Consider the following 57,535-nt stretch of genomic DNA (forward strand, 5'->3'; position numbering starts at 1 on the left):
GAGTGTAAAGCAACCGTGAAAATAAAGCAAATTCCCGGTAAACAACCCGCTGCACTCGCACACACACGAACTGTTTTTACAGCTTTAAAATGATTGGCCAGACGCTTATGACTTCCAGCGTTCCGAGGGTCTGTAACTCGCGGTGCTGTGTCGCGCTGACTTGGATTAATGTACACACACCCCACAACAAACACAAACCCGCAGGCCACAGGCAGTTTCACACGGTGTTCTAGGCATCAGAGCTTAGACCCAGATTTTCCTGAATTGATTCATGGGCCGTATCGAAGCGCCCGATGCCCCATCGCAGCGCTGCGAATACGAGCACTGTCACCACACCCACGGCTCCAAAGATTGCGCCAACAGGCCCCAATAGGTCGATCCCAACCTCATCAATCTCTTGAACCGAGACGATGATTACCGCCATCGCAGCAGACATCAGCATGATGGCCAGCAGGCTCGCCACCCACCTCATCCATCCGCTGAAGCGGTTGCTCACCCAAAAGCTGACGATTACAACCGAGCCAAAGGCCATTGCCACTGTCGCCGCAACGAGCAGGGTCATCAGTAGACCCTTTCCGCTTACGTGCAGTTCTAGATCGCCGACTCCTGGGAACAGAACGCTAAACAGCGCGAACTCCGCTGTCCCGATCAACACCAACAGCCCCACTCCCGGCATCCATAGAGCCAGTCGCCCCATCGCTTTCGCGTACCAGTGGCGGCGATCGCCGGAGAGCACCAGCCAATTGCGCAAGCTCGAGTTCAACGTTTCACCACAGTAGTAGGCTGCTACCAGCAGGATCATCGCTGCTGGGTACAGCCACATCGCGCCACTAGCCGTTAGCCCGGAGGCGAACCAACCGATCACACCAATGACTATCGCGATGAGTCCAGTCAGGTGCATCCAAGCCATGAACCCATCGATCCGCCAGGTGGCAAGGTAGTTGAGCGCCGTGGGGTTATTGCCCTTCTTTTCTTGTTGACGCCACCTCGTCTCCGCGTTAAACAACCCAGTCAACGTGGCCTTATCCGCTTGGGCGGTCTCGTCTTCCTCGGCGTCACTCTTGGTGGTCTTGATGACCTCACTATTATCCTCGACACGTGCCAGATCCCTGATGATGCTGGCCACATGCACGAGGAAGACGAATCCTAGGACAACCCAGAATGCCGGGATGTGCCAACTGAAAATTAGCGCAAGGACGTAGCCCAAAAGCATCGCCCCGCAGACAACTGCCGATGTAACTGGCATGACTATCAGGAGGTTTCGACGGATATCCGCCACGCTCATTCCCAGAGCGCGAAGCTGAGCCTTGTCCCACACTGCGGTGATCGGCTGCAGCCCCAGCGAGAGCCCAAATAGTAGGTATATCCCCAGCTTAAACCCGTTGATTTCCTCTCCGCCCATTGCGAAGAAGAGGATCAGCAGGATGAACACGGTGCTAAGACCAAGGTTCCCAGCTTTAGGCAGCAGCTGGCGCATGGCCAGTTTCCAGTGCGTTCCCCAGGGCAGGGGTCGGTAGGTGGTCTCCAAGGCTAGAACTCCCTTCCGGTCAGCGCTAGCACCGCCTGCTCCAGGTCCGCGCTGGTTACGCGAACCCCGCTGCCCTCAATGCGGGCGGCGAGATCCTGCACGCTGTCGGTGCCCAGACCGTGAGTGTCAAGGACTACTCGGCGTAGCCCGGAAGACGTGGCGTCATTAAGAACAGAACCAGCAGCCCCAACCTCTCCGAGTGTGGCTTCGACGGCCGCGGCGGAACCAGAGAGGATCGCGATGCGTTCGGTGATGGCGTCGAGGGTGCCGACTCCCGTAATACGGCCCTTGTCGAGGAGGACGACGGAATCGAGGATGCGAGCAGCGTCGTCGACGTGGTGGGTCGAAAGGATAAAGGTGCGCGGATTACGCTCCACGTCCTGCAAGAGATGCTTGTAGAACAGCTCGCGATTCTGCACGTCAAGGCCCAGATAGGGCTCATCGAGGAGGGTGACGGGACACTGCGCAGCCAGACCAATGACGATCGAGACCAGGGACTTTTGTCCGCGCGAGAGTTTAGACAGGGGTTTGCGCGTATCGACCTCGAAGTCTTCGCAGAGCTGGTCCGCATAGCGCTGATCCCAGGTCTCCCAGCGGGCGGCGACCACACTGAGTAACTGCTTGACCTTAATATCTGCGGGCCACGGCACATCGGGACCAGACAGGATCAAGCTGTTCAGTACTTCCGTGTTGTCGTACACCGGCTGACCGCCAATAAGGACCTCGCCCTTGGCGCGCAGTTGTCCGGCAATTGTGCGCAGCAGAGTGGTCTTACCAGCGCCGTTGCGGCCAATAAGGCCATAGACGCGGCCACCTGGCAGGTGCGCCGTCACGCCATCGAGGGCGTGAGTGGAGCCGAGCTTGCGCCTAACGTCGCGCAGCTCGATGTCGGGAGCGACGCCAGAGGCTGCGTCGGGATACGTAGTGGCAATCATTCGTAGAGTCCTCGACTTTCTGCGACTTTGTCCATGAGGGTTTTCAGCTGTGTGCGATTCATGCCCAACTTGGCGGCCTCGTCGACGAGGGGAACCAAATAGCTGGCGGCGAAAGCCTCCTTACGCAGGGCCAGGATTCGCTCGCGGGCGCCGTGTTCAACGAACATTCCCACGCCGCGCCTCTTGGCCAACACGTCCTGATCGACAAGCAGCGCCAACCCTTTTCTGGCGGTTGCGGGGTTGATGCTGTGAAATTCTGCGAGTTCATTTGTCGATGGCGCGCGTTCGCCCTCAGGAAGCGACCCATCCACGATCGCGTCCGCGATGAGGTCTGCGACCTGCTGAAAAAGCGGAGTCGACGATTCATTCATGGGACACCTCCTTCCGCGGGCTGCTTAACAAGTTCCCAGTACGCTCTGTACCTCAGTGCATTCTCAACACACCTAGTTAGTTGGTTGGTTACTTATGTAACTAACCATACAACAAAGTTTTCAGGCATGCTAGAGGGAAAGAACATAAAAGAACTAGTTACAAACGAAACGAAAAGAGCAATGAACAATGTTGGAACGCACACAGGTCTATGTCGACACGTCTTACCTGCTAGCGAGCTTTTATAACTCCTGGGACACCGGGGCCCGCGCCCAGTTAGAGATCGACCTCCCGGAGGTCGTGGCGGTTCTCGGACAGATGATCCAAGACCAACTGAAACAGCCCGTTCACCGGCAGTTTTGGTACGACGGCATCCCCGATTCCGGCCCCCACCGCTACCAACGCTCCCTGCGCAGCGAGCCAGGGGTACAGCTACGCGCCGGTCAGCTAATCGAATGGGGCGACCGCCGCACCCAAAAGGCAGTGGATACGCGCTTGGTCGCCGACATCGTTATCGCCGCGATGAAGCGCCAGGTATCCGACATCGTGCTCGTTTCTGGTGACGCCGACATGCTGCCCGGTGTTGAAGAGGCCGTCGCCGCAGGCATCCGTGTGCACCTATATGGCTTCGGCTGGGATTCCATGTCCTCCGCCCTGCGCTTCGCCTGCGATACGACCACGATCTTGGACCCGCGCGAAGACTTCCGCGACACCATGCGCTTGCAGGTGCTGGAAGGCCCCCTGCCGGCGGGAGAGCAGCCCGAACAGCCCGAGGACAAGCCGCTGGGCGATGCGGAAGAGCCTGCGGACTCGAGCCCGTGCGTGCTCACCGCCGCCGACGCTCCCGGGGACGGGCCCGCCGCTCCCCAGATTCCGGAACCAGTGCGCAGTGGCCCTGCCGCCACCTCCCGGGGCGCCACCCATCCGAGCGTGAACCAGGAGGCCACCCCAGCTCCGGCAACCCAACCCGCCACCGAAACTGCAGCTGAGGCGGTTGAGGCGGCCGAAACTGCACAGAATGAAGACAGCGCACAACCCACACCGGCAGAGACCCGCACGTCGGCTGAGGCGGAGACCGGGCCGGACACGGTGGCGTCACCAAATAAGACAGCAGAAACACAAGAAACAGAAGCACCCAAGCCGAAACCGCGCCCGAACCCCGGCATGATGGCGCGCCACCGCAAGCTGCGCAGCCGCTACGTTCCGCTGCCGAACGAGGTATGGGCGACCGCGGGCGAGCAGAGCCCCTCCGATATTGGCCAGCAATACGCGGTGTGGTGGTACGACAACGTGGCAAACGAGGAACAGCGCGACAACGCCCACCTGCTGTCGGGCGGCGGACTGCCTCCGGAGATCGACCGACCGCTACTGCAATTCGCCTGCGAGACGCTGCACGAATACACGCTCTCCGAAACGCAGCGCGTAGGCCTACGCGACGGATTCCACTCAGGAATTAGGGCGATTATGCTGCGCTAACGGGGGCGGGGCGTGACGAACACGACCCGCGCACACGGCTTCGGACCGCAGGGATTGTCCGGGGCGTGTGCAAGAATGAAGCAATGAGCTCAAGTTCCGCCACGCAGGCCGATCGGACGGTTCCCTTTACCAAGGACGCGCTGTCCATCCGCCAGACCCTCGTGCGCCTCGTTGTGACTGGTGCGCTTGCATTCGTCGGAACCACCCTGGGGTGGTACCTCATGGCGCACACGAACTTCCCTGCTTTTAACAATAGCTTCGTGCTGCGCGGACTGACCACCGCGGCCATTACCATCCTCGTCGTACTCACCGGACTGGCCTGCTACTGGTGGGTCTACCCGGCAAAGTGGATGCTCAGCGGGCAGGCCACCGGTGCGCAGAGCAAGGGCTTCGGAGCGCGGGGATCACAACGACCAGCGCTGTCCGGGTGGGTCTCCGTCCTGCTGCAGTTGATCATGCACCTTGCGCCGGCCGTGCTGGTGCTGGCAGCGCTGGGCATTCCGCTGGCGGCAACCCAGCTTTACCTCGGCGGAATCAGCGTAGACCAGGCGTTTCGCACGCAATTCCTCACCCGCATGACCGACCAGCTGGGCTGGGAGGACATGGCTTACATCGATCAGCCGTCCTTCTACCCCGGCCTGTGGTTCTTCAGCGGTGGATTGTTTGCCCGTATCTTCGGCCTGTCCGGCTGGGTCGCGATGCAACCCTGGGCACTCATCACGATGGCCATGGCCGCCAGCATGCTGGTGCCGGTGTGGCAGCGTATCTGCGGATCCCTGCCAATCGCCAGCGCACTGGCACTAGTGACCGTGACGGTTACCCTGACGGTCGGTGGTGACGAGCCCTACGCGGCGATCGTGGCCATGGGCATGGCCCCGGCGTTTGTCCTCGCCCGGCGCGCACTACACGGAGGGCGCGCCGCGCTCGTCGGATCCATCATCTACCTGGGGCTTTCGGCCAACCTTTATACGCTGTACACCGCCGTATCCGCCCTAACGGTAGTGGTACTAGCGGTGGCTGGCGCAATTACAGAACGCGGCATCAAGCCTCTGATCCGGCTCGTGGCAATCGGCGCAAGCTCCATCGCCATCGCCCTGCTGGGCTGGGCGCCGTACCTATGGAGCCTAGTCACCCAGACCCATGGCTCCACCAGCACCGCGCAGCACTACCTGCCGGAAGTTGCAACACAGGTGCCCACCCCGTTCTTCGAGTCTGCGGCCATCGGCATCCTCTCTATCGTTGCGCTGATCTGGATGGTGTTCCGCCGCAAAGACGGCGACGTGCGCGCCCTCACGCTCGGCCTACTTGTCTGCTACGCATGGGTGATCCTGTCGCTTCTGATGACGGTCTTCGGCACCACGCTGCTGGGCTTCCGCATGGCAGTACCAATCAGCATTATCCTCGCAGTTTCAGGCGTGCTGGCCATTGCTGATTGGCGGCTGGTGTATGTCCCGCAGCTCACGGCTGCGGCGGGGCGCATGCCTGGGAACGGCGTACTGATCAGCCGCGTGATGGCTATCGTGATGGCCGTATGCGGCATTCACTATGCGACGCAGATCCCCTTCGAACACGAAAGTCACATCGACACGGCCTACACCGATACCGACGGCGAAGGAAAGCGCGCGGACAAACTTCCGGGCGATTCCGCTGTGTATTACTCACAGGTAGACGAGGTTCTCTCCGGGGAGCTCGGTGGCCGGTCCGGCAAGGTGCTGCTCACGGACGAGAAGAGCTTCTTGGCCTACTACCCGTACCACGCCTACCAGGCTTTTACCTCGCACTATGCCAACCCGTTGGGCGACTTCGCTCGCCGCAACGAGGAGATCGAGGGCTGGAGCAAGATCACGGATCCCAAGGATCTGCTGGCTGCGATGGACAACGCAGAGAAGGAAAATGGGTGGAAGGCACCCGACGCGCTACTCATGCGCGGGCAGTTGGATTCCGCCGATAACAGCAGTAACGGCGCCGACGACACCGACGGCACCACCGACCATGGCACATTTACCTACCTGGTGGCAGATGACATCTACCCCAGCCAGCCGAATGTACGGTTCCGTGCGATCCACTTCGATGCCTCTGCGTTCTCCGAGGGCTGGGATCTGCACCAGGTCGGGCCGTTTGTTGTCGCGGTGCGGCAGCGATAAGTGAACACTGTAGGCAGCGTCACAAAAACCTCTCTGGGCAACAGGAATTAACAGGAATCCCGGAAAATAGGCTAATTGAGTTCTGTGTTAGCCCGACCGTGGCCTACAATTACCTGTTGTGTCTAAAGTTCAGCAGCCAACAGGGAAACTAAAGTTAGCGTCCATCATCTCCGGCCTCATCGGCATGGTGATGTTCCTTTCTTTGCCTTTCCTGCCTGTAAACCAGGTACAGTCCTCTTTCAACTGGCCTCAGGACGATGACCTCACATCCGTCCAGGCACCCCTGATCTCCTACGTCCCCCAAGACGTAGACATCACGGTGCCCATCCAGGAAGTGCGCAACCTGGAAAGCGGTGCGACAAACATTCTGTCGACCCTCCCGCCAGAATCCACAGAGGCCACCCTGCGTGGCATGTTCGTCCGCTCCACCGACGACAGCCTCGACGTGGTCGTGCGCAACATCGTTCCACTTTCCATTAATAAGGACGCTCTGCGGAAGCTGCCGGACGACGCGCAGCTGCGCATCACCTCCGACTACGAATCCACCCGCGCCTGGGTACCGGACGCAGACAAGCACCTGGACTATGCACTGGATTCCACCATCGATGCCGACGTTCGCCCCGCCCTCACCGGGATCTATACGGATATCAAGAACACGGAGAAGAACTCCAACAGCACGATCGACGCGGGCTTCCAGGCACACGTCACCGTCGATTCGCGCTTCACCTCCTCCCCCTCGGTCATCAAGTACCTGGCCATCTTCGTAGGCATCATCGCCACCGCGATCGCCCTGTACTGCCTGTACCGCATCGATATCCTCGACAAGCGAACCACGTCCCGCCGCCTGTTCCACCGCAACTGGTGGAAGCCCCGACCTCTCGACGGCGTAGTCGGCTTCATCCTGCTGGCCTGGTACTTCGTCGGCGCCAACACCTCGGATGACGGCTACCTGCTGACCATGGCCAAGGTCTCCCAAGAGTCCGGCTACATGGCCAACTACTACCGCTGGTTCGGCGTACCGGAATCCCCCTTCGGATCGCCGTTCTACGACCTGCTGGCACTGATGACGCAGGTCTCCTCCGCATCCATCTGGATGCGCCTGCCCTCCCTGATCGCGGGCATCGTCACGTGGCTGGTCCTTTCCCGTGAGGTCATGCCACGCCTCGGCGCCAAGATCAACCAGCGCCAAGTCGCCCACTGGACCATGGCGGCAACGTTCCTGCTGTTCTGGATGACCTTCAACAACGGCACGCGCCCGGAGCCGATCATCGCCGTGCTCTCCCTGCTGGCTTGGGTCTCCTTCGAACGCGCTATCGCCACCCACCGCCTGCTACCCGCCGCGGTCGGCACGATCATCGCCACCCTGGCGCTGGGAGCGGGACCGACCGGCTTGATGGCCGTCGCCGCCCTGCTGGCCTCCCTAGGCGCGCTGATCCGTATTCTCACCCGCCGCCTGCCTCTGCTGGGCGCGCCGAAGGGTGCCCCTAAGAAGACGGTCATCGCCGCCATTCTGGCGCAGATCGCACCGTTCCTGGCTGCTGGCACTGCGATCCTCACGGCCGTGTTCGCAGACCAAACGCTGCGTACCGTCACCGAAGCCATCAAGCTGCGTGGCGACATCGGCCCGTCGATGCAGTGGTTCGAGGAGTTCCGTCGCTACGAAGCCCTCATGGAGCAGACCGTCGACGGCAGCTTCCCGCGCCGCTTCACCATGGTCATGCTGTTCTTCTGCATTGGCATCGTCGTGGCCGCCATGCTGCGCAACGGGCGCATCACCGGTGCCGCTAAGGCTCCGTCCACCCGCCTGTTGCTGATCGTTCTGGGCACGCTGTTCTTCATGACGTTCACGCCCACCAAGTGGACCCACCACTTCGGCGTGTTCGCGGGTATCGGTGCTGCGTTGACGGCTCTAGCAGCCGTTGCCGCCTCGCGTTTCGCGCTGCAGACCAGGCGCAACCAGCTGCTGTTCCTGGGCTCTACCCTGATGCTGTTCGCCTTCACCCTCGCCGGCCCGAACGGTTGGTGGTACCTGTCCTCCTACGGCGTGCCGTGGTGGGATAAGCCGGTGCAGCTCTCTGGTATCACCGCTAGCACCGTGATGCTTGCTGTATCTGTTGTGGTTCTTTTCTGGGGTGTGATCGTTGGCTTTCTTGCGGACGCCAAACGCGCCCGTGCCACCACCAAATCGGAAGTGGCCGATATCGAGCTGGCTGAGACTAAGAAGCTTCACAAGTTCCGCGGTCTGACGGCCGCGCCGATCGCCGTGCTGACGGCTTTCACGGTCGTGTTCACCCTGGCCTCCCTAACGAAGGGCATGGTCAGCCAGTGGCCCGCCTACTCCGTGGGCAAGGGCAACATGATGGCTCTCACGGGTCAAAGCTGTAACCAGGCTGCGGATGTTCTGGTGGAGACCAACACCAACGACTCCTTCCTCCAGCCTGCCGACGGCAGCTCCCTGAAGGAATCCCTGACCAGCGGCGGGGGCCGCGGCTTCGAGCCGAACAACATCCCCGCCAAGATCGACTCCAAGTCCACCAGCGACTCCCAGGCCACTGTGGGATCGTCCGACCAGTTCCGTAGCGAGGATTCCGGCTCCGCCGACACGAACGCTTCCTCTGACCAGGGCGACACGCAGAATGCGGCGTCACAAGATAAGTCAACGAACGAGTCTGAGGAAAAGACGAGCGGCAATGACGGCAACGACGGCGGCGACGCATCCGGCACCACCGGCGGCCTGAAGGCCACCAAGGGCGTGAACGGATCCTATGCCGTGCTGCCGTTCGGAATCGACGCGAACAAGGTGCCGGTGGTCGGCTCGTACACCGAGGGGCTGCAGACACCCGCGAACACCACGACCAGCTGGTACAGCCTGCCGGAGGACCGCGAAGGCCTGCCGCTACTGGTGTTCAGCGTGGCTGGGCAGGTCGGCCACTTCGACATGGACGGCATCTTCAAGTACGGCCAGGAGATCAAGGTCCAGTTCGGCAAGTCCGGTGGTTCCAAGAAGGCTGAGGACTTTGAGGTGCTCGGCGAGCAGATTCCACTGGATCCGGGCTACGCGCCCGAGTGGCGTAACCTGCGCATCCCGATGGACGAGGTTCCGGAGGACGCGGACTCGGTACGCATTGTGGCGAACGATCCGAACCTGACGCCCACACAGTGGATTGCCATTACACCGCCGCGCGTGCCGGAGATGGAGTCGCTGAACGACTACGTGGGCTCCGAAGCGCCGACGTTGCTGGACTGGACCATCGCATTCCAATTCCCGTGCCAGAAGCCATACGACCACTGGGCGGGCGTGGCAGAAGCCGCTGAATACCGCATCTCGCCTGACCACGACGTCCGCGGCAACCACACGCCGGTGATGGACTACTCCGGTGGTGGCTCCTACGGGCTGGTGCAGATGACCTCGCAGGCCGAGGAGATACCGACCTACCTGCAGGACGACTGGCAGCGGGATTGGGGTGTGCTGGATAAGCTGACCCCGTTCCCGAATGCGAACGGCGATAAGCCGAAGCCGGTGAAGCTGGATACGGAGACGGATAAGCGTTCTGGGCTCTGGTACAACGGGCCGATGAAGTTCTCGGACTAGGTTCCGGGGGCCGGCCACTGGGCAGGGCTGGGCGGGGTGGTGATTTACCATCCCGCCCTTTTTCATGCTCTGGTCCCTCTTCATGCTCTGGTCCCTCTTCATGCCCTGGCACTTATGCATGCTCCTAGGAGCCCTGTGCTAGAGGGACGATGTCCCAAATCTTCCACTTTCGACGAGTAGCTCCTTTGCAGCAAAAAACTGCGAAGCTCTGACCTGCGGAAATAGATAGCTATAAAAACAGAGTGGAAGATTTGGGACATTCCCCAGCTCTAGCTCGCCAAGACAGGGATGGATGACCGTGGAGCATGCACGACCGAGACAGGGATGCAAAAGCAGGGTAGGAACGCAAGTGCGGGATAGGGATGCAAAAAAGCGCCGCCCGGTTAGGGCGACGCTTCATTGCTTGTAGCTGCTTGCTCGCTAGCTCGCTAACGCGCAGATTGAATGCGCTCAGTTAGCTGCAAGGCTGCGGTGCCAGCAGCGGCACCGTGTGCTTAGTTAGCAGCGGGAGCCGGGGCTGCCGGCGGAACCGGAGCGGCCGGAGCCTGGTCAGCGGCCGGCGCGGGGGCAGCGTCCGCCGGAGCGGAGCCATCTGGGTTCGCGGACTTGGCGGCGTCAGCCAGCTCAGCAAAGGCATTCGCGTCAGGCTGAACCTCGCCGTTCTCCAGCTTGGCGCTCCAGTTGGAGATGCCGCCGAACTGCTGCAGCAGGTTCAGGATCTGGCCGATGTTCACCGTGCCGCCCTGGTCACCAGCGCCCGGCGCGTAGCCCTGGACCAGCTTCAGGATTGCCTCGACCGGCAGCTTGTTGCCACCAGCGTTGAACTCCTTCAGCGCACCGGATAGTGCGGTGTAGGCGGTCAGCACCTCCTGGGCAGTCTTCACGGAACCGCTTGCCTGAGCGCCCTGATCCGGGCCCCCAGCGGATCCTGCGACCTGTGCCGGATCCATGCCCTGCAGCTGCTGCTTACCCTGAGTCAGCAGAACGTCCGGGGACACGCGGCCGCCGATAACGCCCAGCAGCTGCATCATGAAGTCGGAGGCCAGAGGGACGTTTACGCCGGTGGCGTGCTCAATCTTGTTGGCGATCTCGGCCTCGCCTTCAACGGCAGGACGCATCGGATCCATCGCCTCGGAAGCCTGGCCTGCAGCGCTATCCGCAGGCATGCCGGCTGCCAGGGCGTTCAGGGCAGCATCGTCACCGTAGTACGTGTTCAGGTCCACCTGGGTCTGTACACCGTTGACGCGGCCGGAGCCGGAGTACTGCCAGAAGGTGACGTGATCCCAACCGCCCGGGATCTTATCCGGCAGGGTGTCGCGGTAGTAGGCCAGCCACAACGGGTACTCGGAGAACTCGGTGGTGTTGGCCATCCGCTGGATCCAGAAGCTGTAGTAGGTGTAGATGATCGGATCGCGACCGGTCTGGACCTTAATCTCATCGATCCACTCGCGGACCCAGTTCTGCAGCTGGGTCGGGTTCAGGCCCTCGTGCTCCTCCAGGTCCAGAACCGGGGGCAGTGAGGGCTGCACGCCAGTGGCCAGAACGCTGGCGTAATGGCGAGCCTCGGCGCGCGGGTTGCCGCTGCCCGGGCGGGCGTAGTGGTAGCTACCCGGAACCAGGCCGGCCTGCTGAGCCTTTGCGGAGTCCGTGGTGAACGCCGGGTTGGTGTAGGACGTGCCCTCGGTCGCCTTGACGAAGACGAAGGACTGGCCGGACTGCTTCACGGCAGTCCAGTCGATTGCTGCACCACCGGGGTGCTGGTGGGAGGCAACGTCGATGCCATTCAGCGCCCACGAGGGGACGGGAACAACATCGGTGGCGACGAGCGCTGCAACCGTCAAAGCGGAGCCAGCGAGTGCCGTTGCGGTGAGGCGTTTCGGTACGGACGTGCGCGTGGAGCGGCGCCATGGCAGTGAAATCATGAATCACACCATACCCAAAAACCACATGTTTCACATTATTCACTTCTACCCCACGGGGGACATCTTTCACCCCATGAAACCATCGGCCAGAAAATCCCTGCTCAAGCCCTCATGTGATTTTCATCACACTCGCTGATATATCGCCACAGCTGGGCAAATACCGCGCTTTTTCCATCGCAGGAACTCGATACTCGTCCACACAATCATCCATACCGCGAGCGCCGCCAGCGCCACCCAGACAAAGCCCATCCACAGCAGCTGAAACACTGGCGACACATCTAGCCAGCGAATATTCCACGCAAAGTGCGTCAAGAAGCCCAGGCCACCCCACAACACGACGGCCCCCAGGCGCCAGGCAACACCGCGTGGCTTCCCCGCCTTCGCCCCCACGAACATCGCCAGGCCGATCCCGTAGCCAACCAGCGCGCTGAACATCATGTGCTTGGCAGGCCCGGCGATCACGCGCACGAGGTACGTCGACAAGGCTCCTTGCATGTCAGACACCGGATCCATCACCGCCAGCATCATCGCGTACATCATGTTTTCGAAGACCTCGAAGCCCAGCCCCACCAGCAATCCGGCGATAATGCCATGCCACGGGCGGTTCCACCATGCGCGCCCCATCCACAGCAGGAGCCATATGCCCAGCCCCTTAGCGATCTCCTCCGGGTAGGCGCCTCCAAAGCTGGCCGTCAGCCCGTGCCAGCCCAGCTTGTCTACGGTGTTCATCACCGGAGGCTGAATCACTACCGCCGCCAGCACCACGGATGCCGCCCCGCCCCACAGCACCGCCAGCACAACCAGCCGCTTGGGCGTGCCCCTATATATCGGCAGCGCCCATACGCACAGCAGCGCCCCCGCCAGGTGCAGCGCGCCGATCAGTAGCACCAGCCCCAGGGTTGGGCTCACCAGCGAAGGATTGTTGCCGACTAGCAGGAATACGGACATCACGAGGCTCGGAACAACCAGCAGCCAGTACGCCGCCAGCCAGCCGTCGCGGAACAGTCGCAGTTTCGGGCGCTGCTGGGGCGGGTGCTTCAGGTGAAACTCGAGTGGCACCTCAAACACGCGGTAGTTACGCGTCTTAAACATCGGATTCACCTGCGCTTTCTGCATTGTCGTCCAAGCTGACGCCGCGCACTAGCTCATCGACTTCCTCTAGCTGTTTTTCTAATGACGCTGACTTCACCGGCATCTGCACCACCACCATTGGGGCCGTGCCATCGGGTTCGAGGCTGTGCTCCAGTTTGCTATTAGGCTCCCCACCGGCGCCATTGTCCGCGCCGGCATCAGCTTCCGTACCGCCGTCCGATCCCGCATCCGGGTCCCGCACAAACGCGACCGCCATGAATCGCTTCTCCCCTAACTTGTAGGTGTCCGTCACACGCAGTTGCGTGACCTGCATTTTCTTCAACAGTTCCCGGTTCTCTCCCGCGACTCTGTTCAGTACGTCGACCGACTGCAGCTCCACACCGTCCTGGAAGATCAGCGCGCGCACGGCGCGGTTCACGGCTTGCGAGACGGGTTCCTCGCCGCCCTTCACATCCACACCCGACAGGCCGGTCATGCCGTAGCTTTCCCCATCGCAATCCAGTTGCATTACCCCGGGGCGCCCCAGGCCAGGTGAATCGTGGCAGTCCTCCAGGTTCGCAAACCGCAGCGGCCACTCGGAATAGGTGAGGATCGAGTCCTCCATCCCTTCTGCGACGGTCAGGGACTGGGGTTCGTCTTCCAGGGTGGCGTCCACAATAAAAACACCCCCAACCAGCAACAACAGCGTGCCTAGAAGATAGGCCGAGTACGCACCGCGGCGCTTCGGGCTGGTCGGTGCGGGGCGATATGTGGTCGATGGGGCGGGCTTGGCAGGCTTTGCGGGCGGTGCAGGACGAGCGGGCACTGGAGGAACCGGAGCCATCGGTCGCTGTGGTGGCCGGACGGCCGGCCCCTGTGGCGAGCCCTGTGACGAGCCCTGTGGCGCGGGATGATGGAACATACGCCATAGCCTAACCACTGTGCGGGACACCCTGTCTGCGACGGTGTCTAAGGTGGTGGGCATGGTAGAAAACAACGCTAATAACTCTGCAAAAACTAACGCTGTAGAAATCCCGGACGACATCTCCGAGGCCGCGCCGCAGAACCAGGCCGGCGAGGCCACCCGCCCTTCGCCGGCGCAGGACCTGTACCGGCACGTCAACGGCGCCTGGCTGGCGACACACAAGATTCCCAGCGACCGACCCGTCGACGGCACCTTTCACCAGCTGCGTGACCTCGCCGAGCAGGAGGTTCGCGAGATCGTAGAGGCCGCCGCCACCGACGAGCCGAGCGGCCGAGTGGGCGCCCTGTACTCCTCTTTTATGGACGTGCAGGGCATCGCCGCTGCGGGTCTGGCCGGCCTGCGGGAGCCTTTGGGGCTTATTGATGACGCCACCTCGGTCGGCGACCTGGCCAAGGTACTCGGCAGGCTCGATGTGGAGGGCACCGGTGGTGTTGCGGGGTATTGGATCGAGAAGGATTCCAGCCAGGACATCGAGCGTGCCTACCTAGTGCAGACCGGGCTGGGTCTGCCGGATGAGGCGTACTACCGGGAGGAGCAGCACGCGCCGACCCGCGAGGCCTACCGCGAGTTCGTAGAGGACATGTTGGAGCTGGTCAGCGAGCTGGAGCTCCCCGGGAAGTATGCGGATGCGGGCGCGGCTGCGGCGGCGGATGCGATCTGCGCGTTCGAGACCGAGCTGGCACGCGGGCACTGGGACAACGTGGCTAGCCGCGATGCGGAGAAGACTTATAACCCGACGAAGGTCGAGGATCTGCCGACGGGCTTCCCCTTCCGCGAGTGGCTGGCGGCCACGGGCGTGGATACGCAGAGCGCGGGCGGGGGCACGATCGTGGTGTGCCAGCCCAGCTACCTGGAACACGTCGCGGCCATGGCCACCGGAGAGGGCGATAACCCGCAGGTCAGCGGCCTGGACGAGTGGAAGCTGTGGGCCTACTGGCGGGTGATCTTGAGCTGCGCGGCATACCTGCCGACGGAGGTGAACCTGCGGAACTGGGAGTTCTACGGGCGCACCCTGTCCGGCGCTACGGAGCAGCGGGCGCGGTGGAAGCGCGGCGTCGCCCTGGTCGAGGGCGCCGTGGGCGAGGAAGTCGGCAAGAAGTTCGTCGCCCAGCACTTCCCGCCGGAGCACAAGCAGAAGATGCTGGAGCTGGTGGATTACCTGATCGCCGCCTACCGCGAGCGCATTAGCGACCTGGCCTGGATGACTCCCGCTACACGCGAGAAGGCGCTGGCGAAGCTGGAGAAGTTCGAGGCGAAGATCGGCTATCCGGATAAGTGGCGTGACTTCGACGGCCTGGAGTTTGGCTCCACCGGCGCGGATCTGCTGGCGAACGTGCGGGCGGCCAGCCGCTTCAACCACAACTACGAGGTTTCCAAGTTGGGCAAGCCCAGCGACAACGAGACCTGGTTCACCACCCCGCAGACGGTGAATGCGTTCTACAACCCGGTGAAGAACGACATCACCTTCCCGGCGGCGATCCTACGCCCGCCGTTCTTCGATCCGGCAGCGGACATGGCCGGCAACTTCGGCGCCATCGGCGCTGTGATTGGCCACGAGATCGGCCATGGCTTCGACGACCAGGGGTCGAAGTACGACGGCGACGGAAATCTGAACTCCTGGTGGACCGAGGAGGACCGCGAGGCGTTCACCGCCCTGACCGACAAGCTGGTGGCCCAGTACGACGGCCTGGTGCCGACGGGCCTGCGCCAGCGCGGCATCACCGAGCACACCGTCAACGGCAGCTTTACCCTGGGTGAGAACATCGGTGACCTCGGCGGATTGGGCATCGCCATCGTGGCTCTGCGCCGCTACCTGGCGGACCAGGGGAAGACCTTCGAGACGGCGGAGAAGCTACCGGTCGAGGGACTGGTGGATGCCGACGGCAACCCGGATACAACCGAGTACACCGCCCTGCAGCGCGTTTTCCTGCGCTGGGCACGGATCTGGCAGACCGCGATCCGCCCGCAGATGGCGGCGCAATACGCTTCCATCGACCCGCACTCGCCGGCGGAGTTCCGCTGCAACGTGGTCTCCAGCAACATCGCGGAGTTCTACGAGGCCTTCGACGTCTCCGAGGGCGACGGAATGTGGCTCGCCGAGGACGAGCGCGTCTGCATCTGGTAGCGATGTTCGCCGGGCTCGCCGAGCCTAACCGGGCGCCCGCTGGGTTTGCCCGACTAGCGAAGGCCAGCCCGGCGCGCTAGAACGCCTGGAAGTTCTCCGGGGCCAGCAGGTCCGGCTCGTGCGCGTCCTCGTCGGGGACGAACTCCTCAATCTCGCAGAGGTTCACCAGAGCGCCCGTCGGGTCCTCGATGGTGGCCATGCGACCGAACTCGGATTCCCAGGCCGGACGAATCACCTTTCCGCCCAGCTCCGGCGTGCTGGCGATGGCGGCATCCACATCCGCCACACCCAGGTACACGGTCCACATGCCGGGCACCTCCAGCTTGGAGGTATCCCACAGCCCCACCACGGCCGCGCCGTCGAACTCGCCGGTGGCATAGCGGAACTCCTCAGCCCCCGCGCCATCCCCGGCGCTCTCCCCCGTGGCCTTAATGTCCCAGCCCGCCAGCTCGTGGTAGAACTCCAGCGTCATATCCCAGTTCTGGGCCACCATCAGCTCGAACCACACCGGGGTTCCGGGCTCGCCCGCGGCGATCAACGCATGCTCATCCGCGGGATTGCGCAGGCCGACCGTGGCCCCCGACGGGTCAACGATGATGGCCATACCGCCACGGTCGCCCAGCTCCTGCGGCTCCAGTACGGACTTCGCCCCCGCCTGCACGGCCTTGTCGTGCGCCTGCTGCACGTCCGGGGTGTACAGCAGCACTCCCCACACAGACCGGTTGCCCTCCGGGATTTGCGCGATGCCCGCCACCGGCATGCCTTGCTTCTTCGCCACTGCGTAGCCGTCGGAGACCTGCTCGAACTCCCAGCCCAGCAACTCGCTGTAGAACTTCTCCGCCCCTGCCGCATCGGTGCTGGCTAGGTCCAGCCATACGGGCATTCCGGGCTGGGCGATCATTGCGGGCATGGTTCCTCCACTGCTCTTTCTTGTGTTCTTGCTTGTGCTCTTGTTGGGGGTAACTGTTGTTTCTTATTGACGCCACCCAGCCTCCACCGGCCAGGCGTTCAGCTAACGCTAGATCGCGTTATCCTCGCGGACATCTTCCAGGCTGACGTTGCGCCACTTCTCCGGGTCGAAATCGTCGTCCGCGGTGGACTCGTCAAAGTATTCCCCGAGGTCATCGTCAGATTCCGCTCCATTCGCAGCAGCGCCCGCCGCGCCGCTCGCGCCGGCCACCACGGCTCCTGCCAGCACGTCGCCGGTTTCCACATCCACCAGGGTCACTTCGTCGCCCGGGCGCAGCGTCTTGCCGCGGCGGGTATCCACCGCGCCGTTGACCTGTACAACCCCGGCGGCGATGGCCTCCTTGGCCTCCCCACCGGTCTCCACCAGGTTCGCCAGTTTGATGAACTGCCCCAGCTTGATTTCGGAATCGCGAATGCTGACCAAAGGAAACTCCATGGGCCTCAGTCTAGCGGGCTTTAGCCACCCACCAGCATCTGCACGCCCTCGAAGGCCAGGAACGCGCCCAGCACTACAAAGATCACCCCGGCCACCATCTCGATGAAGGGGTTGATCCGCTGGATCTTCTCCGCTCCCGCGGCCACCGCCAGGGCGAATCCGCAGAACCACGCCACGCCCACGACGGTCATCAATAGCAGCACCAGCAGCCGGTCCAGCAAAGAAACGTCCACCGGGATGAACTGTGCGAACACCGATCCGAAGAACAGCAGCGCCTTCGGGTTGGAAAGGTTCGTCGCAAGCCCCAGGCGCCAGGAAGCGAAGTCCCCCAGCGGTACACGCGCAGCTGCCGGTGCTCCATCTGCGGCCGTTGAGGTGCTGGTGGCGTCATTAATAGAAACAGCGGGCAAGACCGCCCGGGCGCGCCAATCGCCGTATCCGGAGCGGAACGCGCCTTGGCCCATGTAGATCAGGAAACAGCCGCCGAACAGGTACAACGCTGTCAGGATCCACGGGAAGGTCGCGATCAACGCGGCGAGGCCGAGCATCGTGACCACCGGCCACAACACATTGCCCGTACAGATTCCCAGCGCGGCGAACACCGCCGAGCGGCGCGAACGGGCACCTAAACGAATGAGCTGCACGGTGTCCGGGCCTGGCATCGTAATGGCCAGCACCCAGGCACCGAGCAGCCCTAGGTAAGCGGCTAGGCTCAAGCCTGCATCGCCACGTCAGTCGGGTTGATCGGGCGCGGCAGGGCGGTCTCGCCCATCAGCTCGCGGTCCAGCTCCGCGGCGGCGGAACGGCCTTCGGAGATGCCCCACACGATCAGGGACTGGCCACGGCCCGCGTCGCCGGCGACGAACACCGGAATGTCCGCGAACTCGGCGTTGGTGGGCTGGGCGCGGAAGGTATCGTCGCGTTCCAGGCGGCCACGTTCGCCGATCTGCAGGCCCAGGTCCCGCACCACCGGGGTCTCCTCGACGGAGACGAAGCCCATCGCCAGCAGCACCAGGTCGGCATCCATCTCGAAGTCGGACTCCGGGATGTTCTCCAGGCCGTTCTCGCCAAAGCGGCACTCGGCGCCCTTTAGGCCGGTGACCTTCTCGCCGTCGCCGGTGATCTCCACCGTGTTGATGGAGTAGCGGCGGATGCCCAGCTCGTCGCCCGGCTGGCGCTCGGCCAGGCCCAGGGCGGCGATCTCGTCGGCGGACTCGTTGCCGGTCACGCGGTACTCGCCCTCCTCGTGGGCGGACGCCACGCGCCAGATGCGCGGGTAGGTCGGCCATGGGGTGGAAGCACCACGGGTCTTCGGCGGTTTCGGGGTGATGTCGAACTGGGACACAGAGATGGCGCCCTGGCGCAGCGCGGTGCCGAAGCAGTCGGTACCGGTATCGCCACCGCCGATGATCACCACGCGCTTGCCCTTGGCGTTGATGGTGGATTCCTCGCGGTCGCCTTCGCAGACCTTGTTGGCCTCCGGAAGGTATTCCATCGCCTGGTAAACACCCTGCAGGTCGCGGCCCACGACGGGCAGATCGCGGCCTACGGTAGAGCCGATGGCGACGATCACACCGTCGAACTCCTTCAGCTGCTCGCCGGTGGGCGAGGTGTTGACGACGAACTTCGTGCCCTCGGCCTCCATCTGCTCCAGACGGCGGTCGATCCACTTCTTTTCCATCTTGTACTCGGGCACGCCGTAGCGCATCAGGCCGCCGATGCGGTCGGCGCGCTCGAAGACGGTGACGTCGTGGCCCGCGCGGGTCAGCTGCTGCGCGGCGGCCAGGCCGGCCGGGCCGGAGCCCACGACAGCCACGCGCTGGCCAGTCTTGAAGCTCGGCTTGATCGGCTTGACCCAGCCTTCCTTCCAGGCGTGCTCAACGATGGTGTACTCGACGGTCTTGATGTTCACCGGGTCGTCACCGATGCCCAGCACACACGCGCCTTCGCAGGGCGCGGGGCACAGGCGGCCGGTGAACTCCGGGAAGTTGTTGGTGGCGTGCAGGCGGTCGTAGGCCTCGCGCCAGTTGCCCTTGCGCACAAGGTCGTTCCACTCGGGGATGATGTTGCCCAGCGGACAGCCATCGTGGCAGAACGGGATGCCACAGTCCATGCAACGGCTGGCCTGGGTCTGCACCTTGTCGTCGGAGAAGTCCTCGTAGACCTCGTTCCAATCCAGCAGGCGCAGCGGGACGGGTCGGTGTGCCGCCGACTCGCGGCGGTGCTTCAGAAATCCGCGTGGATCAGCCATTTACTTCACTTCCTCCATGATTGCGGCGGCGATGCCGTCGTTGTCCAAGCCTTCGGCTTCGGCCCGTGCGATCGTCTTGAGCACACGCGCGTAGTCGCGAGGCATGACCTTGATCAGATCCGCGGCGTTTACCTCCACGGTAGATCCGGTCAGGTCGCGGTGGGTCTGGATCGTCTCCTCGACCCAGCGCAGTTCTTCCTCGTCAGTGATCTTTTCGATGTCGACGAGCTCGGTGTTGATGCGGTCGGTGACGCCACTACCGTCATCCACCAGGTAGGCAATGCCGCCAGACATGCCGGCCGCGAAGTTGTTGCCGATCTTGCCCAGGACGATAACGCGACCACCCGTCATGTACTCACAGCCGTGGTTGCCCACGCCTTCGACGACGGCGGTGAGGCCGGAGTTACGCACGCAGAAGCGCTCGCCCACAGTGCCGCGGATGAACATTTCGCCGTGTACGCCACCGAATCCCAGCACGTTGCCGGCGATGACGTCGCTGGTCGTATCCTCCGCTCCGTGGTTGGCGGCCGGGCGGATGACAATGCGGCCGCCAGACAGACCCTTGCCCACGTAGTCGTTGGCGTCACCGTTAAGGGTGAGCGTCATGCCATGGGTGGCAAAGGCACCGAAAGAGTTACCGGCCGAGCCCGTGAACTCCAGGTTCACCGTGTCCTGCGGCAGGCCGTCGCGGCCGGCCACGCGGGAGATCAACGAGCCGGTCATGGTGCCGACGGTGCGGTTGACGTTGGTGATCGGGTAGCTGAGGTCGATCGATACGTCCTCGCCCGCAGCGGCGCGGCGGATCGTATCCTCCGCATCCTTGCGAATCTGGTTATCCAGCGCCTTGTCCAGCGAGTGATCCTGCTCCTTGGTGCAGTGCAGGTCCTGGTGCATGAAGGGGCTGTCCGGCTGGGCGAAGATGGGCGCCAGGTCCAGCTTGCCCGCGGTCTTGTGCTCTACTTCCATCTCGCCGCCGGTCAGGCACTCGGAGTGGCCCACGGCCTCTTCCAGGGTGCGGAAGCCCAGCTCGGCAAGGTATTCGCGGACCTCTTCGGCGATGAACTTGAAGAAGTTCACCACGTGCTCCGCCTGGCCCGTGTAGCGCTTTCGCAGCTCCGGGTTCTGGGTTGCCACGCCCACCGGGCAGGTATCCAGGTGGCAGACGCGCATCATGATGCAGCCGGAGACCACCAGCGGGGCGGTGGCGAAGCCGAATTCCTCAGCACCCAGGAGGGCCGCCACCATCACGTCGCGGCCGGTCTTCAGCTGGCCATCACACTGCACGGTAATGCGGTCGCGCAGGCCGTTCATCAGCAGGGTCTGCTGGGTCTCGGCCAGGCCGAGCTCCCACGGGCCACCCGCGTGCTTCAACGAGGTCAGCGGGGAGGCACCGGTGCCGCCATCATGACCGGAAATCAGCACCACATCCGCGTGTGCCTTGGACACACCGGCAGCGACCGTGCCCACGCCCTGCTCGGCGACGAGCTTGACGTGGATGCGGGCATCCGGGTTGGCGTTCTTCAGGTCGTGGATCAGCTGCGCCAGGTCCTCGATGGAGTAGATGTCGTGGTGCGGTGGCGGGGAGATCAGACCCACGCCCGGGGTGGTCACACGCACCTCGGCGATCCAGGGGTACACCTTGCTCGGCGGCAGCTGGCCGCCCTCACCCGGCTTGGCGCCCTGGGCCATCTTGATCTGGATGTCCGTGCAGTTGTTCAGGTAGTGGCTGGTCACGCCGAAGCGACCGGAGGCCACCTGCTTGATGGCGGAGCGCTTCCAGTCGCCGTTCGGCTCCGGCTCGAAGCGGGCCGGATCCTCGCCACCCTCACCGGAGTTAGACATGCCCTTCAGGCGGTTCATGGCGATCGCCAAGGTCTCGTGCGCCTCTGCGGAGATAGAACCGTAGGACATCGCGCCGGTGGCGAAGCGCTTCACGATCTCGCTGACCGGCTCGACCTCCTCGATCGGGATCGACGGGCGGTTGGACTTGAACTTGAACAGGCCACGCAGCGTAGCCAGGCGCTCAGACTGCTTGTTGACCTTCTCGGTGTACTCCTTGAAGATGCGGTACTGGCCGGTGCGGGTCGCGTGCTGCAGCTTGAATACGGTCTCGGGGTTAAACAGGTGGTATTCACCCTCGCGGCGCCACTTGTACTCGCCGCCGATCTCGAGCTCGCGGTGCGCCTGCTCCTCGGGGCGGGGCAGGAACGCCGCGCGGTGGCGCTTGGCCACGTCATCGGCGATCTCGTCCAGGCCGATGCCGGAGATGGGGCTGAAGGCGCCGACGAAGTACTCGTCGAGCAGGCTCTGGTGCAGCCCCACCACGTCGGCCAGCTGGGAGCCGCGGTAGCTCGCCACCGTGGCGATGCCCATCTTGGACATGACCTTCTGGATGCCGGCGGTCGCGGCCTTGATGTAGTTTTCCTCGGCCTCTTCTCCGGTGACGCCCACTCGTCCGTCGTTGGCCATCTCATTAACGGTCTCGAGGGCCATGTACGGGTTGATGGCATCCGCACCGAAGTTGATGAGCATAGCCAGGTGGTGCACCTCGCGCGCACCGCCGGACTCGATCACCAGCGATGCGCGGGTGCGCGTCTTCTCCTGCACCATGTGGTGGTGCACGGCGCTGGTCAGCAGCAGCGACGGGATCGGGGCGTAACGCTCGTCGGACTCGCGGTCGGAGAGGATCAGGATGGTCGCGCCATCCTCGATTGCCTCGGTGACCTGGCGACGGATGCGGTTAATGGCCTCACGCAGGCCCTTGCCGCCGTGGGCGACAGAGTACAGGCCCGGGATGCGCACGGCCTTGAAGGCGCTCAAGTCCACGTCGGAGCCGGCGGCCTCGGCGTTCTCCGCCGCACTCGCCAGGTTGGCCAGCGTCTGGTTGCCCAGAATCGGGCTGTCCAGGTGGATACGGTGGGCGGCGTCCGGACCGGGGTTAAGAACATCCGCCTGCGCACCCAGCTGAGTGAACATGCTGGTGACCATCTTCTCGCGGTAGCTATCCAGCGGCGGGTTGGTGACCTGCGCGAAACGCTGCGCAAAGAAGTCATACAGCAGACGCGGGCGGTCGGACAGGGCAGCGATCGGGGTATCCGTACCCATCGAGCCGATGCCCTCGGCACCCTTGTCGGCCATCGGGCGCAGTAGGGTCTCGAGGTCTTCCTCGGTGTAGCCGAATACTCGCTGGCGCAGGACGATGCGCTCGTGGTTCATATCGATCGGCTTGGCGGTCGGCAGGTCGGACTCGCGGACCAGGTTCTCCTCTACCCACTGCTGGTAGGGCTGGTCGGCCAGCGCCTGCTTGATCTCCTCGTCCTCGATTACGCAGCCGCGAGCGGTGTCGACCAGGAACATCTTGCCCGGCTCCACACGGGTGCGCTTGACGATCTCGCTGTCCGGGATGTCCAGCACGCCAGCCTCGGAAGCCATGACGACGAGGCCGTCCTTGGTGATCCAGATGCGTCCCGGGCGCAGGCCGTTGCGATCCAGGGTGGCGCCGATGAGGGTGCCGTCGGTGAAGGTGATGGCGGCCGGGCCGTCCCAGGCCTCCATGAAGCTGGAGTGGTACTCGTAGAACGCACGGACCTGCGGGTCGATGTGCGGGTTGCGTTCCCACGCCTGCGGAACCATCATCAGCACGGCGTGCGGCAGGCTGCGGCCGGCCAGGTGCAGCAGCTCCAGAGCCTCGTCGAAGCGGCCGGTATCCGAACCCTCCGGGTCGCAGATCGGCAGCACGCGGTCCAGGTCGCCCAGCACCTCGGAGCGCAGCTGGGATTCGCGAGCGCGCATCCAGTTCTCGTTGCCGCGGACGGTGTTGATCTCACCGTTGTGAGCAACCAGGCGGTAGGGGTGCGCCAACGGCCAGGACGGGAAAGTGTTGGTGGAGAAGCGCGAGTGCACGATAGCCAGCGCGGACTCCATGCGCTCGTCCTGCAGATCCAGGTAGAACTCCCGCAGCTGCGGGGTGGTCAGCATGCCCTTGTAGACTACCGTGCGGGAGGACAGGGAGGGGAAGTATACGGTGTCTCCACCGGAGCCCTCGCCTGCACCCTTGGTGCCGAGTTCACGCTCTGCACGCTTGCGGACGAAAAAGGCGCGACGGTCGAGCTCGAGGCCCTCGAGGGGGGAGCCGTTGGCGTCAACACCAGAGATAAAGAGCTGGTGGAACAGCGGCTCGGCGTCGCGCGCGATGGCGCCCAGGCTCGAGTCGTCGACGGGCACGTCGCGCCAGCCAATGAGGTTTAGACCCTCTTCCTTCACGATGGCCTCGACGGCCCGCACCGCGTCGAGCGCGGCCATGCGGGAGTTCGGCAGGAAGGCAATGCCGGTGGCGTACTGGCCCGCCGGCGGCAGGGTGATGTCCTGCTTGGCCATCTCCTCCCGGTAGAAGCGGTCGGGGACCTGGATGAGGATGCCGGCGCCATCGCCGGTGTTCTTTTCCGCTCCGGCTGCGCCGCGGTGATCCAGGTTCACCAGAGCCTGAATACCCTTGTCCACAATGTCGCGTGTCGCGCGGCCGTGCATGTCAGCCACAAAGGCGACACCACACGCATCATGCTCAAACTGGGGGTCGTAAAGACCCTGGCGTGCAGGGTAGTTTTTCATGATTTACGGCCTAACTTTCGTCACAAGTACTGCATTTGCATATGCGAATAAAATTGCAATCGGATCGCCGGTCTGGTGGTGACGTGAGTCTCCTCCAAGAAACAGCTGTAGTTCCGGTCACACCATTTCGTCTTGGGTTATCTAGAGTGCACCCGTCGGCACGAGCAGACAAAATTAGGTTTGCCTTACTCTTTCTATCCTCACCTTTATGTGTGATCGAAGTCACGCTGAACTGCGACGATCGTCATACATTACTCACATTTTGATACATACTTTAACGCGCAGCAGCCTGAATGATCTTGGTTTCCTCGAAAGCCCCACAAGTTTTTGCGCAGTTAGAGATAATTGCGCCCATGACGAACCAGCCTTCCAACAACTCCACTGACGCTTCCGTCCGCACTCTGCTGCCGCTGACTACAGCACCGGGTGCCACCGCTCTCACCGCCACCCCGGTGGAGGATCCCGCCACCGCCTACAAGACCCTCCTCTCCCCTATCCAGGTAGGAAAGACCACCTTCCGCAACCGCGTGATCATGGGCTCCATGCACACCGGCCTGGAGGATTCCATCGAGGACGTGCCGAAGCTCGCCGCCTTCTATGCCGCCCGCGCCGAAGGTGGCGTGGCCGCGATGGTCACTGGCGGTTACCCGCCGGTTCTGGAGGGCAACCTGACTCCCTACGGCACTCCGTTTAACACTCCGGAGATCGCCGAAGCTCACCGTGAGATCACCGACGCAGTGCACGCCGGTGGCGCGAAGATCCTGCTACAGCTGCTGCACGCCGGCCGCTATGGCTACCACCCGATGGCAGAGTCCGCTTCCGCCTCGCAGTCGCCGATCAGCCCCTTCCCCGCCCGCGAGATCGCGACCGAGGACGTTGAAAAGCTTATTGACGCCTACGCCACCTCCGCCGCACTCGCCGCTGACGCAGGCTACGACGGCGTGCAGGTGATGGGCTCCGAGGGTTACCTGATTAACCAGTTCCTCGCGGAGCGCACGAACCAGCGCACCGACAAGTGGGGAGGCTCGGTGGAAAACCGCCAGCGCTTCCCCGTGGAGATTGTGAAGGCCATCCGCGCAAAGGTGCCGGAGGACTTCGTTATTGACTACCGCATTTCCGTGCTGGAGCTGGTCGAGGGCGGCCAGAGCCAAGAGGAAATCTTGCAGCTGGCCAAGAAGATTGAGGAGGCCGGCGCGGATCTGCTGAGCTCCGGTGTGGGCTGGCACGAGGCGCAGATCCCGACCATCGTAACCTCCGTCCCCCGCGGTGCCTTTGCCTGGGCGACCCAGAAGGTGCGCGAGCACGTGAACATCCCCGTGGTGGCCTCTAACCGCATCAACACCCCGGAGGTTGCTGAGGCCATTCTGGACGGCAGCTGGGACGGCGGCAACGGCGAGCCCGCCGGCACTCCGCAGGCCGACCTGGTCTCCATGGCCCGCCCGCTGCTGGCCGACCCGGAGTTCGTCAACCGTGCCGCACGCGGCCTGAACACCGAGATCAACCACTGCATTGCCTGTAACCAGGCCTGCCTGGACCACACCTTCGAGAACAAGCGGGCGACCTGCCTGGTTAACCCGCGCGCCGCCTACGAGACCGAGCTGGAGCTGCTGCCCGCACAGGGCACCAAGAAGGTCGGCGTGATCGGCGGTGGCGTGGCCGGACTCTTCGCCGCCGAGGCGCTGGCGCTGCGCGGCCACGATGTCACCGTCTTCGAAGCGGCTGACACCCTGGGCGGCCAGTTCAACCTGGCGATGCGCGTGCCGGGCAAGGAAGAGTTTGTGCAGGCCCTGTACGCGGTGGTCAACCGCCTGGAGGGCCTGAAGGTGAACATCTCCACCGGCAAGGCCGTTACCCCGGAGGAACTGAAGGCCGATGGCTTCGAGGAAGTTGTTGTGGCCACGGGCGTGCGCCCGCGCATTCCGGAGTTCCCGGGCGTGACTGAGGGTCTGGAAGGCAAGATCGACGGCGTGACCGTCGCCACCTACGCAGAACTGATCTCCGGAAAGAAGGCGCCGGGCGAATACGTGGCCGTCATCGGCGCCGGCGGCATTGGCTACGACGTTGCGGAGTTCCTGTTGGAGGATCGCCAGGGTGCGCCGCAGTCCCTGACCTCCTGGAACAGCCAGTGGGGTGTGGTTGAGGACTCGGATGTGCACGGCAACCTCTCTTCCCCGCAGCCGGAGCGTCCGCAGCGCCGCGTGGTGATGCTGCAGCGTAAGCCGACTCGCATGGGCCGCACACTGGGCAAGACGACTGGCTGGGTACACCGCGCGGCGGTGGCCATGGGTGGCACAGAGCAGATCGTGGGCGTGACCTACGAGAAGATCGATTCCGACGGTCTGCACATCACCGTCCCGGTGGAGGACCCGCAGGTCACCCTGAAGAAGATCAAGCAGATCAAGTCCGGCACTTTCGAGGGCCGCACGCTGGACCGTGCCGAGAAGCAGGAGCTGCTGGAGCAGATCGAGCGTGAGACCAAGGAGAACCGCGAAGATCGCGTGATCAACGTGGACACGGTCGTGCTGTGCACGGGCCAGGAGTCCGTGCGCCCGGAAGGCGCCGAGAAGAGCGACGCCGAGCAGGACGAAACCTCTGACGTCCACATCATCGGCGGCGCGGACGTTGCCGCGGAGCTGGACGCCAAGCGTGCCATCCGACAGGCTGTGGAGCTGGCCGCGCGACTCTAGGCCCCCTCCGGCGGCTCCACCACCCGGTCGTCGACCATTCCGATGGCCTGCATCAGCGCGTAGCAGGTAGTGGGGCCTACGAACTGAAAGCCCCGGCGCTTCAGCTCCTTCGCCAGCGCCTTGGATTCCGGCGAGGTCGAGGGCACCTCAGCCAGCGTTGCTGGACGGGAGTGTTCCGCTGGGGTGAACGACCACACAAGCACCGGCAGACCCGGGGCCAGCCGATTGGCCGCCCCGCCCAGAACCTCGCGGGCGGGTGAATCCTCCGGCAGCTTTTGGTATTCCTCCACACGGCGCAACTCTAGCGTCGCCTTGGCGTTTTCATAGAGCGCCTCGTGCTTGCGGGCATTCCGGATCAAGCGTTCGTCCTGCAGAGCAGCGCGCCTTTGGGGCTCGCTCATTTCGGTGATGCGCTGGGCGTCAAAAAGAAAGAACACAGAGCGAAAATCCCGCCGCTTGCGCAGGATAGTGGCCCACGACAACCCGGATTGGAAGCCTTCAAGGGCGATGCGTTCCAACAAGCCATGCTCAGTGATGACGGGGCGGCCCCACTCGTTGTCGTAATAGTCCAGCTCGATCTCGCTGCGGAAGGCCCACGGCGGACGCGCGACCCCTGATTCATCGACGAGCTGCCCGGTGTTGGTGGTGAGAAGTTGGCCTTCCATCGGGTTCCTTTCAACTACGGCCAGGCACATGCGACAAACATGTGACATGGACTTGGTGTGCGGGATTTGGTGTGCGCTCGCGAGCGCTGGTAGACATTCAACAGCGTAACGAAAAGGTTGGACGGGTTGGCGTGTAAGCGGGCCGCCAACCCATCCAGATAACAGGGTTATCCACAGACAACCCTGCCTGTGAATAGCCCTATTTGGGGGTGAGAACAGATGGAGGTCATCTGGCATTACACCCCTGGAATTGGGATGGCCCCACAACGAAGAGACCGACGATACTAGGCTTAAAGAAACCCAACAGTTTCGACTGTTCGTTCCTCTTGCTCTCTAAGTTTTTGTAAGGCTACACGCAGCCCTGCAGAAGCCATACAGAGTTTCGCCGCCCCTGCGCATGCAGCTGAAACAGAAAGCCCCACTAAGATCTACGAACCGGAGAAGACCGATGCAGAGCCAGCAACGCGATACGGGCACGTTCCGGGCGGTACCCGTCCAACGTGGCGGCTTCGTCGATGAGACGGGCACACCGGCCGTAGCCCCACAGAAAAAAGGCCCCCAACCGATTGTTGAGGCGCCTCTGCAGGAAGAGTCCAAGACTGGTCCCTTCCGGTCTTATTTCTTTATCGGCGCGCTGATTTTTATCATCTGCGCGCTGGTTATCCTGCTTCTCGTAATGTGGCTTGGCCTAGGCCTAGAAAACGAAAGCGCACGTTTGGGCGAAAGTGCGCTTGCTATGTTGCTGGTCGGCTAAACCCCAGCTCCAGCCTGTAGCGACAGTTGCCGATTACGGTTGCTTACTTCTTGCGCTTTCCGGTGACCAGACCGACGATGAAGATCAGGATGCAGGCGCCCAACAGGCAGGTCAGGAAGCTCCAGATCCAGCCGCCGCTGCCGATTCCCAGCAGGCCGAGGACCCAGCCGCCCAAGAAGCCGCCGATAATGCCGACGATGATGTTGAGGAAGAAGCCCATCTGCTCGTCGGTACCCATGATCTTGGAACCGATCCAACCAGCCAGGCCACCGATGACAACCCAGCCGATCATGCCCAATGGCGGAACTGCAGAGCCCTCAGCGAGTAGGAAAGTATTTGCCGCAAAAATTTCAGTAATCATGCTGCCCAGCATACCGACCATGATCAGGAACTTCTACAGCGCGAACTCTAACGCAAACTCCAGCCAGCCAGATTTCCCCAATCAAATTGGCAGAGTATTCACATATATGTATAGTCACATTCGTGAATCGATCTCTTAGTTCCTTCTTGTCTTCCTTTCAGCGTTGTGCAGTAGCTCTGTCGCTCGTGCTCGCCACTGCGTTCGGAACCGCAGGCGTGGCTGCGTATAGCGCCCCGGAGGCAAACGCTGCCCCGCAGGGTTCTCTCCCCCAGCTCCCTCCCATGCCGCAGCTGCCCCCGATGCCAGAGCTACCGCCGCTGCCCGCTGGCTCCGCTGACCTGCAGCGCATGCTTCAGCCTCCGGCTCCGGGCAAGCCCGCTGGTCCGCAGCGCGTCAACACCGCCAAGCCGGCCCCGCGCATCGGCAACGGGCGCCAGGTCAGCGTGTACACCCGTTCCGCCGGCTACAACCGCCGCTACATCCTGGAGATGCCGACGCACTACAACCCGGCGCGCCCCGCTCCGGTGATCTTTGGCTTCGACGGCTGGCGCGATACGCCGGAGAACTTCCGCCGCTACTCCCGCCTGTACGAGACCGGTGCTCGCCAGCAGGCCATCAAGATCTTCCCGGAGTCCATCAAGCACGGCTGGGAGGGTGCCCCGTACGCAGTGGTGAAGGGCGGAACGGACCTGAAGTTCATTCTGCAGATCATCGATGAGATCGACCGCACCTACAACATCGACCGTGGCCGCATCTATGCCACCGGCCACTCCAATGGCGGCGGCATGACTGCCGTCGTGGCTTGCCACCTGCCGCATGTCTTCGCTGGTGCCGCTGCCGTCGGCGGCGCTTACTACGATCCGGTGAACATGGGCTGCAAGAACCGCGCAATCCCGTTCCTGATCATGCACGGTCGTGGCGACACGATGATGAAGATCAACGGTGGCTACCGCCACAACGGCGCCCACTACATGGCGGTTCGCGACCTGGTGGGCAGCTACGCGAAGCGTAACGGCTGTGGTTACCCGCCGCGCGTCACCCGCATCCGGGGCGGCGAGCGCCACGTGTACCCCTGCGCCCGCAAGGAGCTGCAGCTGATTCTGAACCCGCAGGACCACACCTGGAACCGCGTTCCGGATGCCTCCCAGGAGGTTTGGAACTTCCTGTCGCGCCAGCGCCTCTAGCGCGACCGGCTAGTTAGCCGGCGCCTTAGCCCTCCAGCTGGGGTGCTAGCCAATCTCGGAGCACAACCGCATGGTTGTGCTCTTTTTCTTTTGCGGCATACAGCAGCAGGAGCTCCGGAGCGTCTTCTTCGGTCGCCCGCTTCTGGTAGTCGCGCAATTCGGTCAGCGCCTCATCCAGTTCCCCTGCAGCTTTCCGTTCCTCCAGCTCCGCTACGTACTGCTCGCGGAATTCGGCAAAACTCAAGCCATTGTGGAATTCTCGGCGTAGGTCGTTGCTCGGCGTTAGTTCTTTCGGCCAGCCGCTCAAATCTAGGCTTTCTTTCTTGACGCCCCTAGGCCACAACCTGTCCACCAAATACAGACCTTGGCGCTGTCGGTCGCGCCAATTGTATACGCGATCGATGTCCATGCAGTTTCCTCCTTAGGCGAAACGCCCGAGGCAGTGCAGCGCTTCGTCGTACATACCCTGCACGACCTCACCGGCGGGCACCTCTGCCCGCAGCAGTTCCACACCCTGCCCCGCGTGCAGCTTCAACTCGCCTGCAAAGTCTCCGCCCTCGGCGCGGGCCGCGACCAGTTCCTCGTCGGTAACCTCCCCCGCTTCAGACAACGGGCCGTACACGTCTACGAATGCATTACGCACGGTGCGGGTGGGCCACTGTTCGGTATCCCACTTCTGCTTCTCCGCACGGTCATAAATATCGGTCAGCACGGTCCGGCTGGCCGTGGCCTTGATTGCGGCCTGTCGCAGCTCGGGTGCCCCGGAGGCTTCCGGGGAGGCCAGCAGTGCGGTGCCAACCCATGCTGCGTCGGCGCCTGCCACCAACACGGAGGCCACGCCCCTACCTGTGGCGATGCCACCTGCGGCAGCGATCGGCACGCCCGGCGCGTTGACCTGCATGTATTCCATCACGATCTGCAGCAGCGGCAGTGTGCCGATGCGCCCGGTGTGCCCGCCGGCGTCCGTTCCCTGTACACACACGGCGTCTACACCCGCGGCCAGTGCCTGACGCAACTGCGCCATGGTGTTGATGGGAGCCACGACGGAGATCCCCGCCTGGTGGGCGCGGTCCACGTAGGGCTTGGGGTCGCCGAAGCCCAGGCTTACCACCTTCGGCTTGGCTTCCAGCACTGCATCGAACTGAGCTGGGTTGTCCTCCAGCGCCCACACCATCAGGCCGATTCCGTAGGAGCCGGCCTCTGCGGCGATACGTGCGTTCTCCAGGATCCATTCGGGTTTGGTTCCCGCGCCTGCGCCGAACATCCCCAATCCGCCGGCACGGCTCACGGCGGCTGCCAGGTTGCCGTCGGAACGTCCCGCCATCGGAGCCCCAATGATGGGCTTATCGATTCCCCATAGTCTGGTTAACCGGGTATCGATGCATTCAACCATGGAACACATGCCTCCTCATGGTTTTGGATGGGCAAAGTAGTTGGGTCTAGTTGCCACCCTAGTCCTACTTCTGATTCATTTGCGAAACTGCTCCCCTTATACCCGCGTAGAGTTATGGGCATGTCGAAGAAGAATCAGCTCAACAAGCTCAAGCCCACTACCTCCCTGAAGCCCGCTAAGGAAGTCAACACCGCATCCGTCGTCATCGCTGGCCTGGTCGGTGGCTGGCTTACCGCCCGCGAGACCGGTATTCGCCCGCTCGGCGGCGTGATTCTGGCCGCCGCTGGTGGCTACGCTGCCCGTTCGTGGAACGCTAAGGCTGGCGCAGGTGTTGCCACGGGCCTGACCGCCGGATACCTTGCCGCGTTTGGCCTTTCCCACCCGCTGGCCAAGAAGATCGGCGCCTGGCCTGCTGTCCTGACTGTCACCACCGCCGCCGCAGGCGCTGCGTGTGTCCTGTCCGACCTGCGCTAACGAGCTCTATCCTTAGAGCCCTTTAGATTATTGACGCCACAGCCTGGCCCACCACAGCCTGAGCCATCGCCTCTAGCTCCGCCAGGCGGGGCTCAATTTCTCCCGTGAACTCGACGGGTTCGGCCACCGTCTCCCATTCCAGCCCCGTAAGGATGGAGCGCATGGCCTTTTCCGCACCTGTCGTATCGTAGCCACCCCGGATCCACCAGCTGGTCGGGGTGGCTTTCTTCTCTTCGAGGACGGGCACATAGACCGTGTCGAAATAGTGCTTCAGGGCTCCGGAGATGTAGCCGAAGTTGGCGGTGGTGCCCAGGATCACGGCGTCTGCCCCGCGGAGCTCCTCCACATCCGGCTCCAGGGCCTGGCGTTCCAGCACCTGCACGGCGGGCTGGCCTGACTCCCCGCCTGCGGCGGCGCCCAGCTCCACGTTCACTTCCTCTGCGGCGGCGTGTGCTGCCGCGAGTACCGTGTCGGCGAGTTTCTGCGCCTTCTCGGTCGGGCTGTGGTGAACGACGAGGATCGTTACTGGTTTTCGGCTGGTAGCGTTCTCGCTCATGGTTTCAACGCTACCGATCCTGCAGGGTTGGGTGGGGCATTCGAGGTAAAGCAAAGCGTGGGCGTCCAAAAATAGTTAGGGTAGGAAACATGAATGCAGCACCGATTATCCTTCCGTATCAGGGCAAGGCGCCCAGGATCCACCGCAGCGCAATGATCTCCCCGGGTGTGACGATCATTGGGGATGTGGAAATCGGGGCGGATTCCTCCGTGTTCTACGGGTGCGTGCTGCGTGGCGACGTGGGCGCGATCCGCATCGGTAAGCGGACGAACGTGCAAGACAACTCCGTGATGCACGTGGAGCGCGGCCAGGAATGTGTGTTGGAAGACGATGTGACGATCGGCCACCAGGCGCTGGTTCACTCCTCACATGTGGGGGCGGGGACACTGATTGGCATGCAATCGGCACTGCTATCGGGTTCCACTATTGGAGGTGGCAGCCTCGTCGCAGCGGGCGCGGTGGTGCTGGAAGGGCAGCAGATTCCGGCGGGATTCCTGGCCGCTGGCCTTCCCGCGAAAGTGCGCCGCGAGCTGACGGAGGAAGAGCGTCAGGGCTTCATCGCCCACGCGGCGCGTTATGTAGAAACCGCCCGCAACCAGGCAAGCGCTGCAGAAGCGCTGTCTTTGGAGGACGTGTACTTCGAGTAGCCCTCTGCGCCGCCAAGTGTGATCGCCACTTCGCTTTGCACTTTCCCGGGTGAGTCGTTTCGATATTTTTACCGCTGGTCAATAGACTTATCCGAGTTATGGCACAGGGAAATTCTTCGGCGGACGATAGCGCAGCCAAAAAGGCAGAGCAGTCGAACGCCACAAAGGTAAAACAACCGGCGAAGTCGGGCGAACGTTCCAGCACGATGCGCTATGACATCGAGGGTCTGCGCGGCCTAGCCATCGGCCTGGTCGTTATCTTCCACGTCTTCGTCGGCAAAGTCAGCTCCGGCGTGGACGTGTTCTTGCTGCTCGGCGGCATCTTCTTCTTCGGCAGCCAGCTGCGCAACGCGCAGAACCCGAAGGGGCTTACCTTCATTCAGTCGCTGATCCGCATCATCCGGCGACTATTCCCGCTGCTGGCAGTGGTGGTCGCCAGCGTATTGGCGGCTTCGATACTTCTAATGAATCGCCTGGTGCACGTGCAGATGGCAAAGGATGCGGTGGCCTCCCTGGGCTACTACATCAACTGGCAGCTGGCGTATTCCGGCCGCGAATACACCTCTGTGCGCACCACCGTGAGCCCCTTCCAGCACCTGTGGTCCATGTCTGCGCAGCTGCAGATCTACGTTGCATCTCTGGTGGTCGTTACCCTGCTGGCCCTCATCTTCCGGAAGTACGCACGCCAGGCCCTGCTGGTTGTGCTGACCGCCGCGACGGTACTTTCCTTCGCCTACGCCACGTACTTCCACTTTGAAGACCAGACCATCAACTACTACTCCACGCTGAGCCGCTTCTGGGAGATCGGCCTGGGTGGCCTGCTGGGCATGCTGTTGCTGCGCCGCGACGCAAACGGCAACCCGGTGCTGCGCCCGCTGGGTCGGTGGACCCGCACCGTGATGGGCATTGTCGGCCTGGGCATGATCATCAGCACCGGCCTCTTCCTGGACGGTGCGGACCAGTTCCCCGGCCCATGGACGCTAATCCCGCTGGTAGGCGCCCTGCTGGTGGTTCTTTCCGGTCACTCCGGCGAGCCCGTCGGCGTGACCCGCTTGCTGTTGACGCGCCCTTTCCAGTTCCTGGGCCGCATCAGCTATGCACTGTACGTATGGCACTGGCCGATTCTGGTGCTGTGCGTCTACTACTTCAACGTTCCGAAGGTCAGCCCCGCCCTCGGCGCAGCTGTGATCGCGGCCAGCGTGGTACTGGCCTGGCTCTCCAACAAGCTGATTGAACGCCCCCTGCGCCAGGGCAAGAAGCCCGAGCGTAACTGGGTGCTGCTCAGCCCGAAGTACTGGGCAAAGTCCCTGTCCGCCTGGCCGAAGGCCGTCTATGCCGTGCTGATTCTGGTGCTCGCTGGGTCTGTGGTGGCGTCACCAAAGTACCTACAGCACCGCGAGGACGTGAACAGCGAACAGCTGTGGGACCTGGCCGCAGATAGGTCGATCTACCCCGGCGCGGCAAGCTTCCTGGTGAACGCCCCCGTGCCGGAGAACATGCCGATCGTGCCGCCGCTGGAGGACTTCCACGCGCTGCTGCCGCAGACGCAGCCGGATGGTTGCCAGATCGGCTTCGATAGCGATGCTTTGATCCTGACGAAGAACTTCAACCGTTCCGACGAGGAATGCGCGTACGGCGACGTCAACTCTGACAAGACCATCTATGTGATTGGCGGCTCGCACTCCGAGCACTACATTCCGGCGCTGGACATCGTGGGCCGCAACCGGCACGTGAAGATGATCCCGCTGCTGAAGATGGGCTGCCCGGTAAACGCCAAGATCACGCGCGTCAATGGCGAAGAGTACCCCTCCTGCTTCAGTTGGTCGGAGAAGGTCGTGGACTACATCAAGGAGAATCCGCCGACAGAGGGCATCTTCATGACCGGTACGCGCCCAACTTCGATCGGCGGCGCTGGCCCGGAGCAGGTGCCACAGGAGTACAAAGACCTGGTGCAGAGCTTCACGGACCAGGGCATCCACAGCTGGCTGATGCGCGATAACCCGTGGCAGACCACTGACAAGGGTGCACCCCGCGACATGCGCGCCTGCGTTGCCGAGATGATGGAAGGCAAGCAGGGCGAGGTTGCGGAGAATGAGGACTTCCCCGGCCTGGCTAACCCCGGCCGCCCGAACTTCGACGAGGTGCTGGCCATCAACGCCGAGTGCGGCCAGAGCGTCTGGGATTCCCTGCTGCCTGTGGATCCCTCCATCGAGGCGTACAAGGGTATGGACGTGACCCTCATGGATCTGACGGCCGCGATCTGCCGCGAGGATTGGTGCCCTTCCATCATCGGCAACATGGCGGTCTACCGCGATGCGCACCACTTCAACAACATCTTCGCGGAGACGCTGGCTCCGGAGATCGAGGCGCAGATGTTCGACCCGAACCACAAGATTCCACCGATGAACGCCGGCCTAATGCCGAAGAACAACCAGCAGGCTCCGCCGAATCCGCAGAACTAGCGGGCGCTAGTCGGGCTAAATCAACTCGGCGCTAGTCGGCGCCCTCCGCGGCCTCCACCAGCAGCGGCGCTCCGTTCGCCGCGGTGGTGCGCAGCGACCATGTGCACATATCCGTCAGATCAGTACGCGCGGGCGAGATCTCCACGATAGGCGTGCCGCGCTGGGCTGCGATCGCGGGTAGGCCTGCGGCGGGCCACACCACGCCCGACGTGCCAATGATCACCACCAGATCCGCCGCCCGCATTGCCTCCTCGGCGGCCTGCCACTCGCGGTGCGGCAGCGGCTCGCCGAACCACACCACGCCCGGTCGCACCGGGTTCCCACACAGCGAGCACGTCGGCGGCGTGGCTCGCTCCACCTGCTTCTCGGGCAGTTCGGGCATCCGCGCGGGTTTGCTGCATATGCTGCAGCGGTAGCTAAACAGGCTGCCGTGCAAGTGCGCCACGTTCTTACTGCCGCCACGCTCGTGCAGGTCGTCGATGTTCTGGGTTGTTACATGTACGGTGACGCCCTCTCGTTCCGCCCACTCACCTATCGCCCGGTGCCCCGCGTTTGCCTCTGCGCGGCGGCATAACACCGCCCGCCACAGGTACCAGGCAAGCATGGGCTCGGGATCCTTCGCCCAGGAATCCAAGGTGGCCATCGCCTGGGGATCAACATGCGACCAGATGCCGGTCTGCGCGTCGCGGAAGGTATCCAAACCGGAATCGGCGGACATGCCCGCCCCGGTGAACACTTCCACGTACTTGGCACCGCGCACTGCGGCGACGAGATCCTCCGGCAGGTCCTCCAATCTCAGCGGCTGGAGAGCATCGGAGGTGGACTGGGGGCTGGCGATCACGGTGACCATGCCCCCACCCTAGCTGGAATAGTTAAGCTCAAAAGCCTAGCCGGCGTACAAGAAGATCGCCTGGTAGGCTACGAAAAAGTTTTGATGTCCTGGGAGGTAGATGGGTGAAAAGGATCAACGTAGTCGGTGCTGTTCTTGTCCGCGATGGCAAAGTTCTTGCAGCCCAGCGCAGCGAGTCTATGTCTCTTCCACTGATGTGGGAGTTTCCCGGTGGCAAGATTGAGCCGGGCGAAACCCCTGTCGAAGCGCTGCAACGCGAACTTAAAGAAGAGCTCCTGTGCGACGCGGTCGTAGGCGACCATGTCGAGACAACCGAGTACAACTACGACTTCGGCACAGTAATCCTCAGCACGTTTTTCTGCACCCTTAACGGCGAGGATCCCCAAATCACAGAACATGCGGAAATTCGATGGGTTAGCGTTAATGATCTCCTCGATCTCGAGTGGGCCCCGGCTGACATCCCAGCCGTGCAAAAGATCATTCAGAAGCTCAGCTAGATAACCGCAATTTAAGGGGACTAGCATGTCAGTATTCGATTCGAAGGTGGGCCTAGATACAGCCTTCGGCTATCTGGATCGGAAAATTCAATCCAATCAGGTTTTTAACCCAACGCTGATTGCAAATACCGAAAACAACGACATGCTCCGCGCAATCAAGCACGAGCTGAAGAGCGCGCGAAGTTTCGACTTATCAATCGCCTTCATCACCTCCTCTGCATTAGCCCTTCTGAAACAGGATCTACTCAATTTCGAGGGCCGAGGCCGAATCATCACCTCGACCTATCTGCAGTTCAATGAACCTGCTGTCTTCAAAGAGCTTCTTCAGCTGGGAAATGTGGAGGTCAGAGTCCTTAAGGATTCAGTCGATGCCTTCCACAGTAAAGGCTATGTTTTCGAGCATGCCGACGGCACAACAGCGATCATTGGTAGCTCGAATCTCACCCGGAATGCCCTGATCAGCAACACGGAATGGAACGTGCGCTTCTCGGCCATGCCGGATGGTGACATTGCCCTGCAGGTTCGTGACGCAGTCGCGCGACTAGAGGAACGTTCAGAACCACTGACTGCCGAGTGGATCGAAAGCTACGAGGAGTCATGGCAGCCGGTTTCCCAGCGCAACAAACTCTTGGGCGAGAATGACGAAGTTATTCCCGTCGGCCGTATTCGGCCTAACGCTATGCAGTCGGAAGCCCTCGAGAAGATTAAGCAGATCCGCGAATCGAATGCCCGACGCGCTGTAGTGATCTCTGCGACCGGTACGGGAAAGACGATTCTCGCCGCATTGAGCGTCCGCGAGGCGAAGCCCGAACGAATGCTGTTTATCGTTCACCGTGAACAGATTCTCGACAAAGCAATCTTGGAGTTCCAGAAAGTGTTGGAAGCTCCCGCGGAAGACTTCGGAAAATTCGTCGGTTCAACACGCCAGCAAGACCGCAGGTACGTTTTCGCCAGCATCCAATCTTTGTCACGCGAGGAAAACCTGCAAGATTTCGATCCTGCTGCGTTTGACTTCATCATCGTCGACGAAGTCCACCGTGCCGGCGCCGAAACTTACTTGCGTACTTTGGAACACTTCCAACCTGCATTTCTCTTGGGCCTTACGGCGACGCCGGAACGTACCGACGGCTTTAACGTCTTTGAACTCTTTGACTACAACGTCGCCTACGAGATCCGTCTTCAGAAAGCCCTGGAATCAAAGATGCTCGCACCGTTCAGCTACTACGGTGTAACGGATTACATCGATGACCAGGGAAAAACTATTGAAGAAACGAGCTCGCTGTCGAAACTGCTTTCCACCGAGCGAGTCAAGCATCTACGTGAAATGCTCACCATCTACGGCCGAGCGGATAAGGTCACGGGCCTCATGTTTTGCTCGTCGCGAAAGGAAGCGACGGAGCTTTCCACCTTGCTCAATGAAGAATCAGTTTTCGGCCATCGTCTTCGCACCAAGGCACTAACCGGCAAAGATTCCCCACAGACCCGCAACGCCGTAATCAAGGAACTCGAGGATGGCGAGTTGGACTATGTGCTGACCGTCGACATTTTCAACGAGGGCATTGACATTCCAGCTGTAAACCAAGTGGTAATGCTGAGGAACACCGAGTCTTCCATTATTTTTACGCAGCAACTTGGTCGCGGACTGCGCAAAGCGGACGGCAAGGATCACCTCCGAGTAATCGATTTCATCGGCAATTACAAGAATAATTTCCTAGTTCCGATCGCCCTATTTGGAGATAGCTCCTTGAATAAGGACGTTATCCGCAAGCGCTTGCGCGATGCCGACGAATCAGGCTCTATCGCCGGAATCAGCAGCATTAGTTTCGACAAGATTTCCGAACAACGGGTTCTCGAAAGCCTGGCCCAGACCAGCCTGGATACTCTCCACCAGCTGAAGCAGTCATTCTCCGACTTGGAGTTTCGGCTGGGGCGCCAGCCCTGGCGTATAGACTTTGCCATCCAGGACACCGTTCAACCCACGATCATCGCTACGGCGAAATCTGCCAACTACTGGGACTTCCTAATCCGCGCAAAGAAGGAAACCCAAGCCCCGTCCACGGAGCAAAGCGCTTTCCTTACATTTCTCGACAATGAACTGCTCAATGGCCTAAGGCCGCACGAACTCCTACTCCTAAGACAGCTGCTTGAACAGGATCGAGTTTCCGTGGAGGACTTCCGCGCGCTATTGAAGCGTTATAGTCCGCGACAAGCGGAACAGGGTTTGGACACTCTTACGTTGAATTCTGTCTCCAGGATTCTGGACTTGAGCTTCTTCACGCAGAATGAGAAAGCCAAGTATGGCAACCTCCCTCTCGCTTCCTTTGAGAACGACATCTTCACAATCAGCAAGAAACTGCGGCGTAACTACGACTCTTCTCCTCTATTCGCCCATCACGTGAACGATTCCATCGAGACAGGACTGCACATCAATCGGGAGTTCTATGCATCTCAGGGACGAATGCTCCCCGGTAAGCAGTATTCACGAAAAGATGTGTGCCGCATGCTGAACTGGGAAAACAACCAGTATTCCACCATGTACGGATACGCCGCTAACGAAGATACGAAGACGTGTCCGATCTTCATCACCTATCACAAGGCAGACGATATTTCGGATTCCACTAAGTACGAGGATAAGTTCGACAGCCCATCGGTAATCAGCTGGTTCTCAAAGTCCAACCGACGCCTAAACAGCAAAATTGAGCAACGTATCGTCTCCGGTGAATATGCTCTAGAGGTCTTCGTGAAAAAGGACGATGCCGAAGGAAATGACTTCCACTATCTGGGCCAGGCCCATTCCCGTGATGCGGTAGAAACCACTATTCCAACAGCAAAGAAGCTGATGCCGATCGTGAACATGCGCCTAGACCTGATGCATCCCGTTTCCCCAGGGCTTTACGAATACTTCACTCGCCACCCCTCCACCAACTGAGGTTTTCACGCGCGCGCAGCCCACGCAGTCCTCTATAGTCAGTTGCATAAGCACGGCCACGGCAGACGTGGGCGTCATTAAGAAAAAACTCGCAGAAAGGCCAACAACGCCATGATCGTCACTACCACCAACAACGTCGAGGGCCACACCATTGCGCAGTACCTGCGCATCGTCTCGGGCGAGACGGTTGCCGGTATCAACATGTTCAAGGACATCGGCGCGGGCTTCCGCAACATCACCGGTGGCCGCTCCTCCGCATACGAGGGCGAGATCCTGCAGGCTCGCGAGACCGCCCTGAAGGAGATGGTGGATCGCGCGCTGGAGATGGGCGCACACGGCATCGTCGGCGTGGACGTAGACTACGAGTCCCTGGGCCAGGGCGGCATGGTGATGGTCAGCGCGACCGGCACCGCCGTCACCTTCCAGTAGGCGCTGGTTGCCGGGCTTAGCCCGGCGCGACAGACCCGCCGAGCCAGCCCGAGCGCCAAACTTTAGACCTGGTCGAGCGGGCGGATCATGATGGACTCCACGTCCATATGGCGGGGGCGATCCGCGATCCAGCGGATAGCCTCGCCGATGTCCTCTGCCTGCAGGTTTAGCTTGTCCGCGTAAACCTCCTCGGCGCGCTCGACATCGCCCTTGAAGCGGTTCAGGCTGAAGTCAGTGGCCACCCGACCCGGGTCGACCTGGCATACGCGCACGCCTGCCTCGGCGAACTCCATGCGCATCACGTCGGTCAGCGCGGTCTGCCCGAACTTCGCCGCGTTGTAACCCGCACCCCCGCGGTAGGCGCCGCGACCGGCGACGGAAACCACGTTAATAACCTGCGGTGCGTCCGCTACCTGCAGCTGATCGAACAGCGCGCGCGTGACCTCCAGGGTGCCCATCACGTTCGCCTCGAACATCCAGCGCCAATCCTCCGGATCGGCTTCCAGTACAGGGTCGAGCCCCCGCGCGCCACCTGCGTTGTTGACCAGCAGGTCTAGCTTGGAGCCCGTCAGCTCGGCGAGCGCTGCGGTGAAGTTATCTATTGACGCCCTATCCGTCACATCCAGCACAAGGGGCGTAGCCTTGCCGCCCTCCTGGGCGATCGTTTGCGCTACCTGCTCTAGCTTTTCTGCACGGCGCGCGGCCAGAACCACATACCAGCCATCCGCGGCCAGCAGCTTAGCGGTGGCTTCGCCGATGCCCGCACTCGCGCCGGTGACGACGGCGACGCGGGAGTTGGTTGGTGAGTTGGACGTGGCCTGTGCATTCGTGAACTCTGCATTCGTGGAACTCATGGATTCCAATGTAGCGACCAAGCGCAGGCAGCGGGGGCTATTTAATTCTGGTTTGAAGCAATCCCTGCAGAACACTGCAATGGAGAAAGCTATGCATTAACCTTTTCCTTTAGCAAAGGTTATGGCGTTACCTTAAGGAATTCTTATGACTAATAATTACGGAGGCGGTTACCCCGGATCCGGAGACGGTTCCCAGAACAACTCGGGGCAGAATCCGAATCAGCCTCAGAATCCCTTTGGCCAGCAGGGTTACGGCAATCAGCAGTTCCCGGGCGGCCAGAACCACGGCCAGCCGGGCTACGGTCAGCAGGGTCAGTCTGGTTACGGTCAGCAGAACCAGCCAGGCTTTGGCCAACAGGGCCAGCAGGGTTATGGCCAGCAAGGTTTCGGTCAGCAGGGTTATGGCCAGCAGAGCCAGCCGGGCCAGCCGGGGCAAAATCCGTTTAATGCACAGCCCTATGGCGCGTACGGCCAGCCAGGTAACGCCGGAGGTAACGGTGGCGGCGGCAACGGTGGCAAGATCATCGGCATCATCGTCGCCGCAGTTGTCGTAATCGGCCTGATTGTTGGTGGCTACTTCCTCCTGGGTAAGGATGACGAAGAGAGCACGGATGCTTCCAGCTCCTCGTCGAGCTCCGAAGAGTCTGGCTCGTCGGATGAGTCCAGCGAGAGCTCCTCCGAATCCAGCTCGGAATCCTCCACCTCGGAGACTTCATCCTCCTCCAAGGAGCCCGCTAAGGCCGGCGACGTCGGCGGCCCGGATCATTCGATGGACAAGACCTACGCCGACGCGATGCCCAAGAAGATCCAGGACTTGGTGTACGACTGCAGCAACGGCAGCTACGAGCTGGCCCGCGATAACAACCGCAGGGTTAAAGGGATGCAATGTACCGGCGTGTGGGACTCCGCCTGGGAGTTCAAGAAGGTCGACTTCGTTAGTGATGCGGCGTTCGTGCCCGAAGAGATCGACTACGTGAAGGAACAGGGCGCTGAGATTTGGTCCGATGACCCGAACAACTTCGCGGGCTACCTCATGGACGACTCCAAGCCGTTCGTATTCGTCATGAACAAGTCGAAGGGCATCGCCATGGAAACCAAGATGTACTTCGAAGACGAGTCCACCCTGCAAGAGGTCCTCACCCAGCTGGGCTACGAGAAGCCGTAGAACCTCTTCGTAAGGAAATTCGTCCCCCCGCTATTCACCCCTATTTCAGTAGAAGAATAACGATTCGGAACATCCCGCGGGAGTCGGATCATTCGACCTACCGAGCGCCGCGGGAAGGCGCCCTTCACACGGAGAGGGCGCCATTGGTTTCCCAGGCCCCGAAAACCCAGAAAATGACGTTTCCAGAGATTTAAGGACCTGTCCCCTCATGACGAACAACAATCCCTTCGATAACCAGCCCAACCAGGGCAGCAACAACGGGGAGAACAACCCCTTCAACAATGGCTCCAACCCAGGTGACGAGACCACCCAGTGGGGCGCAAACCAGAACCAACCGCAGGGCGGCCAGCAATACGGCGCACAGCAGCCACAGGCCGGGGGCTATGGCCAGCCCGGCTCGCAAGGCGGCTACGGCCAGCCTGGGGCGAATGGTCAGCCCGGACAGAATCCTTTTAGCCAGGGCGGTTACGGCCAGCCCGGACAGCCGGGCCAACCGGGCCAGAACCCTTTCGCTGGCGGTGCTGCCAGCGCCTATGGTCAAGACCTCAACTCCGGCGGAGGTGGTGGGGGCACCGGCAAGGTTATCGGTATCATCATTGCCCTCGCTGTCGTTATTGCCCTGGCGGTAGGCGGCTACTTCCTGCTGGCCAAGGATGATGAAGGATCCGATTCCGACGAGGCCTCGACCTCCCAGACCGAAGGCGCCGAAGAAAACAGTGAGGACAACTCCGAAGAGAGCGCCGAGGAGACCAGTGAGGAAAGCTCCGAGGAGTCCACCTCCTCCGAAACATCGAGCGCGCCAACCTCCACCGCCGCGAAGAGGGGCGACGTCGGTGGGCCGGATGATTCCCTCCCCGCCACCTACAAGGATGCAATGCCGGAGAAGGTCAACGACCTGGTCAATAAGTGCAAGGACGGAACCTTCACCCTGCGGTACTACGACTCCTCCAAGGAGAAGCGCGACATGACCGGCGCGAACTGTAAGGGCGTGCGAGGCTCGGGCTGGGCCTACTGGGACGTGGACTTCATCAACGACAAGGAGTACATCGATCTCAAGGAGAAGGAATTCAAGGACGGTGGCGCGACGATCGTAAACGACAAGCCGAACGAATACGCCGGCTACGTTAAGGACCGGGGCAACACGATCGTGTTCATCTTCAACAAGGACAAGGACATCGTTCTAGAGTCCAAGCTCATCAACCCGAAGCGTGGCGAGGTCAAGCAGGTATTCGACGAGCTTGGTTACTCCGGTGTGAGCGAGGACGCCTAGCCCGCGCCAGGCTAGCGCCTAGCCTTTCCTACAGCGGCTTAATCCAGCCCTGCTGCACAGCGTGCTGGTAGCCACCAACCAACGCCGCGCCCAGGGCAACCGCACCTACGATACCGCCGACCCAGGCCAAGATGCCTGCGATCGGCGGTGCATCTTTACCTAGGGAACCTGCGGGGTCGGTGCTACCCAGAGGGAAGGTCTTCAGCAGCCATTCAGCTGCCGGATTCGCGGCTTCAATGCTGCCGGCCAGCGAGCCTTCGTTGTTAGCCTTCGGGTTGGAATCGGGGTCGGTGGGCTGGGTGATCGGGGCGGTGCTGGAGCCCTTGCCCTCGGACGGAGCGATGGCCTGCGCCGGTGCGGCTGCGACGGCGCTGATGGTCAGGGCGCTTGCGGTGGCCAGTGCGGTCAGGGACTTGGAAGAAGAAAAGGACTTCATAAGTCCAGTAGTTTAAAGCTGCTCCAGCGCCTGCGCGACATCTGCGAGCAGATCCTCCAGATCCTCAATGCCGATGGAGATGCGCACCAGGTCGCGAGGAACCTCCAGCTGGGAGCCCGCAACTGACTGGTGGGTCATCGTCGCCGGGTGCTCCAGCAGCGATTCCACGCCACCCAGAGACTCCGCCAGGCAAATCAGCTTGGTGGACTGGCAGAACTTCAGCGCCGCTTCCTCGGAGTGGAAGCGTACGGAGATCATGCCGCCGAACCCCTTGCCGGTGGACTGGCGCTTGGCTACCTCGTGACCTGGGTGCTGTGGCAGGCCGGGGTACAGGACGGTGGCGACTTCCTCCCGCTCGTCCAAGTATTCGGCGATGGCCTGCGCGTTCGAGCAGTGGCGATCCATCCGCACGCCCAGGGTCTTCAAGCCACGGGCATTCAAGTAGGCATCGAAAGGCGAGGCAATCGGGCCCGCACCGCCGAGCAGGAAGTCCAGATCTTCGTCCAGCTGCGCATCGTTGCTGACGATCGCGCCACCGACCACATCGGAGTGCCCGCCGATGTACTTCGTGGTGGAGTGCAACACCACGTCCGCGCCGTGATCCAGGGGACGCTGCAGGTAGGGGCTGCAGAAGGTGTTATCCACGATCAGCTTCGGGCGCGTGGGGGCGTCATTACCAAACTCATCCGCGAGCACCTTGGCGATGGCGGCGATATCGGTCACGGCGAGCAGCGGGTTGGTCGGGGTCTCCAGCCACACCAGCTTCGTCTTCGGGGTCAGCGCCGCACGGACGGCCTCGGGGTCAGTGGTGTCCACCACGGTGAAGTCCACGTTCCAGTCCTTGAAAACGGTGGCGATCAGGCGATATGTGCCGCCGTAAGCGTCGTGCCCCATGATCAGGTGGTCGCCGGGCCGCAGCAGCACACGCAGCAGGTGGTCGGTGGCGGCCATGCCGGAAGCGTAGACGCGGCCGTGCTCACCACCTTCGAGGGCAGCGATTGTGCGGGCCAGCGAGTCAACGGTGGGGTTCGCCACGCGACCGTACTCGTAGCCTCCGCGCAGATTGTTCGGCGCATTCTGGGCGAACGTGGTGGAGGCGTAGATCGGCACGTTGATGGAGCCCATGAACTCGTCCGGCTCGTAGCCTGCGTGGATGGCATCTGTGTTGTGTGCCATGGAAACTCCTCTTCGAACTAGTGCTTGGTAGCGTATTTTTGTGCTTTTCTGCGCCGGGAATTCACAGCCCGGCGCGCGTCGTTTCAACGATTATAGACCAAGCAGTCTAGTTTTCGGCAACAATAGGCCAACCTTGGAGGGTTCTTTGGCGCGTTTAGGGCAAGAGCACCACAATGGCCACATGGATCGAAGCGCACAGGGAATCGATTTCACCCAACCTGCCGACGTCGTCGCCCCTCTTCTGCTGGGAGCGGTCTTGCGCCACGGCGGAGTGGCTATCGAGTTGACCGAGGTCGAGGCCTATCTAGGAACTGCAGACGAAGCCTCTCATGCCTTCAAAGGCCCCACCCCTCGCTGCGAAGTTATGTTTGGCCCTCCCCAGCACCTCTACGTGTATGCCAGCTACGGCATCCACCGCGCCGGCAATCTGGTGTGCAGCCCCAATGGCGAGGCCGGAGGAGTACTGCTGCGCGCAGGGAAAGTAATCGAGGGGCTCGATATTGCCCGCGCCCGGCGCGGCCCAAAGCCCGCGGATGAAGCACTAGCGCGTGGCCCGGGAAATCTGGGCGCAGCACTCGGTTTGAACTTGGACCTTAATGGTTCGGCTGTTGATCAAGTGTTTTCTGGCGCAGGCGATACCTCGCCCACCGCTGCCCCGTTTACCCTGACCCCGCGCATGGCTATCCCAGAGATCACCCGTGGCAAGCGCATAGGGATCACAAAGAACGCGGATGCCTTGCTGCGCTTTTGGGCGCCGGGCGACCGCAGCGTTTCCAGCCCTCGCGGCCGGCAACTGGGAAGCCCACTGCGCCCATCCTCGTAGTAGGCTGCTAGCAGCGGCCGAGCTCGCGCTGGATCGCCTCCTTCTCCGCCTGCGTGACCCACAGCTGGTACTCCGCCTTCACACGCACCTGAATGGAGACATAGGTGCAGCGGAAACCCTTGTTCGCCGGCAGCCACGTCGCGGCATCACCCGCACCCTTCTGCATATTCGACGACCCGTCGACGGCCAACAGGTTCATCGGATCGTTGGCGAACTGCTCGCGCCGCTCCGGGGAAAGCTGCTGCGCGCCCTTCTGCCAAGCATCGGCCAAGGCCACCACGTGGTCGATCTGCACCGCCCGGCTGGTGTTCTGCCCGCGGACGAAGTGGATGTGCTGGCCGGTATAAGGATCCTGCAGGTCACCACTGAGCACCTTGCAGCCCTTCGGCGCCTCCACGTTAGTGAGGTCACGCGCGAGGATGTCGTTGCGCTGATCGCAACCGTTGCGGTCGATATCCTTCCACCGCTGGCCGAACTCATCGCGGTTATAGCCCGTCTTCGGCGCGCGCCCCTTGACCGCCAGCGTCTCCAGCAGGTCCAGCATGTTCTGCTGGTGCAGCGACTGCTCCGGCGCTGCGGGTTGCTCTGGTTGTTCCGGTTCTGGCTGCTCTGGGGGCTCGGATTGTTCTGGCTGCTCCGGAACCGTTTCTGTGGTCGGTTCTACCGGTGCTTCCGAGCTTTGTGACGCCGAACTTCCGCCCTCTAGGAACTCCGCACCCTCGGCGCACCCACCGAGCAGCAAACTCACGCCCACTAGCAGCGCCGCTGTACGGCCAGTTACACGGCCACTTACCCTCTTGCTCATAATCCAACACGCTAGCAATTGCCCCGGACAGCCCCGGCGAGCATCCGCCCTAAGTTTCGAACAAGCGTGCGGGGCGGCGCGGGCGTAGGGGCGTCAATAAAAAGAGAATACTTTTATACCTGCTTGCCGTTGGCGGTCTCGCGGTAGCATAAACGCATCATGAAACCTCTGAAGAAGATTTACCGCGCACAAATGAAGGCAGTACCGGCCTTCGCAGACAAGATGATCGAGAAGCCGAACCGCATGCGGCGCATGATGAACCTCTGGCCGCCGCTGCTGTGCTCCGGCATTAAGATGACCCGCGTTTCCGAAGACTGGGCACACGCGCGCATCGTGCTGAACCTGCGTTGGTGGAACGCCAACATGCACGGTGCCGCCTTCGGCGGAACGCTGTTTTCCATGACGGATGTGCTGTTCGGCACCCTGATCGCCCGCCGTCTTGGCACTGAATACGAAGCTTGGACCCGTACCGGCACCTTCCAATTCCTCAAGCCCGGTCGCAGTGGGGCATACATGGACGTGGATCTCACGCCCGAGCTGATCAATTGGATCACCGAAACCGTCGAAGAGGACGGCTACTGCAACGTGCCGTACACCTCCATCATTTACAACAAAGACGGCTCCATCGTGGGCATCGGCCAGCAGGATCTGCACGTCCGCCCGCGCGGTGGAGGCAAGCGCGCCGACCGGCCGAAGCAGGCCCTGCAGCCGCGCGGCCTAGTGCTGGAATCGCTGGCAAACGCCGTGGTCTGGCACTGCTTCAAGGATCAGCCGGAGATCCTGACCGTGCTCATGTCCGAACAGCGCCGCATCCCCGATCCCGAGGATCAGATGCGCCACGTGGTGAAGGTAGCGCTAGAAAAATCCACCAAGTCCCGGGAGGACCTGGTGGCTCTAGATATTCCGGAAAAGTACCTGGACGCTTAAGTTAGCCAAGCACCTTGCCGCAGTTCGGCCAAGCGCCTGCACCCTGCGTGGCCAGGACCTTCTCGGCAATCTCGATCTGCTGCGCCTTCGTGGCCTGGTTAGCGGTCGGGGCGTACTTCGTACCGCCGAAGCCAGACCAGGTCTGGGCGCTAAACTGCAGCCCGCCGTAGTAGCCGTTGCCCGTGTTGATGCTCCAGTTGCCACCGGACTCACACTGTGCAACCTGATCCCAGGCGCTTACCGGTGCGGCCTGTGCGGCCGGGGCTGCCACAGCTGCGGCGGCTGCCGGGGCAGCAACCAGGCCTGCGGCCATGCCGATGCGGGCGAAAGCGGTCTTTACGGACTTATTCATGTAGACGAAAACTCCTTCTGCGAAGCCGGCCGGGTGGCTGGCTTCATATCGATTGTTTGATGTCTACGCGGCCGCGCTTTGCGACTGCACGCTGGCAGTTACGCGAAGTATCGCGCCCCGGGTGCTTGCCGGGCAGCTGCCACTAAGCACGCAAACTTACGCACTCTCCCCCGGGGTGCGTCAACCGAAAAGGCGCCAGATCCCGAAAAAATCTCGGATTGATAACAGAATTTAAGGGGCTTCTTAGACCCCTTGCTGGCTGGATTCCACCACTTAGAACCTGAGAAAGCGCCTCTCACCAGGCGAATGCATCACTGCACCTCTTGATTGATGCTTTGATGCGGAATACTATTGTGTACATGCGCACCACAATTAATCTTCCTTCGAAAGTCCTAGAGGCGGCTAAACAGCAAGCGAAGCTCAACGACCTCACCTTGAGTTCTTACGTAGAAGAGGTAATTCGAACGGCTCTAAAGCAAGCTGAAAACTCTCCACAACAAACAGACAGCATTTTTCTCCCAGTGTTTGACTGCGGCCCCATGCTCGTAGACATCGACGATAAAGATGCACTCTGGGAGACGCTCGATGATCGTTCCTGATGTCAATGTTCTGATTAACGCATTCAGCTCCTCCGCACCCCGCCACAAGGAAGCTAAGGAATGGCTACAGAAGGCGCTTTCTCAGCGTGAATCGGTCGGAATTCTCGACGTGGTAGCGACCGGGTTTATCCGAATCATGACGAATCCTCGGATTTTTGCAGTGCCTCTCACCCCGGAGCAGGCTACAGGAGCCATCAACGCAGTCCTCGCTTCCCCCAACACAGTGCTTTTACACCCCGCAGGCGCTTCTTGGGACATCTTCGACGAGATGGTGCGACTGCATAAACTCTGCGGTAACGATATTCCCGACGCATGGATTGCCGCCGCGGTCATTGCAGACGAGGCAACCTTAATAAGCGATGATCAAGGTTTCGCCCGCTTCTCCAACCTGCGGTGGAACAGCATTGGCGAAGGAAAGTAGCAACTCTCGATTCGGATTGCAGTCGACGAGGACAATCCACTGGAGCGAAGCATTTATCGGCGCGGGCCGTAGACCGCAGCCGATTCGATGCGGGTAGGCACCACGTACGCGATTGCGGCGGTGCAAACAATGCCCGTGAGCGTCACCAACGTCCCCCAGTCGCCACTTAGCAGTCCGCCCGCGAGCACCCATGCGATCGCGGCGACTGATGCCAGCGCGATCACGGCCATGCCAAAGAGGTGCTCGTTGCCCGTACCGGAAACCGGTATGTACAGGAGCCCGGCGAGTACGCCGATGACGCCCGCAATCACTCCAGTCAGTACAGCAGGCCCCACGCCTGCGGACGCTTCACCTGGAATGAAGCTCACCAGGAGGTCCACGATGAACACCGCAGCGAAAGTGACAGCTGCGGCTAGGACAGCGAGGACGATGAGGTTCATCGCGACCTTCTTGCCGTCGTAGCGGCCGGCCAGCAGGCCTTCGCGCGGATCTTGCGGGGGCTGGTTGTAGCCAGAGTTATACCCCTGCGGGTACTGCTGCTGGTTGTTGTAGCCAGAGTTGTAGCCGCCATAACCGCCATTGCCCTGCGTGTTGAACATGCGAGTCTGGTCGTCGTTTCCTTGCGGGTAAGTCACCCAACGCTCCTTTCACTGGCGTTTCAGGTGGCCTATGTTACCGGAGTGACTATTGAGTAGTCACCCCCTTAGCCTGCTTCGTCAGCCTGCTCCGCCGCAGCGTCTACTTCTTCAGCCGATTTTCCACACTGGTGATAAGGCTACGAACGTTGGTGAGTACGCGCTCTTCCTTTTCCTCGACCGTCAGCGTCTCCGTCATCTGCGTGGTTCCGTCCGGAGTTTTCGTTCCGCGCACATAATCCACACACGCCAGGTCACTGCACATGTACGTACCGATGCTGCCGTAGTTATCCTGCGCGGACTTCGTGGTGACGATCGACATCAGAGAGGCGCCACTCGAAGGGTGCAGCGTGCGGCAAATCTGGCACATGCGCGCCCCGCCGCCGGTCGGGGCCTTACGGATCTCCATAGTGAGACCCTGCAAACCCTGCGCGGTCTCCGCGACGAGGTATGCCCGCTGGGGCGCCTTGGGGTCCGCCCAGCTGACAAACACCTGGCTCCCCCAGTCGGCGCCCAGAACGTGTGCCGGAATGTGAATGCGCGCAGCGGCACCCTTAGAGCAGTTGATAAAGCTCTTCCGAATCGCCTTTTCAGAGTAGGCCTGCACGATACTCCACCTTTCCGTCGCGCGAACTGCACCAAACATGCAGGTACGGTGGCCAAGTGTAACAATCCTCGAAGGGAGCAGATCATGGCGCGCAATGCGACGGAACCACTCGACGTACTCATCATCGGCGGGGGATTTGCAGGCACTGCGGCGGGTGTTACCCTCGCCCGAGCTCAGCGGACCGTCCGAATCATCGACAACGGAAAACCGCGTAACCGCTTCAGCGCCCACTCTCACGGCATCATGGGGCGCGACGGAGCGAGCCCAATGGAGCTACTCGACCAAGGGCGCGACGAATTCATAGCTTTCGGCGGTGAAGTAACCCAAAATGAGGTCACCTCTCTCGAGCAAACAGGCAACGCATGGACGGCCACTACGGCCGACGGACAGCAGTTTCCGGCCCGACAGATACTCATGGCGACGGGCATCACCGACGAACTGCCAGACGTACCGGGCTTAGCCGAGCTTTGGGGATCGCGAGTTTTCCACTGCCCTTATTGCCACGGCTACGAGGTCCGGGGGCGCGACCTTGCTGTCATCGGCGGAAGGAATCCCAGGTTTACGACGCACATGGTGCACTTGATGCGGAAGTGGACCGATCGCGTCACGTTCTTCACCAATGGGCTCTCCCTTGACGAAGCCGACCGTGCACTGTTCGAAAAGCGCGGTGTTGTTCTTATGGACGCCCCCGTCTCCCGCGTGCAGCCCGACCCAGAATCGAAAACGGGAGTGCTAGTGAGCGCCACCGATCCCATCGAAGCTGGCGACTCCGCCTCCACCGCCATCGCGATCGATCAGGCCTTATTGGACGAAGAGCTACAGCAGATTCAAGGGCAGGCTCATGGATAACGAACAACCACAACAGGTAGCGTTTATTCTTTTCGATGGATTTGAGCTGCTGGATGTCTTTGGTCCTGCCGAGATTTTCTCCAAAGTTCCTGGCCTACAGGTGGAGTTCGCCTCCGTGGATGGGCAAGCCGTTGCCAGCTCCCAAGGTGTGAAAATTCTCCCCGACACAACCTTCGATTCCCTCGTGTGCGACACCTTTATCATCCCCGGCGGCCAGGGAACGCGAGCACTCGTCAAAGATGCGGATTTCCTGGCCCGCATCTACAAAATGGCGAGCTGCACCTCGCTTGTCTGTTCCATATGCACGGGTTCAGCGGTTTTGGCCGCAGCTGGTTTGCTGGAGGGATACGCCGCCACCAGCAATAAACTTGCGTTTGATTGGGCCAATTCTTTCGGCAAGGACATCGACTGGAAAGGCTCTGCCCGGTGGGTGCAGGACAGAGACCGTTGGACGTCTTCCGGTGTGGCAGCGGGTATAGATATGGCCGTCGCTTTCGTCACCCACTTCTTCGGCGCTCCACTTGCGGAGAAGATCGCCCATGACCTAGAGATTCAATTTAATAGCGACCCGGAGCACGACCCATTCGCGGTCTGAAATCTAGCACGCATTACTACTGCCTTGTAACCGCCCCCGGCAATGCAAAACACCCCGCACGGCCAGGATCCGAAGATCCAACCCTGCGGGGTGTTCGTTCTGTGGGCGAAGGGGGACTTGAACCCCCACGTCCCGAAGGACACTGGCACCTGAAGCCAGCGCGTCTGCCATTCCGCCACTCGCCCGAGTGACTATGTAGGACACATGGTATTCACCACAGTGTTTACACTGTCTTGCCTGCTGAAACCACACATTCCTAACTGGAATCTGTGCTCGCTGGCAACGAAATGAAACTCTAGCACGATGCACGCGCGCTTCCAAAAAACGCATCTGACCTGCGTGAAAATGCACGTTACCCGTTACTACCCCTATAATGGCCAACTACACACTCGCAGCATCGGGGTATGGCTGCACAGCACAACCTGCCACCCGGTGCCCGCGACTTTCGTCATACAGCGCCCCGCCAGGCACAACTAGCGCCAGGCACTTAAGGCATGCGACTGCAGTGGAAAACACAGGACGACACAGGAGGACTACGGACAATGAGTCTGTTTGGACGTTTCAAGAAGCTCGACAGCTCGCTTCAGCGCGGGCTGGATAACGGCTTCGCACGTGTCTTCGGCGGCGAGGTTGTTCCAACCGAGATCGACGAGGTTCTTAAGCAGTACGCCGAAGAGTCCGTCATGACGGATGCCCAGGGCCAGCGTTTGGCTCCCAGCTACTTCCAGGTACTCGTCAGCACCCGCGACTACGCAAGCCTCACCGAGTCCCGCCCGCGCCTGGCCGAGGAAATGGGCGATCGCCTGAGCCGCTTCATTCGTAACCAGGGCTGGCGCACAAACGAGCCGGTCAAGGTGAACCTTTCTGCCCACGACGGCTTGCACTCCGGGCAGATGCGTGCCGATGCGCGCTTCGACGTTCCCCGCACCGAGGATCGCTCCAGCGCAAACGTCGCCATCGGCGAGGATGCCCCGGCGCAAGCTAGTCGCCCGGAATGGCCTTCATCGCAGCCCGGCGAGCGTTCATTGGTCTCTCATGATTATGACGCCCCTAGCTCCAACGACGACCCGTCCAGCGATGCTCAACACCCCAACTCCGGGCGATCTCTAGGGGATCTGGTTTCGTCGGCAGATGCGCAGCATCACCACCACGGGTCGGCCGACTCTGCTGGTGCTGCCGCTGGCGCTGCAGGTGCGGCCGCTGCTGGCGCTGCAGGTGCCCGCGCAGCAGGTGTGCACCGCGCCTCCCCGGATTTCGCGCGCAACCAGTGGTCGGATCAGGCGGAGCAAGCGGAAGATACTGAGGCCCCAGAGTCCCCGGAGTCCCCGGTATCCCAGGAACCCCAGGAATCTTGGGAGCCCCGCGACCACCAATCCCAGGACGAAGAGAAGGAAAGCGCGGTGCACAACCAGCAGAACTGGCAGGGCCAGCAGGAAGGCAATGATTTCGAACGTCCGGTGAGCTACCCGGGCACCGAAGTCATTGTGCAGTCTACTCCCTCCCCCGTACGCGGAGGCGTGGGCGCGGACAGCAGCGAGAGCGAACTGCGGGTCACCCTCACGCTGCACGATGGCTCCGACCGCACCTACGAACTACGCAAGGGCAGCAACATCATCGGGCGCGGCAACGGAGTGGATCTGCGCATCCCCGATACCGGTGTTTCCCGCCAGCACGCAGACATCACCTGGGATGGCTACGATGCGGTGCTGACGGACCTGCAGTCCACCAACGGCACTTCCGTTAACGGCACCCCGATCGAAAACTGGCTGCTGGCCAGCGGCGACGTAATCTCTCTCGGCCACTCTGAGATCGGCGTGGAGTTCCACTAACCCTATTTTTCCCTTCCGCCCTACTCCTTCAGGGTCATCTAAACTAGGCTATTCACATACACATGTGCCCCGCGGGGCTATGTGCGCCTGTGTTTATTGAGTGGTTCATGGAGTACTCACCGAACCTTCCGACCTTATTGAGGAGTTGAATACCGTGCAGACCACGCTGCTTTTGCTGGTCAAGATTGGCCTGCTGCTTTTGCTGTGGTTCTTCATCTGGATGACTGTTCGCTCCCTCAAGAAGGATGCGGATCGCACCTCTGGCTTGACTCCCGCCGGGATGGCTCCCATCGCAGCGGGATACGGCGGTCCCATGAACGAGCCCTCTTCTTCCGGCCATGCTTTCCGCAGGCACAAGGCGCCTAATTCCCTGGAGCTCACCAGTGGCCCGCTGACTGGCACCACGCTGAACCTCAAGGGGTACCAGGACGTCTCCATCGGGCGCTCGCAGTCGTGCACGCTGGTGCTGGAGGATGACTTTGCCTCCGGCACCCACGCGCGTCTGATCCGCCGCGGCTCGGATTGGTACGTCGAAGACCTCGACTCCCGCAATGGCACCTGGATCGGTAACGAGCGCCTGGATCAGCCCGTTAAGCTTTCCGCCGGTATGGAAATCCGCATCGGCCAAACCCACGTGAGGATGGACGCATGACCGAGGGCAAGAACGGAAACATCGGGCGCACGCTGAACTACGCGGCGTGCTCTGACCGTGGCCTGGTCCGCGGCAACAACGAAGACTCCGCCTACGCCGGCCCGCGTCTGCTGGCTCTGGCCGACGGCATGGGTGGCCACGCTGCCGGCGAGGTTGCCTCCCAGTTCCTCATTAATGCCCTCAGCCCCCTGGATTCCCCACTGATCGACGAGCCCAACAACCGCGATCAGTTGGAAAACTTGCTGGCCACGGCTACGGACGAGGGCAACCAGGACATCGCCGCGCACGTCGACGAGCACCCAAACTTGGATGGCATGGGCTGCACCCTGACCTCCATGCTCTTCCGCGAGGACGAGGTCGCCATCTGCCACATCGGCGATTCCCGCGGCTACGTCCTGCGCGACGGTGAGCTGCGCCAGGTCACCAAGGACGACACCTTCGTGCAGTCCCTCGTCGATGAGGGCAAGCTCGATCCCGAGGACGTCAGCAGCCACCCGCAGCGTTCCCTCATCCTTAAGGCCCTCACCGGCCGTCCCGTCGAACCCACCCTGTGGCGTGAAAAAACGCAGGTCGGCGACCGCTTCATGCTCTGCTCCGACGGGCTTTCGGATCCGGTTAGCATCGACACGATCCGCGAGGTTCTCTCCCACGGCACCCCGGAGAAGGCTGCCCGCAAGCTCGTTGAGATGGCACTGCGTGGCGGTGGCCCGGACAACGTCACCGTTGTTGTTGCCGATGTTGTTGGTTTTGACGCCGACTCCAATGCCCCGACGGATCCGGAGCTCACCCTGCCACCCCGCCCGGTGATGGCGGGAGCTATTGCAGGTGAGGCAGTGGATATGCCACGCCCGAATTCTTCGGCAGCCCGCGCAGCAGCTATTCAGGGGCTGTCGACGACGACGGCGGCGTCACCAAAAAAGGACGAGGAAGACGACGAGCCCGAACCTGCGACGGCCAATGGTGGCCACGATCGCACAGGTAACGGCAACAACGTTCACGGCGATGGCCACAGCGTAGGCGATGCAGAACCCAGCGCGGCCAAGAAGCCGAAGAAATCCCGGCGCGGGCTGTGGGTGACGCTGGCGATCATCCTGGCCGTTGTTCTGGCCGGTGGCGCGGTGACCTATGTGATGTACCAGCGAGTGAAGGACACGTACTACGTCACCGCGGATAACTCGCAGATCAAGGTGATGAACGGCACTGATTCTTCCGTAATGGGATTCAAGCTGAACTCTGTGCACCAGGACGTCTGCCTGGACGACGAAGGCAAAGCGACCTTCGTGGATCCGGGTGCGGGCGGCGATTGCCACCTGTTTAAGACCTCCGATCTGACTCCGGCAGCGCAGGGAGCACTGTCGGACCTGCCGGAGGATTCCTACGACAAGGTCACCGGCCAGGTCAACCGTTTGGCGGAGCAGACGCTGCCGGTTTGTGTGACGCGAGTTCCGGCAGACGGAGACAAGAGCGACAAGGACGGCAAAGACGACAAGGCCAAGGACAAGAAGGACAGCAAAGACAACTCAAAGAAGAGCGAAGCGCCCGAAGACCTCACGACCCCCGGAGTCTCCTGCCGCGAGGTGAAGTAACCATGAAGCTTTTTAGCCGACGCACCGAGGCTGGCCTGTTGCTGCTGGCCGCCATCGTTTTGCTGCTGGCCATCGTGGCGCTGGAGATCTCGCAGGGCAAGGAAATCAGCTCTGAGGTGTTCTACCTGGTCGGCGCATTCTTCGTAACCTTTCTGGTGGCGCACCTGGTGGTGTGTTGGACGGCTCCGGAGGCCGACCAGATCATGCTGCCCATCGCAGCCCTGCTCAACGGCCTGGGGCTGGTGATGATCTACCGGCTGGACCTCGGCTCAGGGCTCACACTGGCGAAGTCGCAGATTATGTGGACCGCCCTGGGTGTGATCCTGTTCTGTTTGGTGATTGGTTTCCTGCGAGACCACCGTTCGCTGCAGAACTACTCTTATCTGCTGGGGCTGGCGGGCCTCATCCTGACGGCCCTGCCGATCATCTGGCCTACCTCCCTGAACGCGGACGCAAAGGTGTGGGTCAGCATCGGCCCGTTCTCTATCCAACCCGGCGAGTTCGCAAAGATCATGCTGCTGCTGTTCTTCGCCGCACTGCTGGTGAATAAGCGCCGTCTGTTCAACGTGGCCGGCAAGTCCTTCCTGGGTTTGCAGTTCCCGCGTCTGCGCGACCTGGGCCCGCTGTTTCTGGTGTGGGGCATCGCGTTGATGATCATGGCCGCGCAGAATGACTTCGGCCCTGCCCTGCTGCTGTTCGGCACTGTGCTTGGCATGCTGTACATAGCCACCGGCCGCGCCTCCTGGCTGGTGCTGGGCCTCGGCCTGGCTTTCATCGGCGCATTCGGCGTGTACCAGATTTCGGCGAAGATTCAGGATCGCGTGTCCAACTTTGTGGATCCTCTGGCGAACTACGACGGCAACGGCTTCCAGCTCTCCCAGGCCCTGTTTGGCATGTCCTTCGGCGGCGTGACCGGCCGCGGCCTGGGCGAGGGTTACCCGAACAACATCCCCGTCGCGCACTCCGACTTCATCCTGGCCGCCATCGGCGAGGAACTGGGGCTGATCGGTCTGGCGGCCGTGCTGCTGGCTTACACGGTGTTCGTCTCGCGCGGTTTCAACACGGCCATGCGAGCTCGCGATTCCTACGGCAAGCTCGTTGCCGCGGGTCTGGCGCTGACGATCGCCATCCAGATCTTCGTGGTCACCGGTGGTATTTCCCGCCTGCTGCCCATGACCGGCCTCACCACGCCGTTCCTGTCGCATGGTGGTTCGTCGCTGTTGGCGAACTACATCCTGTTGGCGATTATTCTTCGTATTTCTCATGACGCCCGTACGCCCCTGGCCATTAAGGAAAGAGAGGAAGCATGAACCGCTCCATCCGCGCGGTAGCCATCTTTAGCTTCATCTTGGTGGTCGCCCTCATCGCAAACCTGACCTACATCCAAGGCTTCCAGCAGAAGTCGCTGGCGCAGAATCCGCTGAATTCGCGTCAATTCCTAGAGGCCAAGTCGAAGGAACGCGGCAGAATCATCGCCGGCGATCAAGTACTGGCGAAATCAGTGAAGGATTCCGACGACTTCTACGACCGCGAGTACCCGTACATGTCCGCCAAGTACGGGTCCGTGATCGGCTACCTGTCCGACCAGTACGGGGCCTCGGGTATCGAGTCTTCCCAGAACTCCATCCTCACCGGCGAGGACGATTCCCTGTTCG

General features: G+C 61.7%; 50 protein-coding genes and 1 tRNA gene (1 of these 51 cut by a window edge). 26 read left to right on the plus strand and 25 right to left on the minus strand.

Features of this window, described 5'->3' with window-relative positions:
* Positions 1–229: 229 nt before the first annotated feature.
* Genes JQ46_RS05595 through JQ46_RS05605 form a run of 3 tightly spaced genes read right to left on the minus strand, consistent with a single transcriptional unit; the run spans position 230 to position 2,834 of the window.
* Positions 230–1,528, minus strand: a complete 1,299-nt coding sequence (locus tag JQ46_RS05595; protein ID WP_237744735.1) for an ABC transporter permease — start codon at positions 1,526–1,528, stop codon at positions 230–232.
* Positions 1,529–1,530: 2 nt separating this feature from the next.
* Positions 1,531–2,463 (minus strand): ATP-binding cassette domain-containing protein, encoded by a 933-nt coding sequence (locus tag JQ46_RS05600; protein WP_034986248.1) that lies wholly within the window; start codon positions 2,461–2,463, stop codon positions 1,531–1,533.
* Entirely contained in the window at positions 2,460–2,834 is a 375-nt protein-coding gene (locus JQ46_RS05605; RefSeq protein WP_011272840.1) for a GntR family transcriptional regulator, read from the minus strand. Before JQ46_RS05605 ends, JQ46_RS05600 begins: the two co-directional genes overlap by 4 nt.
* Positions 2,835–3,021: 187 nt before the next feature.
* Here JQ46_RS05605 and JQ46_RS05610 point away from each other — a divergent pair, with 187 nt between their 5' ends.
* From JQ46_RS05610 to JQ46_RS05620, 3 genes are all read left to right on the plus strand, one after another.
* Positions 3,022–4,308: an NYN domain-containing protein gene (locus JQ46_RS05610; protein WP_034986251.1), complete on the plus strand. Its 1,287-nt coding sequence runs from the start codon at positions 3,022–3,024 to the stop codon at positions 4,306–4,308.
* Between the two features lie 83 nt (positions 4,309–4,391).
* Positions 4,392–6,452 carry a galactan 5-O-arabinofuranosyltransferase gene (locus JQ46_RS05615; protein WP_051876264.1) on the plus strand — a complete coding sequence of 687 codons (2,061 nt, stop codon included), beginning with the start codon at positions 4,392–4,394 and terminating at the stop codon, positions 6,450–6,452.
* Between the two features lie 118 nt (positions 6,453–6,570).
* A complete protein-coding gene (locus JQ46_RS05620; protein WP_034986255.1) occupies positions 6,571–10,044 on the plus strand; it encodes an arabinosyltransferase domain-containing protein in 3,474 nt (1,157 codons plus the stop codon).
* A gap of 494 nt (positions 10,045–10,538) precedes the next feature.
* On the opposite strand, the gene JQ46_RS05625 is transcribed toward JQ46_RS05620, so the two are convergent.
* The 3 genes from JQ46_RS05625 to JQ46_RS05635 all read right to left on the minus strand — a co-directional run bounded on the left by JQ46_RS05625 (position 10,539) and on the right by JQ46_RS05635 (position 13,863).
* Positions 10,539–11,966, minus strand: a complete 1,428-nt coding sequence (locus JQ46_RS05625; RefSeq protein ID WP_034986257.1) for a glycoside hydrolase family 25 protein — start codon at positions 11,964–11,966, stop codon at positions 10,539–10,541.
* A gap of 123 nt (positions 11,967–12,089) precedes the next feature.
* Positions 12,090–13,058 carry a PrsW family intramembrane metalloprotease gene (locus JQ46_RS05630; RefSeq protein WP_034986258.1) on the minus strand — a complete coding sequence of 323 codons (969 nt, stop codon included), beginning with the start codon at positions 13,056–13,058 and terminating at the stop codon, positions 12,090–12,092.
* Positions 13,051–13,863: a hypothetical protein gene (locus JQ46_RS05635; RefSeq protein ID WP_237744736.1), complete on the minus strand. Its 813-nt coding sequence runs from the start codon at positions 13,861–13,863 to the stop codon at positions 13,051–13,053. The genes JQ46_RS05630 and JQ46_RS05635 overlap by 8 nt, the downstream gene beginning before the upstream one ends.
* 157 nt (positions 13,864–14,020) lie before the next feature.
* Here JQ46_RS05635 and JQ46_RS05640 point away from each other — a divergent pair, with 157 nt between their 5' ends.
* Positions 14,021–16,147 carry a M13 family metallopeptidase gene (locus JQ46_RS05640; protein ID WP_034986309.1) on the plus strand — a complete coding sequence of 709 codons (2,127 nt, stop codon included), beginning with the start codon at positions 14,021–14,023 and terminating at the stop codon, positions 16,145–16,147.
* A gap of 76 nt (positions 16,148–16,223) precedes the next feature.
* Here the strand turns inward: JQ46_RS05640 and JQ46_RS05645 are convergent, their stop codons facing one another.
* From JQ46_RS05645 to gltB, 5 genes are all read right to left on the minus strand, one after another.
* A complete protein-coding gene (locus tag JQ46_RS05645) occupies positions 16,224–17,057 on the minus strand; it encodes a VOC family protein (RefSeq protein WP_034986259.1) in 834 nt (277 codons plus the stop codon).
* 108 nt (positions 17,058–17,165) lie between these two features.
* Complete coding sequence (locus JQ46_RS05650) at positions 17,166–17,552, minus strand: RNA-binding S4 domain-containing protein (RefSeq protein WP_034986260.1); 387 nt, start codon at positions 17,550–17,552, stop codon at positions 17,166–17,168.
* Positions 17,553–17,572: 20 nt separating this feature from the next.
* On the minus strand, positions 17,573–18,268 hold the full coding sequence (locus JQ46_RS05655) for a LysE family translocator (protein WP_034986261.1): 696 nt from the start codon (positions 18,266–18,268) through the stop codon (positions 17,573–17,575).
* Positions 18,265–19,803, minus strand: coding sequence for a glutamate synthase subunit beta (locus JQ46_RS05660; RefSeq protein WP_034986262.1), 1,539 nt, complete (start codon positions 19,801–19,803; stop codon positions 18,265–18,267). Before JQ46_RS05660 ends, JQ46_RS05655 begins: the two co-directional genes overlap by 4 nt.
* A complete protein-coding gene (gene gltB / locus JQ46_RS05665) occupies positions 19,804–24,411 on the minus strand; it encodes a glutamate synthase large subunit (protein ID WP_034986263.1) in 4,608 nt (1,535 codons plus the stop codon).
* Positions 24,412–24,764: 353 nt separating this feature from the next.
* On the opposite strand from gltB, the gene JQ46_RS05670 reads away from it, so the two are divergent.
* On the plus strand, positions 24,765–27,098 hold the full coding sequence (locus tag JQ46_RS05670) for an NADPH-dependent 2,4-dienoyl-CoA reductase (RefSeq protein ID WP_237744737.1): 2,334 nt from the start codon (positions 24,765–24,767) through the stop codon (positions 27,096–27,098).
* Here the strand turns inward: JQ46_RS05670 and JQ46_RS05675 are convergent.
* Positions 27,095–27,763 (minus strand): DNA-3-methyladenine glycosylase I, encoded by a 669-nt coding sequence (locus tag JQ46_RS05675; RefSeq protein ID WP_034986265.1) that lies wholly within the window; start codon positions 27,761–27,763, stop codon positions 27,095–27,097. The two genes, JQ46_RS05670 and JQ46_RS05675, sit on opposite strands and share 4 nt — an antisense overlap.
* A 448-nt stretch (positions 27,764–28,211) precedes the next feature.
* Here JQ46_RS05675 and JQ46_RS05680 point away from each other — a divergent pair, with 448 nt between their 5' ends.
* On the plus strand, positions 28,212–28,517 hold the full coding sequence (locus JQ46_RS05680; RefSeq protein ID WP_034986267.1) for a hypothetical protein: 306 nt from the start codon (positions 28,212–28,214) through the stop codon (positions 28,515–28,517).
* A gap of 43 nt (positions 28,518–28,560) precedes the next feature.
* On the opposite strand, the gene JQ46_RS05685 is transcribed toward JQ46_RS05680, so the two are convergent.
* Entirely contained in the window at positions 28,561–28,878 is a 318-nt protein-coding gene (locus JQ46_RS05685) for a GlsB/YeaQ/YmgE family stress response membrane protein (protein ID WP_080719507.1), read from the minus strand.
* Between the two features lie 185 nt (positions 28,879–29,063).
* Between JQ46_RS05685 and JQ46_RS05690 the strand changes: the two genes are divergently transcribed.
* Positions 29,064–30,062, plus strand: a complete 999-nt coding sequence (locus tag JQ46_RS05690; protein WP_080719505.1) for an alpha/beta hydrolase family esterase — start codon at positions 29,064–29,066, stop codon at positions 30,060–30,062.
* A 25-nt stretch (positions 30,063–30,087) separates the two neighbouring features.
* Here JQ46_RS05690 and JQ46_RS05695 read toward each other — a convergent pair whose 3' ends face one another.
* Positions 30,088–30,471, minus strand: a complete 384-nt coding sequence (locus tag JQ46_RS05695; protein WP_034986269.1) for a DUF488 domain-containing protein — start codon at positions 30,469–30,471, stop codon at positions 30,088–30,090.
* A gap of 12 nt (positions 30,472–30,483) precedes the next feature.
* The gene (locus tag JQ46_RS05700) at positions 30,484–31,455 is read right to left on the minus strand and encodes an NAD(P)H-dependent flavin oxidoreductase (RefSeq protein ID WP_034986270.1); all 972 of its coding nucleotides are present in this window, start codon (positions 31,453–31,455) and stop codon (positions 30,484–30,486) included.
* 120 nt (positions 31,456–31,575) lie between these two features.
* On the opposite strand from JQ46_RS05700, the gene JQ46_RS05705 reads away from it, so the two are divergent.
* Positions 31,576–31,929 (plus strand): hypothetical protein, encoded by a 354-nt coding sequence (locus JQ46_RS05705; protein ID WP_034986312.1) that lies wholly within the window; start codon positions 31,576–31,578, stop codon positions 31,927–31,929.
* 22 nt (positions 31,930–31,951) lie between these two features.
* Here the strand turns inward: JQ46_RS05705 and JQ46_RS05710 are convergent, their stop codons facing one another.
* Entirely contained in the window at positions 31,952–32,485 is a 534-nt protein-coding gene (locus tag JQ46_RS05710) for an NAD(P)H-dependent oxidoreductase (protein ID WP_034986271.1), read from the minus strand.
* 89 nt (positions 32,486–32,574) lie between these two features.
* Between JQ46_RS05710 and JQ46_RS05715 the strand changes: the two genes are divergently transcribed.
* Both JQ46_RS05715 and JQ46_RS05720 read left to right on the plus strand, forming a co-directional pair.
* Positions 32,575–33,132, plus strand: coding sequence for a gamma carbonic anhydrase family protein (locus JQ46_RS05715; protein ID WP_034986272.1), 558 nt, complete (start codon positions 32,575–32,577; stop codon positions 33,130–33,132).
* A gap of 98 nt (positions 33,133–33,230) precedes the next feature.
* Entirely contained in the window at positions 33,231–35,594 is a 2,364-nt protein-coding gene (locus tag JQ46_RS05720; protein ID WP_237744738.1) for an acyltransferase family protein, read from the plus strand.
* A 31-nt stretch (positions 35,595–35,625) separates the two neighbouring features.
* On the opposite strand, the gene JQ46_RS05725 is transcribed toward JQ46_RS05720, so the two are convergent.
* Positions 35,626–36,444 carry an NAD-dependent deacylase gene (locus JQ46_RS05725; protein WP_034986273.1) on the minus strand — a complete coding sequence of 273 codons (819 nt, stop codon included), beginning with the start codon at positions 36,442–36,444 and terminating at the stop codon, positions 35,626–35,628.
* A 104-nt stretch (positions 36,445–36,548) separates the two neighbouring features.
* Here JQ46_RS05725 and JQ46_RS11025 point away from each other — a divergent pair, with 104 nt between their 5' ends.
* The 3 genes from JQ46_RS11025 to JQ46_RS05740 all read left to right on the plus strand — a co-directional run bounded on the left by JQ46_RS11025 (position 36,549) and on the right by JQ46_RS05740 (position 40,299).
* Positions 36,549–36,941, plus strand: coding sequence for a (deoxy)nucleoside triphosphate pyrophosphohydrolase (locus JQ46_RS11025; RefSeq protein ID WP_034986274.1), 393 nt, complete (start codon positions 36,549–36,551; stop codon positions 36,939–36,941).
* 25 nt (positions 36,942–36,966) lie between these two features.
* The gene (locus JQ46_RS05735; RefSeq protein ID WP_034986275.1) at positions 36,967–39,870 is read left to right on the plus strand and encodes a DUF3427 domain-containing protein; all 2,904 of its coding nucleotides are present in this window, start codon (positions 36,967–36,969) and stop codon (positions 39,868–39,870) included.
* A 111-nt stretch (positions 39,871–39,981) separates the two neighbouring features.
* Positions 39,982–40,299: a YbjQ family protein gene (locus tag JQ46_RS05740; protein WP_034986276.1), complete on the plus strand. Its 318-nt coding sequence runs from the start codon at positions 39,982–39,984 to the stop codon at positions 40,297–40,299.
* A gap of 62 nt (positions 40,300–40,361) precedes the next feature.
* Here JQ46_RS05740 and JQ46_RS05745 read toward each other — a convergent pair whose 3' ends face one another.
* Positions 40,362–41,153: an SDR family oxidoreductase gene (locus JQ46_RS05745; RefSeq protein ID WP_034986277.1), complete on the minus strand. Its 792-nt coding sequence runs from the start codon at positions 41,151–41,153 to the stop codon at positions 40,362–40,364.
* A 145-nt stretch (positions 41,154–41,298) separates the two neighbouring features.
* Here JQ46_RS05745 and JQ46_RS05750 point away from each other — a divergent pair, with 145 nt between their 5' ends.
* Positions 41,299–42,318 (plus strand): hypothetical protein, encoded by a 1,020-nt coding sequence (locus tag JQ46_RS05750; RefSeq protein ID WP_034986278.1) that lies wholly within the window; start codon positions 41,299–41,301, stop codon positions 42,316–42,318.
* Positions 42,319–42,526: 208 nt separating this feature from the next.
* Positions 42,527–43,588 carry a hypothetical protein gene (locus tag JQ46_RS05755; RefSeq protein ID WP_034986279.1) on the plus strand — a complete coding sequence of 354 codons (1,062 nt, stop codon included), beginning with the start codon at positions 42,527–42,529 and terminating at the stop codon, positions 43,586–43,588.
* A 28-nt stretch (positions 43,589–43,616) separates the two neighbouring features.
* On the opposite strand, the gene JQ46_RS05760 is transcribed toward JQ46_RS05755, so the two are convergent.
* Entirely contained in the window at positions 43,617–44,024 is a 408-nt protein-coding gene (locus tag JQ46_RS05760; protein WP_034986280.1) for a hypothetical protein, read from the minus strand.
* Between the two features lie 12 nt (positions 44,025–44,036).
* A complete protein-coding gene (locus tag JQ46_RS05765) occupies positions 44,037–45,200 on the minus strand; it encodes a cystathionine gamma-synthase (RefSeq protein WP_034986281.1) in 1,164 nt (387 codons plus the stop codon).
* 181 nt (positions 45,201–45,381) lie between these two features.
* Between JQ46_RS05765 and JQ46_RS05770 the strand changes: the two genes are divergently transcribed.
* Positions 45,382–46,023, plus strand: a complete 642-nt coding sequence (locus JQ46_RS05770; RefSeq protein WP_034986282.1) for a DNA-3-methyladenine glycosylase — start codon at positions 45,382–45,384, stop codon at positions 46,021–46,023.
* Positions 46,024–46,030: 7 nt separating this feature from the next.
* Here the strand turns inward: JQ46_RS05770 and JQ46_RS05775 are convergent, their stop codons facing one another.
* The gene (locus JQ46_RS05775; RefSeq protein ID WP_034986283.1) at positions 46,031–46,828 is read right to left on the minus strand and encodes an HNH endonuclease family protein; all 798 of its coding nucleotides are present in this window, start codon (positions 46,826–46,828) and stop codon (positions 46,031–46,033) included.
* Between the two features lie 159 nt (positions 46,829–46,987).
* Here JQ46_RS05775 and JQ46_RS05780 point away from each other — a divergent pair, with 159 nt between their 5' ends.
* A complete protein-coding gene (locus JQ46_RS05780; protein WP_034986284.1) occupies positions 46,988–47,755 on the plus strand; it encodes a PaaI family thioesterase in 768 nt (255 codons plus the stop codon).
* A 1-nt stretch (position 47,756) separates the two neighbouring features.
* On the opposite strand, the gene JQ46_RS05785 is transcribed toward JQ46_RS05780, so the two are convergent.
* Positions 47,757–48,107, minus strand: coding sequence for a transglycosylase family protein (locus JQ46_RS05785; RefSeq protein WP_034986285.1), 351 nt, complete (start codon positions 48,105–48,107; stop codon positions 47,757–47,759).
* 359 nt (positions 48,108–48,466) lie between these two features.
* On the opposite strand from JQ46_RS05785, the gene JQ46_RS05790 reads away from it, so the two are divergent.
* Both JQ46_RS05790 and JQ46_RS05795 read left to right on the plus strand, forming a co-directional pair.
* On the plus strand, positions 48,467–48,706 hold the full coding sequence (locus JQ46_RS05790) for a hypothetical protein (protein WP_034986314.1): 240 nt from the start codon (positions 48,467–48,469) through the stop codon (positions 48,704–48,706).
* Positions 48,693–49,127, plus strand: coding sequence for a TA system VapC family ribonuclease toxin (locus JQ46_RS05795; protein WP_034986286.1), 435 nt, complete (start codon positions 48,693–48,695; stop codon positions 49,125–49,127). Before JQ46_RS05790 ends, JQ46_RS05795 begins: the two co-directional genes overlap by 14 nt.
* 53 nt (positions 49,128–49,180) lie before the next feature.
* Here the strand turns inward: JQ46_RS05795 and JQ46_RS05800 are convergent, their stop codons facing one another.
* Together JQ46_RS05800 and JQ46_RS05805 are read right to left on the minus strand one after the other, a co-directional pair.
* Entirely contained in the window at positions 49,181–49,762 is a 582-nt protein-coding gene (locus JQ46_RS05800; protein ID WP_034986287.1) for a hypothetical protein, read from the minus strand.
* Positions 49,763–49,865: 103 nt separating this feature from the next.
* Positions 49,866–50,369 carry an FBP domain-containing protein gene (locus JQ46_RS05805; RefSeq protein WP_034986288.1) on the minus strand — a complete coding sequence of 168 codons (504 nt, stop codon included), beginning with the start codon at positions 50,367–50,369 and terminating at the stop codon, positions 49,866–49,868.
* Between the two features lie 84 nt (positions 50,370–50,453).
* Here JQ46_RS05805 and JQ46_RS05810 point away from each other — a divergent pair, with 84 nt between their 5' ends.
* Together JQ46_RS05810 and JQ46_RS05815 are read left to right on the plus strand one after the other, a co-directional pair.
* The gene (locus tag JQ46_RS05810; RefSeq protein WP_034986289.1) at positions 50,454–51,218 is read left to right on the plus strand and encodes an NAD(P)/FAD-dependent oxidoreductase; all 765 of its coding nucleotides are present in this window, start codon (positions 50,454–50,456) and stop codon (positions 51,216–51,218) included.
* On the plus strand, positions 51,211–51,813 hold the full coding sequence (locus JQ46_RS05815) for a DJ-1/PfpI family protein (protein ID WP_034986290.1): 603 nt from the start codon (positions 51,211–51,213) through the stop codon (positions 51,811–51,813). Before JQ46_RS05810 ends, JQ46_RS05815 begins: the two co-directional genes overlap by 8 nt.
* 102 nt (positions 51,814–51,915) lie before the next feature.
* Here the strand turns inward: JQ46_RS05815 and JQ46_RS05820 are convergent.
* A tRNA-Leu gene (locus tag JQ46_RS05820) sits at positions 51,916–51,998 on the minus strand.
* A gap of 357 nt (positions 51,999–52,355) precedes the next feature.
* Between JQ46_RS05820 and JQ46_RS05825 the strand changes: the two genes are divergently transcribed.
* The 5 genes from JQ46_RS05825 to JQ46_RS05845 form a co-directional block, all read left to right on the plus strand.
* Entirely contained in the window at positions 52,356–53,642 is a 1,287-nt protein-coding gene (locus JQ46_RS05825; RefSeq protein ID WP_034986291.1) for a DUF3662 and FHA domain-containing protein, read from the plus strand.
* Positions 53,643–53,796: 154 nt separating this feature from the next.
* Positions 53,797–54,294, plus strand: a complete 498-nt coding sequence (locus JQ46_RS05830; RefSeq protein WP_034986315.1) for an FHA domain-containing protein FhaB/FipA — start codon at positions 53,797–53,799, stop codon at positions 54,292–54,294.
* Positions 54,291–55,880 carry a protein phosphatase 2C domain-containing protein gene (locus JQ46_RS05835; protein WP_034986292.1) on the plus strand — a complete coding sequence of 530 codons (1,590 nt, stop codon included), beginning with the start codon at positions 54,291–54,293 and terminating at the stop codon, positions 55,878–55,880. Before JQ46_RS05830 ends, JQ46_RS05835 begins: the two co-directional genes overlap by 4 nt.
* Positions 55,881–55,882: 2 nt before the next feature.
* Complete coding sequence (locus JQ46_RS05840) at positions 55,883–57,190, plus strand: FtsW/RodA/SpoVE family cell cycle protein (RefSeq protein WP_034986293.1); 1,308 nt, start codon at positions 55,883–55,885, stop codon at positions 57,188–57,190.
* Positions 57,187–57,535, plus strand: the beginning of a protein-coding gene (locus JQ46_RS05845) for a peptidoglycan D,D-transpeptidase FtsI family protein (protein ID WP_034986294.1). 1,100 nt of this gene lie beyond the right edge of the window; 349 of the gene's 1,449 nt are visible here — the first part of the coding sequence; the start codon lies at positions 57,187–57,189; its stop codon lies beyond the right edge, outside the window. Before JQ46_RS05840 ends, JQ46_RS05845 begins: the two co-directional genes overlap by 4 nt.

This window comes from Corynebacterium jeikeium (assembly GCF_000738175.1).
In the GTDB taxonomy this organism is placed as follows: domain Bacteria; phylum Actinomycetota; class Actinomycetes; order Mycobacteriales; family Mycobacteriaceae; genus Corynebacterium; species Corynebacterium jeikeium_C.

Coding starts and splice junctions, on each gene's coding strand:
- JQ46_RS05790 (WP_034986314.1), top strand. CDS start 48,467: ATGCGCACCACAATTAATCTTCCTTCGAAAGTCCTAGAGGCGGCTAAA.
- JQ46_RS05700 (WP_034986270.1), bottom strand. CDS start 31,455: ATGGTTGAATGCATCGATACCCGGTTAACCAGACTATGGGGAATCGAT.
- JQ46_RS05675 (WP_034986265.1), bottom strand. CDS start 27,763: ATGGAAGGCCAACTTCTCACCACCAACACCGGGCAGCTCGTCGATGAA.
- JQ46_RS05785 (WP_034986285.1), bottom strand. CDS start 48,107: ATGAATAAGTCCGTAAAGACCGCTTTCGCCCGCATCGGCATGGCCGCA.
- JQ46_RS05740 (WP_034986276.1), top strand. CDS start 39,982: ATGATCGTCACTACCACCAACAACGTCGAGGGCCACACCATTGCGCAG.
- JQ46_RS05705 (WP_034986312.1), top strand. CDS start 31,576: ATGTCGAAGAAGAATCAGCTCAACAAGCTCAAGCCCACTACCTCCCTG.
- JQ46_RS05775 (WP_034986283.1), bottom strand. CDS start 46,828: ATGAGCAAGAGGGTAAGTGGCCGTGTAACTGGCCGTACAGCGGCGCTG.
- JQ46_RS05725 (WP_034986273.1), bottom strand. CDS start 36,444: ATGGTCACCGTGATCGCCAGCCCCCAGTCCACCTCCGATGCTCTCCAG.
- JQ46_RS05825 (WP_034986291.1), top strand. CDS start 52,356: ATGAGTCTGTTTGGACGTTTCAAGAAGCTCGACAGCTCGCTTCAGCGC.
- JQ46_RS05815 (WP_034986290.1), top strand. CDS start 51,211: ATGGATAACGAACAACCACAACAGGTAGCGTTTATTCTTTTCGATGGA.
- JQ46_RS05670 (WP_237744737.1), top strand. CDS start 24,765: ATGACGAACCAGCCTTCCAACAACTCCACTGACGCTTCCGTCCGCACT.
- JQ46_RS05765 (WP_034986281.1), bottom strand. CDS start 45,200: ATGGCACACAACACAGATGCCATCCACGCAGGCTACGAGCCGGACGAG.
- JQ46_RS05745 (WP_034986277.1), bottom strand. CDS start 41,153: ATGAGTTCCACGAATGCAGAGTTCACGAATGCACAGGCCACGTCCAAC.
- JQ46_RS05710 (WP_034986271.1), bottom strand. CDS start 32,485: ATGAGCGAGAACGCTACCAGCCGAAAACCAGTAACGATCCTCGTCGTT.
- JQ46_RS05680 (WP_034986267.1), top strand. CDS start 28,212: ATGCAGAGCCAGCAACGCGATACGGGCACGTTCCGGGCGGTACCCGTC.
- JQ46_RS05760 (WP_034986280.1), bottom strand. CDS start 44,024: ATGAAGTCCTTTTCTTCTTCCAAGTCCCTGACCGCACTGGCCACCGCA.
- JQ46_RS05685 (WP_080719507.1), bottom strand. CDS start 28,878: ATGATTACTGAAATTTTTGCGGCAAATACTTTCCTACTCGCTGAGGGC.
- JQ46_RS05840 (WP_034986293.1), top strand. CDS start 55,883: ATGAAGCTTTTTAGCCGACGCACCGAGGCTGGCCTGTTGCTGCTGGCC.
- JQ46_RS05835 (WP_034986292.1), top strand. CDS start 54,291: ATGACCGAGGGCAAGAACGGAAACATCGGGCGCACGCTGAACTACGCG.
- gltB (WP_034986263.1), bottom strand. CDS start 24,411: ATGAAAAACTACCCTGCACGCCAGGGTCTTTACGACCCCCAGTTTGAG.
- JQ46_RS05695 (WP_034986269.1), bottom strand. CDS start 30,471: ATGGACATCGATCGCGTATACAATTGGCGCGACCGACAGCGCCAAGGT.
- JQ46_RS05650 (WP_034986260.1), bottom strand. CDS start 17,552: ATGGAGTTTCCTTTGGTCAGCATTCGCGATTCCGAAATCAAGCTGGGG.
- JQ46_RS05630 (WP_034986258.1), bottom strand. CDS start 13,058: ATGTTTAAGACGCGTAACTACCGCGTGTTTGAGGTGCCACTCGAGTTT.
- JQ46_RS05780 (WP_034986284.1), top strand. CDS start 46,988: ATGAAACCTCTGAAGAAGATTTACCGCGCACAAATGAAGGCAGTACCG.
- JQ46_RS05645 (WP_034986259.1), bottom strand. CDS start 17,057: ATGCCCGCAATGATCGCCCAGCCCGGAATGCCCGTATGGCTGGACCTA.
- JQ46_RS05660 (WP_034986262.1), bottom strand. CDS start 19,803: ATGGCTGATCCACGCGGATTTCTGAAGCACCGCCGCGAGTCGGCGGCA.
- JQ46_RS05615 (WP_051876264.1), top strand. CDS start 4,392: ATGAGCTCAAGTTCCGCCACGCAGGCCGATCGGACGGTTCCCTTTACC.
- JQ46_RS05755 (WP_034986279.1), top strand. CDS start 42,527: ATGACGAACAACAATCCCTTCGATAACCAGCCCAACCAGGGCAGCAAC.
- JQ46_RS05600 (WP_034986248.1), bottom strand. CDS start 2,463: ATGATTGCCACTACGTATCCCGACGCAGCCTCTGGCGTCGCTCCCGAC.
- JQ46_RS05625 (WP_034986257.1), bottom strand. CDS start 11,966: ATGATTTCACTGCCATGGCGCCGCTCCACGCGCACGTCCGTACCGAAA.
- JQ46_RS05810 (WP_034986289.1), top strand. CDS start 50,454: ATGGCGCGCAATGCGACGGAACCACTCGACGTACTCATCATCGGCGGG.
- JQ46_RS05610 (WP_034986251.1), top strand. CDS start 3,022: ATGTTGGAACGCACACAGGTCTATGTCGACACGTCTTACCTGCTAGCG.
- JQ46_RS05770 (WP_034986282.1), top strand. CDS start 45,382: ATGGATCGAAGCGCACAGGGAATCGATTTCACCCAACCTGCCGACGTC.
- JQ46_RS05750 (WP_034986278.1), top strand. CDS start 41,299: ATGACTAATAATTACGGAGGCGGTTACCCCGGATCCGGAGACGGTTCC.
- JQ46_RS05720 (WP_237744738.1), top strand. CDS start 33,231: ATGGCACAGGGAAATTCTTCGGCGGACGATAGCGCAGCCAAAAAGGCA.
- JQ46_RS05735 (WP_034986275.1), top strand. CDS start 36,967: ATGTCAGTATTCGATTCGAAGGTGGGCCTAGATACAGCCTTCGGCTAT.
- JQ46_RS05795 (WP_034986286.1), top strand. CDS start 48,693: ATGATCGTTCCTGATGTCAATGTTCTGATTAACGCATTCAGCTCCTCC.
- JQ46_RS05605 (WP_011272840.1), bottom strand. CDS start 2,834: ATGAATGAATCGTCGACTCCGCTTTTTCAGCAGGTCGCAGACCTCATC.
- JQ46_RS05640 (WP_034986309.1), top strand. CDS start 14,021: ATGGTAGAAAACAACGCTAATAACTCTGCAAAAACTAACGCTGTAGAA.
- JQ46_RS05715 (WP_034986272.1), top strand. CDS start 32,575: ATGAATGCAGCACCGATTATCCTTCCGTATCAGGGCAAGGCGCCCAGG.